This is a genomic window from Variovorax sp. Soil_C_33 (assembly GCF_057656935.1).
In genome coordinates this window covers 1-55,928 of sequence record NZ_JBDGJK010000008.1, presented here as the reverse complement: position 1 = coordinate 55,928, position 55,928 = coordinate 1, and the positions used below count along the sequence as shown (strand labels likewise).

The window sequence follows — 55,928 nt, the reverse complement described above, 5'->3', positions numbered from 1 at the left end:
CGGGCGCATCTTGCGCCCAGGCGGGCGCCGTCAGGGCGCCGAGCGCTACTAAAATGAGAGCATTCCAGGGGGTGATGCAGCGGTTCATGGTGTTCATCCAGAGGCTGTGGGAGCGGGGATTCTAGCGGCCCCTTCCCTTGAGGCCCACGCCGGAGCCGCGCCCTGGGCGTGCGGTCTTGCATGGTCGCTTTACTTATCTTTACGGGGGTGATGGACTCTTGCAGTCCGCCGCTGCTCCAATGGTCGCTGTCAGGTAAAAGTGCACCCACTGCGCCTGCGATCCGCCCACGATCCAACGTATACGCTCCATGAAGAAGAATCTCGCCCTCACCGTTGCGGGTGTGTTGATCGTCGCCGCCGCAGCCGGCACCTGGTGGTGGTCCGGCACCAAGACGCGCAGCGTCTCGGAAGCCGCGGCGCCCAACGGGGCCGCGGTGGCGCTGGTCACGCTGGCAGCGGCGCAGCGGCAGGACGTGCCGGTCACGGTGCAGGTCAATGGCAGCGTGGTTTCCCTCAACAGCGTGGACCTGCGCCCGCAGGTGACCAACACGGTGCGCGAGGTGCATGTGAAGGAAGGGCAGTTCGTGAAGGAGGGCCAATTGCTCTTCACGCTCGACGACCGTCCCGACCAGGCCAACCTCGCCAAGGCGCGCGCGCAGCAGCAGAGGGACGAGGCCACGCTCGCGGACCTGGAGCGCCAGTACAGGCGCAGCCAGGAACTGGTGGCGCAGAACTTCATCGCCAAGGCTGCGGCCGACGCGACGCTGTCGCAGCTCGAGGCGCAGCGCGCCGCGGTGGCGGCCGATCGCGCGGCTGTGCAATCGGCGCAGGTGGCGCTGGGCTATGCGACGCTGCGCGCGCCGATCGCCGGGCGCATCGGCGCCGTCAACATCTATCCGGGCACGCTGGTACAGCCCAGCTTGTCGCTGGTCACGATCACGCAGCTCGACCCGATCGCGGTGAGCTTCCCGGTGCCCGAAGGAAAGCTGCAGGACCTGCTCGCAGCGGCCCGTTCGCACACGCCGGTCGAGGCGCTCATCGCCGGGCGCAAGGCGCCGATGAAGGGCGCGCTGAATTTCGTCGACAACGCGGTCGACCCGCTGATCGGGACGGTGCGCGCCAAGGCGGTGTTCGACAACGCCGATCAGGGCCTGTGGCCCGGCCAGTTCGTCGAGACCCGCGTCACCGTGCGCACCATCGAAGGCGCGACGGTGGTGCCGGCGGCCGCGATCATGATGCTGGCCGAAGGCAGCTCGGTCTACGTGATCGATGCCAACAAGACGGCTGTACGCCGCAAGGTCGAGACGCTCCACAGCTTCGGCACGCAGGTCGCGGTGCGCGGCATCGAGCCGGGCGAGCAGGTGGTCATCGAAGGCAAGCAGAACGTGCGTCCCGGCGGCAAGGTGCGTGTCGACGCAGCGGCCACGCCACAGCAACAGCAGCGGCCCGGCGGCCCGGCGCCCGAGACCACGCCCGGCAGCGCGGCCTCCGTCACGCCTTCCAACGCCAGCCTGGTCGCGGAGCGGGAGCGCTCATGAACATCTCCGAGCTGTGCATCCGTCGTCCGGCGATGACGGTGCTGCTCTCTGCCGCGGCGGTGGTGGCCGGCATCTTTGCCTATTTCCAGATCCCGGTCGCGGCGCTGCCGAGCTACAACACGCCGGTCATCAACGTCAATGCGCAGCTGCCGGGCGCCAGTCCGGACACCATGGCGTCATCGGTCGCGCTGCCGCTCGAAAAGCAGTTCTCCACCATCCCCGGCCTGCAGACCATCAGCTCGGTCAACACCCAGGGCGTGAGTTCGATCACGCTCGAATTCGTGACCAGCCGCGACATCGATGCGGCCGCGGTCGACGTCCAGGCGGCGCTGCTGCGCGCGCAACGGCAGCTGCCGATCGAGCTCACCCAGCTGCCGTCCTATCGCAAGGTCAACCCGGCCGACGCGCCGGTGCTGTTCATCGCGATGGTGTCGCAGTCGATGAGCCCGGCCGAGCTCAACGACTATGCCGAGAACCTGATCTCGCCGACCCTGTCGACCATCGACGGCGTGGCCCAGGTCGTGGTCTACGGGCGCAAGGCCTTCGCGGTGCGCGTCAAGGCCAACGCCGACCTGCTCAACGCGCGCAACATCACGCTCGACGAGCTGGCCGACGCGGTGCGCTCGGCCAATGCCAATACCCCGGTCGGCGTGCTCGACGGCCCGCGCCAGACGCTCACGATCCAGGCCAACGAGCAACTGATGAAAGCTGCCGACTTCGCCAAGCTGATTGTCGGCCAGCGCAACGGCGCGCCGGTGCGGCTGGACGAGGTCGCAACCGTTGAGGACAGCTTCGAGTCGGTCAAGACCGCCAGCAGCTTCAACGGTCAGAGCTCGATTTCGCTGGCGGTGCAGCGGCAGCCCAATGCCAATACGGTGCAGGTGGTGGACGCAGTGCGCGCGCTGATGCCCCGCTTCAAGGAGGAGCTGCCGCAATCGGTCGAGATCAACATGGTCAACGACCGTTCGATCTCGATCCGCGAGGCGGTGCACGACGTGCAGCTGACGCTGCTGGGCACCGTGCTGCTGGTGGTGCTGGTGATCTTCCTGTTCCTGCACCGCGTGGTGGCCACGCTGATTCCGGCCGCCACGATCCCGATCTCGCTGATCGGCGCGGTGGCGCTGCTCGCCGCCTTCGGCTACAGCCTGGACAACGTGTCGCTGCTGGGCATCACGCTGGCGGTCGGGCTGGTGGTGGACGACGCGATCGTGGTGCTCGAGAACATCATGCGCTACGTCGAGAAGGGCATGGAGCCGATGGCCGCCGCGCTGCGCGGCGCGCGCGAGGTCGGCTTCACCATCATCTCGATCTCGATCTCGCTGGTGGCGGTGTTCATCCCGATCTTCTTCATGCCGGGCGTGATCGGCCTGCTGTTCCACGAGTTCGCGGTGGTGGTGGGGCTGGCGGTCATGGTCTCGGCCGTGGTGTCGCTCACGCTGGTGCCGATGCTCGCGAGCCGGCTGCTTCGGCATACGCCGCGTGCCCACGGCGCCCCGGACCACGAGGAAGGCCACCCGGAGCCGGGCACTGCAATCGGGCGCGGCTTCGAGCGGGGCTACCGCTGGGTCCATGGCAGCTACCTGCGCTCGCTCGACTGGACGCTGCATCACCGCAAGCTCATGCTGGTCGTCGCCGCATCGACCTTCGCGCTGACGGCGTGGCTGTTCATCGTCATCCCGAAGGGCTTCTTCCCTGAGGAAGACATCGGGCAGATCTTCATCACGACCGAAGCGGCCGAGGACATCTCGTTCCCGGCCATGAAGGTCTTGCAGGATCGCGTCGCCGAGGCCGTGCAGGCCGATCCCAACGTGGCCTATGTCAACTCCTTCGTCGGCGTCGGCGGTTCGAGCTCCACACAGAACTCCGGCCGATTGTTCGTGGTGCTCAAGCCGCGCAAGGAGCGCGGCACGATGGCGCAGGTGATGGAGTCCCTGCGCACGCGCTTTCGCGAGATCCCGGGCATCGCCACCTACATGCAGCCGCTGCAGAACCTGCGCCTGGGCGGCCGGCAGAGCAAGGCGCGCTTCCAGTACACGCTGCAGAGCGTGAGCGCCGGCACCATGAACGTGTGGGCCGACCGGCTGATGGAGCGCATGCGCGCCGACCCGGCCTTCCGCGACGTGACCAGCGATTCGCAGAACCGCGGCCTGCAGGCCACCATCGACATCGACCGCAACAAGGCCGGCGTGCTCGGCGTCGAGGTCGGTGACCTGCGCACCGCGCTCTACAACGCCTATGGCGACCGGCAGATCGGCAGCATCTACGGCCCCAGCAACACCTACCAGGTGATCCTCTCGGCGGCCGACGACGACCGCCAGTTCGAGGAGGACATGGCGCGCCTGTCGGTGCGCAACAAAGCCGGGCAGCTGGTGCCGCTGTCGGCCTTCTCGAGCGTCAAGCGCACCGTCGGCCCGACCTCGGTCAACCACCAGGGGCAGCTGCAGGCGGTGACGGTGTCCTTCAACCTCGCGCCCGACGTGCCGCTGGGCGACGCGACCGCCAAGGTCGACCGGTTCAAGGCGGAGCTCAAGATGCCGCCCTCGATCATCACGAGCTACGGCGGCGACGCCGCGGTGTTCCAGAGCTCGCAGGCCAGCCAGGCGGTGCTGCTCATCCTGGCCGTGCTGGTGATCTACGTGCTGCTGGGCGTGCTTTACGAGAGCTACATCCACCCGCTGACCATCCTGGCCGGCCTGCCGTCGGCGGCGGTCGGGGCGCTGCTGTCGCTCAAGCTCTTCGGCTTCGACCTGACGCTGATCGCGACCATCGGCATCCTGCTCTTGATCGGCATCGTCAAGAAGAACGCGATCATGATGATCGACTTCGCGCTCGACGCGCAGCGCACCCAGGGCATGCAGCCGGTCGATGCGATCCGCGAGGCCTGCCGGCTGCGCTTCCGCCCTATCATGATGACCACACTGGCGGCCATGATGGGCGCGCTGCCGCTCGCGCTGGGCCTGGGCGCCGGCGCCGAGCTGCGCCAGCCGCTGGGCGTGGCGGTGGTCGGCGGGCTGATCTTCTCGCAGGTGATCACGCTCTACATCACGCCGGCGATCTACCTCGCGCTGGACCGCTACAGCGGCAGCGGGCCGATGCAGGAGCTGCCTGGGGAAACGCTGGCGCATGCGGCGCCGCACACCGCGAACTGAAAAGCCGGGCTCAGTGCACCGGATCGCGCTGCCAGGCCGCGGCGCTGCGCGCTGCGCCGGCATGCGTGCCGGCGCGACCCGTCGCAGTGGAATGGGCCGAGGCCGTGCCGCCATGCGTCACGCGCAATGCCCAGTCGCACACTACCCGCATGAAGATCTGTTGCGAGGCCATCGAGGTGAGGCTGTGGTCGATCTCGCCGATGAACTCGTATTCGAACTGCTGCATGAAGGGCTCGTGGGCAAAGGGCCCCAGCTGGTCGCGGCCGCGGTCCGTCACGTGCATGGTGCCGGTGTAGAGCTGCAGCACCGCCACGTTGCGCTCCGCCAGCTGGCTCATCGAGCGGCGGAACAGCGCGGCCGTGACTTCCGGCGGTTCGGGTTCGAAGATGCTGGGCGAGGCGGCGGCCGCGGCGCTGGCCGAGAACTTGCGCTGCAGCCAGCGCACCGTCTTGCCGATCACGGCCGGATTGGTCGGCACCGCCAGCGCGCGCCGCAGGGTGCGCTCGAGTTGTGCGCGGCGGCCCGGGAAGGCATAGCCGTCGAACATCAGCAGACCGACGACGCGTGCATCGGCCACGGCGAGCGAGAGCCCGTTGGTGGCGCCCGAGCACAGGCCGATCGCAATGAAGCGCCGAATGCCGAGCATGGTCTGGATCAGGTTCATCGCCGCCTGCAGATCGAATACCGCCTGCGTGAGAAAGTGCTCGGAGCCGCTGGCCGGGCCGCTGTCGCCCAGGCCCGCGAGATCGAAGCGGATGCTGCTGATGCCGCGCGCGGCCATCTGCCGCGCCAGCTTCACGTTGATGCGCCGGGGCCCGATACGGTGGTTCGCGCCCATGTTGAGCATGAGGCAGGCGACGGGCGCCAGCGAACCCTCGGAGGGCGTCGTGATGACGCCGATCAGCGAGCCGTCGGGTCCGAACTGGACGGGGATTTCCTTGTAGTCATTCATGGACTTCTGCCAGCAAGCGTTGAAGGGCCTCGGTGGGGACCATCGCGTTATTGGGATGCGGGTCGGAGGTCCAGATCAGCGGATGCTGGAACGAGGTGACGCGCAGCGGCATGTGGCGGGCCGCCTCCTTGCCCGCCCATTGATGGGCAACATGGTCGCCGGCATCGGCGAGCACCACGGTTTCGTGCAGCGCCGTAAGCTGCAGGGCTTCCGGGCCGAGCGCGCGCAGCTGCTGGCGCAGGAGCGGCGATACGCCGAAGCCGAAGATCTCGCCGGTGAAGGCATCGCCGTCCTTGGCCAGCCGGCGGCGCCATGCCGGGTCCGGCACGCAGAAGGAGCGTTCGAGCGCATCGACGTGGCCGGCGCGCAGTTCCTCGACGTAGCGCGCGCCGTCGATGATCGGGTCCCACAGGATGAGCCGGGCCGGATCGCAGCGCCCGCTCTTGGCCGCCAGCACCGCCAGGGCGGCGCCCAGGCGCGCGCCGAGCCAGACGATGCGCCGGCTGCCGGCGCGGCGCCGCAGCTCCTCGTGCGCGGTGCAGACGTCGCGCCGCCAGCCTTCGACATCGCCGTCGGTGTCCTCGCCGGGCGAGTCGCCGCTGCCGTGGTAGTCGAAGCGCAGCACCGCCACGCCGGAACGCGCCAGACGGTCGGACAGCACGCGGAACAGGCGGTGCGCGCGCACGGCCTCCTGTCCGAGGGGCGGGCAGATCAGGACGGCGATGCCGCTGTCGCGCTCTGGCGAATGGAAGAGCCCGAAGAGCTGCCGCGAGGCGGGGCCGAAGAGCAACGGAGTCATGCGTAAGTCTCGCTTTCGACGGCGGGCAGGCGCTGTACGACAACGGCCTCTTCGCATATCAGCACCCGTGCCACCGCACACAGGGCGCCCTGGACATCATGGAAGGAAGACAGCGCCAGGCGCACCACGCCGTCGGCGGAGGTGATTTTCACTTCGCGCGAATCGGCCACCACGCCCACGTCGAAGCTGCGCGTGTCGACCGAGAGGCCCATGCCGGTGGCCTTGAGGCAGGCCTCCTTGCGGGTCCAGCAGGCGAGGAAGGCGCGGTCGCGCGCGCTGGGTTCGAGCTGGGCCAGCGCATGCCGCTCGGCCTCGGTGAAGTAGCTTGCGGCCAGTGCCTCGGCATCCGGCATGGGGCGCAGCAGTTCGACATCGACACCTACTTCGGCCTCGTCGCAGACGGCGATCAGGGCCACCGACTGGCTGTGACTCAGGTTGAAGCGCAGCTGCGCATGCTCGACCAGCGTGGGCTTGCCGAAGGCGCCGTGCTGGAACTCCAGCAGGCTCGCGGGAGCGCCGCATTGCGCGGCGAGCGTCTCGCGCAAGGCCGCATGGGCGGCGACGAAACGGTTGCGGTCTCGCCGGAAGACGAAGCGCCGGGCGCGTTCCCACTCGGCCTCCGACAAGGAAGCCACCGCCTGCGGCGCCGGCGTGGCGTCCAGGTCGACCTGCCATAGGCGGCAATGTGCCGAGGAGGGGAGTTGCGTGATCGTCATGGCGGCCTCTTCAGCTCTTGCGGCTCCAGCCGGAGAACACGCGGCCGAGCAGGCCGCCGCGCCGCGACTCGTTCACTGCCGGCGCGGCGGCCAAGGCGTCGAGCGCCGTGCCGGCAGCGGCCGAGGCCAGCTGCCCCAGGCCTTCGAATACGTAGCGTCGCGGTTCCACGCGGAAGCCCATCACCTGTTCGGCTTGCTGGATGACGCGCATCGCGAGCAGCGAGTCGCCGCCGAGGTCGAAGAAGTTGTCGTTGGCGCGGATGTCGTTGACGTCGATGCTGAGCGCGCTGGCCCAGATCTGGGCCAGCTTCGCCTGCTCGGGCAGCAGCAGCACCTGCGCCTGCGCCTGCGGAGGCCGCGCGGCCACGGTTTGCGCGGCGGCGGGTGCCGGCGCGGCGTCGGCTGCGAGCCGCTGCAGATAGACCGCGCTGTCCGAGCCGGCCGGCGCCGCGATGGCTTCCAGCGTGGCGTCCGGCTGCTGCGCGACCAGGCGCAGCAGCTCGAGGTAGCGCTCCTTGAAGGCGGCGCCGGTCTCGCGCTTGTAGATGTCGGCGTTGTAGACCACCGCGCCTTCGAGGCCGTTGGGCTTGTCCATCAGCCAGATGCCGAGATCGTCGGTCGCGCCGCGCTGCGGCAGATGCATCTGGCGGTGCTGGAGGCCGCCGATGTCGCGCGGCCGCTCGCGCGCGTCCTGAAACGAGAACAGGGCCTGGTAGAGCCCCACGCCCTGCGCGCGCTCCACGAACTCGGGCTCGCTGACCAGGCGCTCGAAGGGGATCTGCTGATGGCTCATCACCGCGATCAGCTCCTGCTTGACGTAGCGCATGAACTCGCCGAAGCGCAGCGAGCGGTCGATCTGGAAGGACAGCGGCAGCACGTTGTTGAAGAAGCCCATCACGGGCTCGAGCTCGGGCGCCTCGCGGCCACGCACCGGCGTGGCGATGACGATCGAGCGGCTGTCGACGATGCTGCTCATCATGAGAATATAGACGCCCAGGGTCAGCATGTTGAGCGTGACGTCGTGGCGCTGGCCGGTCTCGCGCAGCCGCTCGGTGAGCGCCTTGTCGACATTGATCCAGTGCGCGCCGCCCTGGCCGCTCATGCCCGCGCGGCGCGGCATGTCGGTGCGTGGCGCCTTCGGCGTCGGCGAGTTCGCGAAGCGGTCCTTCCAGTAGCGCAGCTGGAGCTCGGCCTCGGGCTCGGTGAGCCAGCGCGCATACCAGTCGGCATAGTCGCCGTGGGTCACGGCCAGCTCGGACAACCCGTGCGCCTCGCCGCGCACCAGCGCGCCATAGACGGTCGACAGCTCGCTCTGCAGGATGTCGAAGGACCAGCCGTCCCAGATCAGGTGATGCGGCACGAAGACGAAGGCGTGATCCTCGGCCGCGATCTTGTAGAGCGCCGCGTGGAACATCGGTGCGCGATGGATGTCGATCGGGCGATCGGCCATCTCGTGCATGCGCTCGGTCAGCTCGGCTTCGCGCTGGTCCTCCGGCAAGTCGCCGAGGTCGAACACCGGGAGTTCGTAGGCCACGTCCTTCGCGATCAGTGCGGCCGGCGCGCCGGTGGCGGGATCGGTGCCGACCGCGGTGCGCAGCGAGGGTTGCCGCGCGATGATCGTCTGCAGCGCCGCCTTGAACTTCTCGATGTCCAGCGGCCCGCCGAGCCGGTGCGCGGACGGGGCGTTGTAGGTCGGACGCCCGGGATGCAGCTCTTCCACGAAACGGATGCGCTCCTGCATCGGCGTGAGCGGTGCGCTGCTGCGGTCCGCGACATGCGCGATGGGTGCGCTGCGCGGCGCGTTGCTGCCGTCGAGGCCTTCGATCGCCGCGGCCAGCCGTTCGGCCGTCGGCGCCTCGAACAGCATGCGCAGCGGCACCGTGAGCCCGAACTCTCGGCTCAGCAGGGTCGCGAGCCGCGCCGCCAGCAGCGAATGGCCGCCCAGCGAGAAGAAATCGTCGCGGATGCCGAGGCCGGGCAGATTGAGCACGCGCTCCATGGTCTCCAGCACGATGCGTTCGCGCTCGTTGCGCGGCGCCAGCCGCTCGCCGGTTTCCTGCCGCGTCGCGCTGGGCTTGGGCAGCGCCTTGCGATCGACCTTGCCGTTGGGCAGCAGCGGAATGGCGTCGAGGCCGACCACGTGCTGCGGCACCATGTACTGCGGCAGGCGGCTGCGCAAGTGGCGGTCGAGCGCGGTCAGGTCCACCGTGGCGCCCGGCGAGGGCGCGAGGTAGGCCACCAGGCGCACGTCGCCCGGCTGGTCTTCGCGCGTGACGACCACGCTGCGCGCCACGCCCGTTAGCTCGTTGCAGCGCGCCTCGATCTCGCCGAGCTCGATGCGGTAGCCGCGCACCTTGACCTGGAAGTCGAAGCGGCCCATGTGCTCCAAGAGGCCGTCGTTGCGCCAGCGGCCGCGGTCGCCGCTGCGATAGATCAGCGTATCGACGCCATCGATCGCGGTCGTCACGAAGCGCTCGGCCGTGAGCTCGGGCCGCTCGAGGTAGCCCAGCGTCACGCCCAGGCCGCTGATGCAGATCTCGCCCGGCACGCCGATCGGGCAAGGCTGCAGGTTGCCGTCGAGGATCCAGACGCCGGTGTTGGCCATCGGCCGGCCGATGGAGACGCCGCGCGCCGCGACGATCGGGCGCTCCATGCGCCAGACGGTCGACCACACGGTGGTTTCCGTCGGTCCGTAGAGGTTCCAGAGCTCGCTCGTGCGGTCCATCAACTCGAGCGAGAGATCCGCGGGCACCGGCTCGGCGCCGATCCAGGCGCGGAAGCCGCGCGGGCCCGACCACTCGGCGTCGAGCAGCAGCCGCCACATCCCGGGCGTGGCCTGCAGGATGGTGATGGCTTCCGACTCGAGCAGCGCGCGCAGCCGATTGCCGTCCATCGCGACTTCGCGCTGCACGATCACGATCTCCGCGCCGGCCGCCAGCGGCAGCATGACTTCGGGCACCGCCATGTCGAAGGACAGCGTGGTCACGGCCGCCATGCGGTCGTTCGGGCCGATGCCCGGCTCGCGCTGCATGGTCTGCATCAGGTTCGCCGCTGCGCGGTGCGGCACGCACACGCCCTTGGGCTTGCCGGTCGAGCCGGAGGTGTAGATCACGTAGGCCGTGTCCTCGCCCTGCGCATCCTGGGCGCCGGGCGCGAGCGGCGTGGGCGCTTCGTTCTGCCAGGCGGTGTCCAGGTCGAGCAGCAGCACGCGGTCGGCCGCGTCTTCGCGCCACATCTTCGGTGCCGCGGCGATCGAGGAGGCGGTCAGCAGCAGCCCGAGCTTCGCATCCTCGGCGTAGTAGTCCAACCGCGCCTGCGGGAAGGCGGGGTCGAGCGGCACGTAGGCGGCGCCGCTCTTGAGCACCGCGAGCAGGGCCACGAACATGTCGAAGCCGCGGTCCAAGCACAGGCCGACGCGTTCGCCGCGGCCCATGCCGCGCGCACGCAGCGCATGGGCCAATCGGTTCGAGCGCTCGTCGAGTTCGCGGTAGCTCATGCGCTGGGCGCCGTCGCGCAAAGCCGGCTGCGCGGGCTGCGTCGCCGCATGCGTCATGAAACCGGCATGCATCAGCGGCGCGCCTTCCAATGGCGTCGGCGCCGGCTGCAGCGTCGCGAGGGCATGCGCTTCGGCGGGCGACAGCAGCGCGAGCTTGCCGACCGGGCAGGCCGGCTCGCGCACCACGGCGCGCAGCAAGGTTTCGTACATCCCGAGCCAGCGCCGCACGGTCGCATCGTCGTAGAGGTCGGCGTTGTACTGCGCCTCCATCTGCATGCCGCCCACCACGGGCGTCACGTTGAGGAAGAGCTCGAAGTTCTCGTAGCGGCGCGCGATGGTGCTCTGCTCGACCTGCAGGTCCGGAAAATTGCCCTCGTTGGGCGCTGCATCGCGGTCCACGTTGAACAGCACGTTCACCAGAGGCAGCCGGCTGGGGTCGCGCGGCACGGGCAGCTTCTTGAGCAGCGCACCGTAGGTCAGGGTCTGGTGTTCGAAGGCGTCGAGCAGGGCGCTGCCTGCCTGGCGCGCCAGCGCATCGAAGGGCGCCTGGGCGTCGACCGCCACGCGGATCGGCAGCAGGTTGACGCAGTGGCCCACCAGCGAGGGCATGTCGCTGGGCATCTGGCCCGCGGCCGCGATGCCGATCACCAGGTCGTCCTGCGCCGTCAGGCGGTGCAGGGTCGCGGCGAAGGCGCCGAACATGGTCGCGAACAGGCTGGTGCCCGAGACGGCGCCGACCTTGCGCAGGCCGTCGATCAGGTCCTGGCTCAGCACATGATCGATGCGGTAGGCATTGAAGGTGCGCACGGCCGGCCGCGGGCGGTCGAGCGGCAGCTCCAGCACCGGCAGGCTGCCGCCGGCGAAGCGCGAGAGCCAGTAGCCGACGTGGGCGTCCATCTCGGGGCTGTTCGCCTCTTGCGCCTCCCAGGCGGCGTAGTCGGAGTACTGGGCCGCCGGCGCCAATGCCGGACCGGCGCCGATCTGCTCGGCATAGAGACTGCCGAGGTCCTGGCTGATGACGCCCCAGGACCAGCCGTCGCAGACGGCGTGGTGCGCGCTCATCACGAGCACGTGGTCGATCGGCGACAAGCGGTAGAGCGCGGCCCGGAAGAGCGGGCCCTGCTCGAGCTGGAAGGGCTCGAGCACGGCGGCCACGCCGTCTTCCTCGAGCCTGCGCTTCTGCGCCGCCGCATCGAGCGCGCCGAGGTCGTGTTCGGCCATGTGGACCGGCACGGCCTCGCCGATCAGCAGCTGCGTGCCGTCGGGCGAGATGGTGGCGCGCAGGGACTCGTGGCGCGCGACCAGCCGGTCGAGCGCGCTGGCGAGCGCACGCGTGTCCAGCGTGCCCTTGAGGCGCAGCCGGAGCGTCTCGTTGTAGGCCAGCGAGGCTTCGGGACTCAGGCGATCGCCGAGCCAGACTTCGCGCTGCGCCTCGGTGGTCGAGACGACCCGCTCGATCAGGCCCGAGGCGAAGGGATCGAAGTCCTCGGTGGCGTCCTCGGCGGACAGGGTGGCGACTGCGTCGATCATGCTTTGTACTTCGTGAATTTGCCGTGGGCGTTCGGATCGGGCACGAACCACGCGGGTTGGCCGTCCTTGTCGCGGCCGAGCCGCGCGTCGGGTGCGGGTGGATGCGAGGGGTCGAGCACCGTCTTGGGCGCGGCGCGGCGCGGCAGCAGCTCGGCTTCCTGCATCTCGGCGACCGATTCCTTGAAGGCGGACTTGATGGTCGCGATGTCCTCTTGCGAATGCGCGGCCGTCATGAAGCAGGGGAAGTTGTCGAGGATGTGCACGCCGCGGCTGCGCATCATCGCGAACAGCAGGTCCTGCAGCGGATGGTCTTCGAGCCAGCTCACGCGCCACAGCGATGAGAAGTAGCGGATCTCGACCGGCGCGCCGACCTCGCGGCAGAAGGCCGAGAGCTCGTCGGCCATGGCCGCGGTGTGCAGGTTCAGCTGCGTCTGCAGCTTGTTGTTGTCCGCCTTCAGGTGTTCGAGCGCGGCCTTGGCCGCGGCCAGCGCGAGCGGATGCCGCACGAAGGTGCCGGCGAAGTAGGTCACGCCCACGGTGGGCACCGAGTCGTCGCCGTACTGCCAGGGACCGCCGTCGAGCGCATCCATGTACTGGCGCCTGCCGGCGATCACGCCGACGGGGAAGCCGCCGCCCAGCACCTTGCCGTAGGTGGCGAGGTCGGCGCGGATGCCGAACAGCGCCTGCGCACCGCCCAGGTCGCAGCGGAAGCCGGTGATGACCTCGTCGAAGATCAGGCAGGTGTCGGACTTCTCGGTGATCGCGCGCACCTCGCGCAGGAACTCGCGCGGCTGGAAGTCGGGCCGGCGGCTCTGCACCGGCTCGACCAGCACGGCAGCCAGGTCCTCGGCGTTGGCGCGGATGAATTCGAGCGCCTCGGGCGTGCCGTAGTCCAGCACGCGCACGTCGCCGAACATGCCCTGCAGCACGCCGGGTGCCGCCGACATGCCCTTGGCATTGCGGCCCGCGCGCACCAGCACCTCGTCGAAAGTGCCGTGGTAGGAACCGGTGAAGAGCACCACGGTGCTGCGGCCGGTGACGGTGCGTGCGATGCGCAGCGCCGCCATCACCGCCTCGGAGCCGGTGTTGCACAGGCCCGCGCGGTCGAAGCCTGTGAGCTCGCACAAGAGCCGGGTCACGTCGGCGGCCAGCGGGTGCTGCGGGCCGATCTCGTAACCCAGGTCGAGCTGCTTCTTCACCGCCTCGTTGATGAAGTCGGGCGTCCAGCCGAAGAGGTTCATGCCGAAGCCGTTGAGCGTGTCGACGTACTCGTTGCCGTCGATGTCCCACATGCGCGAACCCTTGGAGCGCTCGATCACGATCTGGTAGGTGATCTCCTTGGTTGCGGGACGGAAGCCGTTGACCACGCGCGGATCGGCCATGTGCGGGCGGTTGCGCTCGGTGAAGGCCTTGCTCTTCTGCGTGCGCTCGACATAGCGGCGCATGAAGGCCGCCAGCCGCGCCTTCTGGCGCTCGGTAGGCTCCTTGCTCTGCGTGTGGATGCGCGCGATGGCGCCGAAAGCTTTCTTGACGTCGTATTTCGGTGCGACGGGCGGCTCCTCGGCAGCCGGCTCGGGGGTGTTGGACGCCGTGGCCGCGGCGGTGGCCATGGGCGTGGGTTGCTCGACCGCCGGTGCCGGCAGCGCAGGGCTGGCCGGAACCGTCGGCGCCGCCGACAGCAATGCGAGTTGCTGTTGCATCAATTGCATCTGTTGCGCGATCACCTGCTGCATCAGGCTGCCGTTGGCGCCGGCCGCAAGCGGCGCCACGGGCTGCATGGCCGGCATCGCCACGGGCACCGGCTGCTGTTGCTGCTGCGCGGCGACCGGCATCGCCGGCGCGGCCTGCGCGGGCACTGGCGCGGCCGCTTCCGGCGGCAGCGTCGCATCGAGGAACTCGGCCAGCGCGTCGAAGCTGCGATAGCTCTCCATCAGCTGCCGGAACGTCAGGTTGACCTTGAAGGTCTTCTTGACCTGCAGGGCGGCCTGCGTGAGCGTGAGCGAGTCGAGGCCGATCTCGACGAAGGGCGCGGCGCCGTCGACGTCGGCCATCTCGGCGCCCGAGAGGTTCTCGAACAGCTCGCGCAGGCGCGCGACGAGGGAGGCGCGCCGCGCGGGCGGTGCGGAAGTGGCGGCAGCAGCAGCGACGGTCATTGTCAACTCCGGAATCGATGGGGTCGGTGGGGGCACGGATGCGGAAACAGCGGGCGCGGGCGCAGGCGCTGGTGCGACAGGCGCCGAAGCGATGTCGACCCAGAAGCGCTTGCGCTCGAAGGGGTAGGTGGGCAGGCGCACGCGCTGCTTGCGTGCGCGCCTGTCGAGGGCGGCCAGGTCGATCTCGACGCCCTGGGCCCAGAGCCGGCCGGCGCCGAGCCGCCAGGCCGCGCTCTCGCTGCTCGGCTGGTCGGCGAGCAGCGAGGCCGCCGGTGCGGGCAGGGCCTTGGAGGCGTGCTGGCGCACCAGGGTGGCCAGCGTGTTGCGCGGGCCGATCTCGACGAAGAGCGGATGCGCGAGCTGGCCCAGCACCTCGCGCACGGCGGGCGAGAAGCGCACTGTCTCGCGCAGGTGGCGCGCCCAGTAGCGCGGGTCGGTCGCTTCCTCGGCGCTCAGCAGGCGGCCGGTGAGGGTCGAGTAGATCGGGAGCCGAGGCGCGGCAAGCGGGGTTTCGCGCACCAGCGCCTCGAAGGGCGCGACGGCCGCATCCATCATCGCGGAGTGGAAGGCATGCGAAGTCGAAAGCGTCTTCGCGACGATGCCCTTGGCTTCGAGCTCGGCGCGCAGCTTCTCGATGGCGTCGCTCGGGCCTGCGGCCACGCAGACCGCCGGGCCGTTGTCGGCCGCCAGCGAAATCCCTACGGGCAGCAGCGGCTGCAGCTCGGCGGCCGGCAGCCGCACCGAGAGCATGGTGCCGGCGGGCAATGCCTGCATCAGCGCACCGCGCCGCGCGACCAGCCGCGCCGCGTCCTCGAGCCGCATCACGCCGGCCAGCACGGCGGCGGCGAACTCGCCGACGCTGTGGCCGATCATCGCGGCCGGCTTCACATCGAGCGCCATGAGCTGGCGTGCCAGCGCGTATTCGAGCGCGAAGGTGGCGGGCTGCGTGGCCGAGGTCGGCGCCAGCGCGGCAGCATCGTCCGAGAACATGCGCTCGCGCAGGTCGAAGCCGAGCACGCCGTCGAAAGCCTGCAGGCATTCGTCGAAGGCGGCGCGGAACACCGGCTCCGCGGCATGCAGCGTGCGCCCCATGCCGGCGTACTGCGCGCCCTGGCCGGGGAACATGAAGACCGCCTGCGGCACCCAGGCGTTGATCGAGGCGCCGGCGCGTGCGGCCGAATCGGCGCTGCGCAGTGCCGTCACTGCTTCGTCGATGGATTCGGCGACCACGCAGGCGCGCTGTGCGAACTGCTTGCGTCCGACGCGCAGCGTATGGGCGACGTCGGCCAGCGAGAGCTCGCGGTGCGCGTCGAGGTGATCGGCCAGCCGGGCGGCGGCGGTGGCGAGCGCCGCCGGCGTCCGCGCAGAGAGCGTGAGCAGTTGCGGGCCGCGCGCCGGATCGGAAGGCGCAGCGAGCGGCGCTTCCTCGACGATCACGTGCGCATTCGTGCCGCCAACGCCGAAGCTGCTGACGCCGGCGCGCCGCGGCGCGGCCTCGCGCGGCCAGGGGCGAAGCCGGCTGTTCACGCGGAAGGGCGTGGCGTCGAAATCGATGGCCGGGTTCGGTGCCTCGTAGTGCAGGCTGGCCGGGATCGCCTCGCAGTGCAGGGCGAGAGCGGTCTTGATGAGGCCGGCCGCACCCGCGGCGGTGACCATGTGCCCGACATTGCTCTTCAGCGAGCCGATGGTGCAGAAGCCGGTGTCGGCGGTGTGCGCGGCAAAGGCGCGCGCGAGGCCCTCGACCTCGATCGGATCGCCCATCGGCGTCGCGGTGCCGTGCGTCTCGATGTAGGAGATGCTGCGCGCCTCGACGCCGGCCGAGGCGAGCGCGGCTTCGATCACCGCGGCCTGGCCGTCCACGCTGGGCGCGGTGAAGCTGGCCTTGGCGCCGCCGTCGTTGTTGATGGCCGCGCCGCGCAGCACCGCGTAGATGGTGTCGCCGTCGGCGATCGCGTCGGAGAGACGCTTGAGCAGCACAACCGTCGCGCCGTCGCTGAACACCGTGCCCTTCGCCTTGGAATCGAAGCTGCGCGTATGGCCATCGGGCGACAGCATCGAGCCTTCGTTGTAGAGATAGCCGCTCTTCGGCGGGCAGGTGACGGATGCGCCGCCCGCCAGCGCCATGCGGCACTGGCCGGTGCGCAGCGCGAAGAAGGCCTGCGCGATCGCGACCAGCGAGGTCGAGCAGGCGGTGTGCACGCTGACGGCCGGGCCGGTGAGGTTGAGCTTGTTCGCCACGCGCGTGGTGATGTAGTCCTTCTCGTTGGCCAGCATCACCTGGAACTCGCCGACCATCTCGACCAGGTCGGGCCGGGTCGAGACATGGCGCTGGAAATAGCTGGCGTTGTACATGCCGCCGTACACGCCGACCGGGCCGGGCGCCTGGTCGGGCACGTAGCCGGCGCGTTCCAGGCATTCCCAGCAGATCTCGAGGAACACGCGCTGCTGCGGGTCCATGAGCTCCGCTTCCTTCGGGTTGATGCCGAAGAAGGCGGCGTCGAACTGATCGATGTCGTCGATCACGCCGCGGGCGCGCACATAGAGCGGGTCGGCGCGCAGCGCGGCGCTGACGCCGGCGTCCAGCGTCGCATCGTCAAAGAAGCTGATCGACTCGCGGCCGGCCATCAGGTTGTCCCAGAACTGCTCGACGTCCGCCGCGCCCGGGAAGCGGCCGGCCATGGCGATCAGTGCCACCGGTTCCATGTCGCCGGTGCTTGCCGGCATTGCTGCGACGGCGCGTTCACGCTGCGGCGCGGCGGGCTCGTCGTGCTGCGCCTGCATGTCGGCGGCCAGGGCCGCGGGCGTCGGCTGGCGGAAGAACAGGTTGGTCGAGAGGCGGCGTTCGCTGCCCTGCTGCAGATCGCGCAGCACGCGCAGCACCAGCAGCGAATCGCCGCCGAGGTCGAAGAAGTTGTCGCTGCGGCCGACCTGGTCGAGGCCCAGGGCGCGCGCGAAGGCGGCGCAGACGCGGCGTTCCGCATCGTTGCGCGCTTCCTCGAAAGGCTGCGCGAGCTCGGGCCGTTGCCGCGGCGGCTCGGGCAGCGCGCGGCGGTCCAGCTTGCCGTTGGTCGTGACGGGCAGCTGCTCGAGCCAGACCTGCGCCGCGGGCAGCATGGCTTCGGGCAGGCGGTCGGCGAGATGCTGGCGCAGCACGGTCCAGGGCAGCTCGGCGCCGCGCGCCACGAGGTAGGCCACGAGACGCAGCCGGCCTGCCGCGTCTGCGCGCGGCACGACCGCGCAGGACTTGATGCCGGGATGGGCGAGCAGCGCGGCCTCGACTTCGCCGATCTCGATGCGATGGCCGCGGATCTTCACCTGGCCGTCGAGGCGGCCGATGTATTCGATGCTGCCGTCAGGCAGCCAGCGCGCCTGGTCGCCGGTGCGGTAGAGACGCTCGCCCGGCGCGCCGAAGGGATCGGCCACGAAGCGTTCGGCGCTCAGGTCGGGGCGCTGCAGGTAGCCGCGCGCCAGGCCGCGCCCGCCGATGCAGAGCTCGCCGACCAAGCCGGCGGGCAGCATCGCCATCGAGGGGCTCAGCACGCGCAGCACGGTGTCGTTGATCGGGCGGCCGATGGGCACCGAGCGCGCGTCGGCCGGCAGGTCCCGCGGAATGCGGTGGGTGGCGGCGAAGGTCGTGCACTCGGTCGGCCCGTAGCCGTTGATCAGCGTGAGCCCGGGCAGCGCCGCCAGCGCGCGCCGCACATGCGATACCGACAGCGCCTCGCCGCCGGTGAGCAGCTGGCGCAGGCCGGCCAGTTGCGCGGGATCGTCGTCGACCACCGCGTTGAACAGGCCGGCGGTGAGCCAGGCGGTCTGGACCGAATGCCGGGCGATGGTGCGCGCGAGGCCGGCGCCCGTCGGCACTTTCTCGTCATGCACCACGCAGATGCCGCCGTTCAGCAGCGGGCCCCAGATTTCCAGCGTCGAGGCATCGAAACCCAGCGGTGCCGCATGCAGCACGGCCTCGCCCGGACGGAGCTCGACATAGTGCGCATCGACCACCAGGCGCAGGATCGAGCGATGGCAGATCTCGATGCCCTTGGGCGTGCCGGTCGAGCCCGAGGTGTACATCACATAGGCGATCGATTCGCCGTCGGCCGCTGCCGGCGCGAGCGGCGGCAGCGCGGCATCCTGGCCGGCGCCGTCGTCGATGCACAGCAGGGGCCGTTCGCTCGGCACCAGTTGCCGGTACGCGGCCTGGGTCACGACCAGGCCGACATCGGAATGCGAGAGCATGAACGCGATGCGCTCGGCCGGGAAGTCGGGCTGCACCGGCACGTAGACCGCGCCGGCCTTCAGAAGGCCGAGCAGCACGACCACGGCCGCGCTCGAACGGTCGAGCATCACGCCCACGGTGTCGCCGGCACGGATGCCGCGCGCCTGCAGGCGGCGCGCCAGCAGCTCGGCGCGCGCGGCCAGCTCGCGGTAGCTCAGCGCGCCTGCGTCGCCCGCGAGCGCGATCGCATCGGGCCGCGCGGCGACCTGCCGGTCGAACATGGCATGAACGGTCAGCCCCACGTCATAGGCCGAGGCTGCGCTGTTCCATCTCTCCAGTTGGCGCTGGCTGTCGATGGCCGGCAGCGTGCGGATCTCGCGCAGGCGTGCCGCGGGGCGATCGAGCAGATCCGAGGCGGTATCGGCGATGGCCAGCAGCAGGCTGACCGCGATCGCGCTGTCCATCAGCGATGCGCTGGCAGCCAGCCGGAGCGTCGCCGGCCGGCCCGCGGGCGCATGGAATTCCAGCTGAAGCGAAGGCGCGTCGGCCTGGCCGGCGCTCGCGCCGTCACGGAGCCAGAGCGCAAAAGGGGACGGCGATCCGGCCCCCGATGCGACGACGGTATTGCGACGTGCGCTGTCGACCGTGGCCAGCCATTGCGCTGCTGTCGTGGTGTCGTCGCAATCCACCGCGACGCCGGCACCCGGCGCTTCGTGAAACTCCACCGCCGCCAGGCCCAGCCAGCGGGATTGAAGCAGGATCCATGAAGCGGCGAAGAGCGTGTCCGGCAGAAGGCCGGACGCCTGCGCCTGCGCGGCCCAGCGGGCCGCGAGTGCCGGCGGGATATCGAGGCTGGAGACTTGCACCGTGGCTTGCCCCGCTGCGCCGGCACGGGGTACGAACAGGTCGGGCAGCGAATGCGCCGTCGCCTCGGTCGAGGAATTGGGTTGAGGTCCTTGTTCCATGAACTGGTGGCTCCGCTGTTAGCGCTGTTGCTTCCTTGCTTCGTACGTCGGCCTACATGTATCCATTGTGAGTAACTACAAAGCATTCACTCCATGGGCCGGATATTGCCCCTTGACGATCCGTTGCGCCACCGTACAAAAGGCTATGCGCAGCCTATGTCGTTTGGACGCTCTGCAACATTCGACGCATTTGGTTGCGACGGCTGTAGGACGGTGCGGACACGATTCTGCCTTCCTTTTTACATTTTGAATACAAAGGAAGTACAAGAAACGCCGCGGAAGCGGCAAGAACCAATAGAAAAGTTCTATTTTTGCGGAAGGGCCTGTTCAGGCCGCGGCTTCGTCGAGCGAGTCCTCGCTCAGGTGTCCGGTATCGCCCCAGCCCACGAGCGTGAAGCCCTGGGGCGTCCAGAGGAGGCGGTTGATGGCGGCATTGCCCAGGTGCCAGGTGCGCGGGGCCTGCAGCTCCTGCCCGGTGGCCGCGCGGTAGAGAACGTCCATCACGCCGCCGTGCGCCACCATCACCACCAGTTCGCCCGGGTGCCGCGCCGAGAGCTCCGCCGCCACGCCGGTCACGCGTTCCCTGAAGGTCAGCAGCGACTCACCGCCATCGGGTGCGAAGGCCGGATCGCGGGTGCGCCAGAGCCGCGCCTGGTCGGGGAGCGTGGCATCGATGTCGGCAAAAGTGCGGCCTTCGAAGTGGCCGAAGGCCCGTTCGCGCAGCCCGGGCTCTGCCTGGACCTCGATGGCGCGCGGCCGTGCGATTTCGAGCGCGGTTTGCCATGCGCGCGCGAGGTCGCTGGCATAGATGGCGGCGATGGGTTCTTCCGCGAGCGCCTGCCCGACGCGCCGGGCCTGCCAGAGGCCCGTGTCGTTGAGGGCGATGTCGAGCTGCCCCTGGATGCGGGTGTCGACATTCCATGCGGTTTCGCCGTGGCGCACGGCAATCAGGCGGGTGACCTCCATCCGGGGGAATTCTAGTTTTTTGCGGTCGAGACCTCGATGTCCACGCGGCGCTGGCCCTTCGGCGGGTTCGGAAAGCCCTGCAGGGCGGCCTGGAACATCACAGGCAGCACGGTGCCGCTGGCGGTGTAGGGGCCGTCGTTGCGCGCATGGGTCTCGTACACCACGCGGTTGGAGGGCAGTTCGCGCAGCACGATGCTGACCTCGCGCGCATACCAGGGGTTCGATGCCGGGGGGAAGGCCGGTCCGTACCAGCCGCCGCCGTACCAGCCCCGGCCGTACCAGGGGGAGCCGTAGCGGCCGTAGCGGTAGGGCCCCCACGGCCCGCCGCCGTAGAACCAGGGGTCGGCCCATGGCGACAGCTCGGCCGTCACGCGCGCGCCGATCTGCGCCGTGTAGCGGGGGTTGGCATCGTCGCGGCGCAGGCCGACGCGCTCGAGCGCGGCGTCCGCCATCGCTTCGAGCTGAAGCTGCGAAGCCTCGCTGGCCTGCTGCGAGGGCAGGCGTTCGAAGCGGTAGGTGGCCCCGGCCGGAACGGCGCTGATGCTGGAGAAGCTTTTCACCTCGCTGTCGACCACCCAGCGGGTGGCGCAGCCCGTCAGGCCGAGGCCCAACAGAACGATGACGAGCGCAAGTTTCATGCGGATCTCCTGGTGGAGGCGCTGCTCCTCAAAGCTGCACGATGCGCAGCGCGGACGGCGCCGGGAATTCGGGTGCGTCGAATGCCTTGTCGCCTTCGGCGTCGGCCACGCCGGTGGCCTTGAGACCCTTGAAATCGAAGGACGTTCCGTCCAGCAGGTGCGAGGGCACCACGTTCTGCAGCGCATTGAACATGTTCTCGACGCGCCCCGGGTGCTTGCGGCCCCACTCGCGCAGCATCTCGCCGACCTGCTTGCGCTGCAGATTCTCCTGGCTGCCGCAGAGCGTGCAGGGGATGATCGGAAAGGCGCGGTGCTGGGCCCAGCGCACCAGGTCCTTCTCGGCCACGTAGGCCAGCGGCCGGATCACAATGTGGCGGCCGTCGTCGCTCACGAGCTTCGGCGGCATGGACTTGAGCTTGCCGGCGAAGAACATGTTGAGGAAGAAGGTCTGCAGCATGTCGTCGCGATGGTGGCCCAGCGCGACCTTGGTGGCGCCGAGCTCGTCGGCCACGCGGTAGAGGATGCCGCGGCGCAGCCGGCTGCACAGGCCGCAGGTGGTCTTGCCCTCGGGGATCACGCGCTTCACGATCGAGTAGGTGTCCTGCTCCTCGATATGGAAGGGCACGCCGAGCGCAGTGAGGTAGCCGGGCAGCACGTCCTCGGGAAAGCCGGGCTGCTTCTGGTCGAGGTTGACCGCGACGATGTCGAAATGGATCGGCGCGCGGGCCCTGAGCTTCAGCAGGATGTCGAGCAGCGCATAGCTGTCCTTGCCGCCCGAGACGCAGACCATGACCTTGTCGCCTTCCTCGATCATGTTGTAGTCCACGATCGCGCGGCCGACCTCGCGGCACAGGCGCTTCTCGAGCTTGTGGGTCTCGCGCTCGATCTTGAGATCGTTGTTGGTGGACGAGGGCGCCTCGTCGATCCATACGGCACTCATCTACTTGCTCCTAAAAACTTCGACTCCCACTGCATCGCAGTCGGGATAGACATCGGGCTTGGCCGTCGACACGCGCGCGGCCTGCACCTTGGGATGCGCGAGCACCTGCGTGAGGATGTCGTCGCACAGCGTTTCCTGCAAGTGGATGTGGCCCTTGGAGAGGCGCGTGGCGACGGTGCGGCGGATGAAGTCGTAGTCGACCACTTCGTCGAGTTCGTCCGACTTCGGCGTCGAGACGTCCAGCGGCACGTAGAGGTCGACATTGATGATCACGCGCTGCTCGGCGCGCTTCTCGAACTCGTGCACGCCGATGTTGATCCAGACCTCGTAGTCGCGCAGGAAGACGCGCCGGCACGAGAGCAAAAGAGGGTCGAGGGCGGCAGTGGTCATGACTTGGAATCTTCCTTGAGCAGCTCGTCGACGACGAACATGATGTCGCGCGGGAGTGGCACCAGGTGCTGGCCGTTGTCGACGCAAAGGGTGGTGCCGGTCACGCTCGGCGTGCCGGCGAGAAAGATGCAGGCGCGGGCGACGTCGGCCGGGTCGATGGGCCGGCGCAGCAGGTTGGCCCGCGAGGCCTTCTCGAAATTGGCCTGGTTCTGCGGCCCGCTGGCGTAGAGGATGCCGGGCGCCACGCCGCACACGCGCACCGCCGGCGCCAGCGACTGGGCCTGCAGTCCGACGGCGCGCTCCAGCGCCAGCTTGGACACCGTGTACGAGAAATAGTCGGGGTTCAGGTTGTAGACCTTCTGGTCCAGGACGTGGATGGCCGAGCGGTCGATGCCGTCGCCGGGCGCGGCGCTCTTCGCGAGCAGCCGTGCAAAGGAAAGCGGCGCGATCAGGTTCACGCCGAGCTGTCGCAGCGCGGCATCGGCGTCGAAATCCAGGCCGGTGTCGGGCTCGAAGGCCGAGGCGTTGTTGACGATGCATCCCAGCGGGCCGTCGGCCGTGACCTTGGCGATCAGCGCGCGCCGTCCTTCCTCGCTCGCGATGTCGGCTTCGATGGCCGTGGCACGATACCCTTCGCCGCGCAAGCGCGCGCACAGTGCCTCGGCCTGCGCGCGCGAGGCACGGTACTGGCACCACACTGTCCAGCCCGCGCGCGCGAAGGCTTCGCAGACCGCGGCGCCGAGCCGCTGGCCGCCGCCGGTCACGAGCACGCCGGGGCGTGGGGTCGATTCAGCCATCCTGATAGATTTCCCGTATGAACCAGGAGCACGGCGCGGAACGCGCCACCCCCTTGACCCGGATTATCGATGCCACCCTGCAGCGCGCCGGGGGCTGGCTGCCATTTGACCGTTTCATGGCCCTGGCTCTTTATGCGCCGGGCCTGGGCTACTACGCTAACGCGAGCCGCAAGTTCGGCCAGATGCCCGCCTCGGGCAGCGACTTCGTGACCGCGCCCGAACTCACGCCGCTGTTCGGCCGCGCTCTCGCCGTGCAGGTGGCCGAGGCGCTGGCGAAGACCGCAACCGACGAGCTCTGGGAGTTCGGCGCCGGCTCGGGTGCGCTCGCGCTGCAGTTGCTCGATGCCCTGGGCGAACGCGTCGTGCGCTATCGCATCGTCGACCTGTCCGGCACCTTGCGCGAGCGCCAGCAGCAGGCGCTGGCGCGCCACACCGGCAAGGTCGAGTGGCTGCACGAGCTGCCGGAGACGATGCGCGGCGTAGTGGTCGGCAACGAGGTGCTCGATGCGATGCCGGTGCAACTGCTGGCGCGCAGCGGCGGTGCGTGGTTCGAGCGCGGCGTGGTGCGCCGGGGCGAGGGCTTCGCCTGGGAAGACCGCCCCACCGAACTGCGGCCGCCGGTCGAGGTGGAGGGAGCGCACGACTACCTGACCGAGATCCATCCGCAGGCCGAGGCTTTCATCGCCACGCTCGCCGATCGGCTGAAACAGGGTGCGGCCTTCTTCATCGACTACGGCTTTCCCGAAGCCGAGTACTACCACCCGCAGCGCCACATGGGCACCGTGATGTGCCACCGTGGCCACGAGGCTGACGGCGATCCGCTCGCGGAGGTGGGCGCGAAGGACATCACGGCGCACGTCGACTTCACCGGCGTGGCGCTCGCGGGCCAGGACGCCGGCTTCGAGGTGCTGGGCTACGCCAGCCAGGCGAGGTTTCTGCTCAATGCGGGCATCCTGCCGATGATGGAGCAGGCCTCCCTAGCGGAGCGCACGCTGGCGGCGCGCCTGATTCACGAGCACGAGATGGGCGAGCTGTTCAAGGTGATCGGTTTCGCGGCCGGCGCGGCCTGGGACGCGATCGGCTTTGCCGAGGGCGACCGCAGCCACACGCTCTGAAGGAATCGGACGATTCGTCGAGAATGGGGCGCATGACCGCCGTTGCGACCCCTGACACCGCGCCGCCCCAGCATTTCGAAGTGCGCCGCTTCGACGCCCCGGTCGGCGCCGAGATCGTCGGCCTCGATATCTCGAAGCCGATCAACGCGGCCGATTTCGCGCGCATCCACCGCGCGCACCTGGATCATCACGTGCTCGTGTTCCGCGACCAGCAGATCACGCCGGAGGCGCACATCGCCTTCAGCCGCCGCTTCGGCCCGCTCGAGATCCACGTGCTGCACCAGTTCCATCTCGAGGGCCATCCCGAGATCCTGATCGTCTCCAACATCAAGAAGGAAAACGGCGAGCCGCTCGGCCTCGGCGACGCCGGCGCCTACTGGCATTCCGACATCTCCTACAAGCCCCACCCCAGCCTCGGCTCTCTGCTGCACGCGCAGGAACTGCCGAGCGAAGGCGGCGACACGCTCTTTGCCGACCAGCATCTCGCGTGGGAAGGCCTGAGCCCCCGGATGCAGCAGCGCATCCTGCCGTTGAAGGCCGAGCACAGCTACCTCGCCAAGTACGAGGAACTGCGCGCCAAGAATCCGTGGCGCCCCAAGCTCTCGCAGGCCCAGATTGACAAGGTCGCGCCCGCGGTTCAGCCCGTGGTGCGCACCCATCCCGAAACCGGTCGCAAGGCACTGTTCGTCAGCGAACATTTCACCACCCGCATCGTCGGCCTGCCGCAGGATGAGAGCGATGCGCTCCTGGCCGAGCTGTTTGCGCACAGCGTGAAGCCCGAGTACGTCTATCGCCACCGCTGGGCGCCGCACGACCTGGTGTTCTGGGACAACCGCTCGCTGATGCACCTGGCCGCCGGCACACCCGACGCGCTGCGCCGCAAGCTCTACCGCACGACCATTCAGGGCGACGCGCCTTTCTGAAGCGCGTCAGGCCTTCGCCTGCCGCCTCACCGCGCGAAGCTCTTCTTTCAGGAAATCGCTGGAACTGCGCGTGCCTTTGTTCGCAATACGGACCTTGTAGGGCACCTTCGTCACCTCGGAGCGCGTGCCGCACAGGCGGATGAAGTCCTCGGCGGTCACGATCTCGTCCTTGAAGTGGTCGTACTTGGCACGCAGGTGCCGCGCCGCTTCGGCCGCATCGTGCTCCTCGCCATTGCGCATGAACTTCATCGATTTCTGGCTGGCAACGCGCTGGATCAGCGTCTCGATCACCTTCTGCTCGGAGGCCGAGGGGGTGGCGTGGGCCAGGCTGGCCGCACAGAGCGCAAAAGCCATCGCGGCCAGCAGGGCTTGCAGGAATCGAAGTGTGTTCATCGGCGTCGGACTCCAAAGAGCGGGGAACGCAAGTCCAGCCGATGCTAGCGGCGCTGGGCGTGGGGCGTCAAAGCAGCCTGCTGTCAGGTTTAATCTATTTCTTTGCCTTCTCGCGCCATGAGTTCCCACCTCCCTTTGCAAGACGATCTGCGCATCGCCAACGCGCTGGCCGACGCCGCGGCCGTGCAGTCGCTGGCCTGTTTCCGCACGCCGCTCGACATCATCACCAAGGCCGACGAGAGCCCGGTCACCCTGGCCGACCGCGCAGCCGAGACCGCGATGCGCGAGATCCTCGGCCGGGAGCGCCCGGCCGACGGCATCTTCGGCGAGGAGCACGGCCTGGAACGCGTGGACGCCGCGAGCGTCTGGGTGTTGGACCCGATCGACGGCACGCGCAGCTTCATCACCGGCTCGCCGCTCTGGGGCACGCTGATCGCGCTGGTGCGCGGCGGCCGCGTCGAGCTCGGCATGATCGACATGCCGGTGCTTCGCGAGCGCTGGGTCGGCCGGGCCGGGCTCGGCGCCGAGCGCAACGGGCAGCCGGTGCGCGCGAGCGGTTGCAGCGCAGTGGCGGAGGCGCGCATCGTCACCACCTCGCCCGACATCTTCAATGCGGCGGATTGGCAGGCCTTCGACACGCTGAGCCGCCGCTGCGCGATGCGCCGCTTCGGCGGCGACTGCTACGGCTATGCCCAGCTCGCGGGCGGCACCATCGACCTGGTGGTCGAGACCGGCCTGCAGCCCTACGACTATCTGGGCCCGGCGGGACTGATCGAGGCCGCCGGCGGCGTGATCACCGACTGGCAGGGCCAGCGGCTGGGCCTGCAGTCCGACGGCCGCGTGATCGCCGCGGCCACGCCGGCGCTGCACCGCGAAGCGCTCGCGGTGCTGGGCGCGGCGGCCGGCAGCCGCTGAAAAAAGAATGGCGCGCGGGACCTTTGTCCCGCCTGTGCGTCGCATCGACGCGCCTGCACGGGCCGAATCGGGACAGCCGCCTCAGGACAGCCGGCCCCGCATTTCCAAGAATCGATGCTCCCTCACTGTCTCGCGGGAGCTCATTCCATGTCCGTTCACGCCATCCACGCGGCGACCCTGCCCTTGCCCTCGCTACATCCGGCCTTGCTGGGCCTGATCGCGCTGATCGATGCGACCTCCGGCGAGGAGCGCGCCGCGGTCCTCGGACGCTGGCTCGAAGGCCGCATCGGCGAATGCCGCGCGCCGGGCTGGCAGGTCGAGCGCGCGGCTGCCGCGGCGATGTCGCTGCTCGATGCGGCCGACACGCCGATCGACGAACTGGCGCACCGGCACCGCGTGAGCCGGCGCCAGCTCGAGCGCGATTTCCGGCGCTGTCTCGGCGTGGCGCCGCGCACCTATGCGCGCCTGGTGCGCTTCCGGCGTGCGGCCTGCGCGATCGCCGACGGCATGCCGCTGGCGCAGGTGGCGGCGGAACACGGCTTTGCGGACCAGGCGCACATGACGCGCGTTTTCGGCGAAACCGCCGGCGTGACGCCGCGCCGTCTGCGCGATGGCGGCGGGGCTGCGGCCGGGCTGCGTTCGTTGTTCGCGCATCGCATGGCCATGCCGCCGCCCTTGCGGCTGGCGGCCTGAGAAGCCGGCTGCGGCCACGGCGTGATCCTCACAGATCGCTGACAGGGCCACCCGGGCCTTCGGTGCGCGCGGCGGATGTGCGTTCGCGCGGCTCCTCCATGCCCTGCCAGACGATGACCTTGCCGTGGTCGCTCCAGGCTTCGGTGGCCTGGGCTGCCGAATGGATGGTGCCCTGGGCATCGCAACCGCCGATGCCGGCGGCCAGCACGCACAGCAGGCCGGCCAGCCCGGCGCGGGGGGTGGGGTCGAACATGATGTGCTCCTCGAATTGGAAAGAGCTTCGATGATCCGCAGACGCGGCCCCGCGGTCTTGGAGTTTTGCGTCATGCGTGCAGGCGGCCGCTCGTCCGCAGAGCTAGACTCTTCCCATGATTCGCTGGCTGATCGTCGTCGTGCTTGCACTGGTCCTCATGAGCGGGCTCACGGAGTGGCTGCGGCGCTACGGCTTCGGGCGCCTGCCCGGCGACTTCGAGTTCCGGGCCTTCGGGCGTGAATGGCAGCTGCCGATCGGGAGCACGGTCGTGCTCAGCCTGATCGCGGCATTGATCGCGAAATGGATTTGATTCGATGAGGGCCTGTGTGGACATCGGCGGCACCAAGGTGGCCGTTAGCCTGTCGGCCGACAGCGCCTCCCCGCTGACCGGACGGCGCAGCGAGCCGACCGCCAAGACCGGCGACAACGATGCGGTCGCGCTGCAGATCCTGCGGCTCATCGACGAGATCTGCGCCGAGCAGGGCATCGCCGCCGATTCGATCGACCGGGTGGGCGTGTCGTCGGCCGGTCCCTTCGTGCTGCATGACGGCATGGTCGAGCTGGCCACGCCCAACATCTGCGGCGGCATCGCGGGCCCGGCGCGCGGCCTGCCCAACAACTGGATGACGGCGATCGTCGAAGCCCCGCTCAAGCGGCGCTTCGCTCATGTGCGGGTCGAGAACGACGCGGTGGCCGCGCTCGAGGCCGAGCGCCGCTGGGGTGCGCTGCAGGGCGCCGACCATTGCGCCTACGTCACCTGGAGCACCGGCGTCGGCGTGGGCTTGTGCGTCGACGGCCGCATCCTGCACGGCAAGAACGGCAATGCGGGCCATGCGGGCCACAGCTTCGTGGTCGACGACGACAGCAACGCGCTGTGCGGCTGCGGCAATGTCGGCGACGTCGAAGGCCTGGCCGCCGGGAACTCGATCGCGCGCCGCTTCGGGCACTCCGCCCCCGAGCTCTTCGCCGCGGCAGCCGCGGGCGACCCGCAGGCGCTGGCCACCACCGATGCGCTGTGCCGCGTGATGGGCCGCATGCTCTACAACCTGGTCGCGACCCTGGACCTCGAACGCATCAGCCTGGGCGGCAGCGTGTTCTGGAACAACCGCGAGTTCCTGTTGCCGCGCCTGCAGGCCGAGGTCGACGGCAAGCTGGTTGCGTTGACGCGCGGCGCAGTGCTGGTGCCCGCGGGTCTAGGCGACAAGGTGGGTGACTACGGGGCGCTCGCGTTGCTGGATTGACCCTGCTCTCTTGCCCAGAGGGGGAGGGAGCAACGCCTCCTCCACGATCTGCCCTAGCCGTCGCAGGCCCGCGTCGATCGCCTCGCCGTACGGCCAACCGCAGTTGATGCGCAGGTAGTGGTCGAAGCGCGAGGAGTTCGAGAACAGCGTGCCGGGCGCCACCACGATCCGCTCGGCCAGTGCCGCATCGAAGACCCGCGACGAGGACAGGCGCTCGGGCAGCTCGACCCACAGCTGCAGCCCGCCGGGTGGCAGGTTGATGCGCGTGCCCGCGGGGAAGTAGCCCGCGATCGCATCGGCGGTCTGCTCGCGCTGCGTTTTCAGGCAGTGGCGCAGATGGCGCAGGTGGCGGTCATAGGCGCCGGTGGCCATGAAGAGACCGGCCGCGCCCTGCGAGAGTCCCTCGTTGTTGCGCGTCTGCGCGAACTTGAGCATCTCCACGCGCGCCTGCCAACGCCCGGCCGCGATCCAGCCCAAGCGCAGGCCGGGCGCGAGGATCTTGTGCAGCGAGGCGCAGTGGATCACGTTGCCGCTCGTGTCGAAGGACTTGAGCGCGCGCGGCGGCATGGGCGCATCGACGAGCTCGCTGTAGGTGTCGTCCTCGATCAGGGGAATCGCATGCTGCTCGCACAGCTGCGCGAGCCGCGCCTTGTGGGCATCGGGCATCACGCTGCCCAGCGGGTTCTGCAGGTGCGGCACCACCACCACGGCCTTGATGTTGTCGTAGGTGCGGATCGCGAGCTCCAGCGCCTCGATCGAGATCCCGGTCTGCGGGCTGGTCGGGATCTCCAGCGCCCGCATGCCCAGGCTCTCAAGCACCTGCAACAGGCCGTAGAAGGTGGGCGACTCGACCGCCACCGTGTCGCCCGGCTGTGCGACCGCGCGCAGCGCCAGGTTGAGCGCCTCGATGCAGCCGTTGGTGACCAGGATGTCCTCCGGCGAGATCGTCATGCCCACGCGCACGCTGCGCTGTGCGAGCACTTCGCGGAACTGGCGATGGCCCTTCAGCGGCGCGGCGACCGCCAGCATGCCGGGTTGCTGGCGCAGCATGCGCGTCATGGCGTTGCGCAGCGCCTCGGCCGGATAGAGCTCCGGCGCACCGCGCGCGATGGAGAGGTTGAGCTTCTCGGGAATCTGCCGGCGGCGCGCCACGAAGTCCGATACCTTGGCGTGGATGCCGACGTACTGCGCCGGGTCGGGCGCCCGGTCGGCCGCGGGCTCCTCCATGGGCGCGATCGACAGCCGCCGCGGACGGCGCACGAAATAGCCCGAGCGCTCGCGGGCCTCAACCCAGCCTTCGCTCTCCATCGCGCGGCACAGCTGCAGCGCGGTCGAAAGGCTGATGCCGTGCTGGCGCATCAGGCTGCGCAGCGAAGGCAGCTTGTCGCCGGGCTTGAGCGAGCCGGCGCGGATCGCGTCGAGGTAGTGCGCGGCCAGCTGCCGGTAGAGCGGGGGTGAGTCCATGGCTTCGATGCTCCGGCAACGGCGGCGGGGAGAACAGATGCAGATGCCGCTAAAAACGACCATAACAGATGGGCCGGGCGTGCCACTGTTCCGCTGCCGATTGCCCTTGGCTGTGCCTGTTTTCGAGGCAGCCCGCTGCCTACGATTCAGCCATCCCCACTCCGCATCGAACGAGGCCTGCCATGACCAGCGATCCTTCCGAAACCACCCGGCTCGAGCCCGGCCAGTCGTTGCGCGTGGCCCTCGATGCGGGCGCTTCGCTGCTGGTCGTGGAAGGCCGCGTGCGCGTCGTGTCGCCGCCGTCCTGGTTCGGCGACACCATGTTCAGCGTCCAGAACAGTTTCGACGAAGGCGAGGCTTATGTGGCCGGGCGCGGCGGCTGGATCGAGGTCACGGCGCTGGCGCCGGTGCGCCTGCGGGGCGTGCCGCAGGCGGCGCCTGCCGTGCCGGCGGCGAACTCGCGCGTCGCGCGGCTGTGGCAACTGTTGGCCGGCTAGCGCACGCTCTCGGCCGCGCGCAGCGCATCCAGAAAGCTGCGCCGCCACCAGTGCACGTCCTGCTCGCGGATGCGCGACAGCAGCTTCTGGTGGCGCTCGCGGCGCTCCTCCAGCGGCATCTGCAGCGCCTGCTGCACGGTCTCGGCGGTGCCGTGGGTGTCGTAGGGGTTCACCAGCAAGGCTTCCTTCAACTGCTCGGCCGCGCCGGCGAAGCGCGAGAGCACCAGCACGCCCGGGTCGGCCGGATCCTGCGCGGCGATGTATTCCTTGGCCACCAGGTTCATGCCGTCGCGCAGCGGCGTCACCAGTCCGACCGCGGCCGCGCGGCACAGCCCCGGCACGCGCTTGCGCGCCACCATGCGGTGGATGTAGCGCACCGGCATCCAGTCGAGCTCGCCGTAGTCGCCGTTGATGGCGCCGCACAGCGACTCGAGCTCGCGCCGGATGTCGGCGTAGGCGTCGACCGTCTCGCGCGTGGGCGAGGCGATCTGGATCAGGGTCGCGCTGCGGCGGTTCTCGGGGTAGTTGGCCAGCAGCTCGCGGAAGGAGCGCACGCGGTTCGGGATGCCCTTGGAGTAGTCAAGCCGGTCGATGCCCAGCAGCAGGCGCCGGCTCGAGTACTCGCGCTTCATGGTCTCGTACATGTCGCGCGATTCCTTGGCATGCGTGAGCGCGGCGAACTCGTCGACGTCGATGCCGATCGGGAAGGCGCCGCAGCGCACGGTCTGGCCGTAGGCGCGGTAGATGCTGTTGCCCATGAAGGCGCCGTTGGCCTCGTTGCGAACGTACTGCTCGAAATGCTGCACGTCCTGCTGGGCCTGGAAGCCGATCAGGTCGTAGGCGAACAGCGAGCGCATGAGCCATTCGTGCTGCGGAACCGCCGCCATGATGATGTGCGGCGGCAGCGGGATGTGCAGGAAGAAGCCGATGCGCTGCCGGCACCCCATCGCGCGCAGCTCGGCCGCGAGCGGGATCAGGTGGTAGTCGTGCACCCAGATGATGTCGTCGTCCTGCAAGAGCGGCAGCAGCTTGCGCGCGAACAGCTGGTTCACGCGCCGGTAGCCGCCGATGAAGCTGGCCTCGAAGTTGGCCAGGTCCAGCCGGTCGTGGAACACCGGCCACAGCACGTCGTTGCTGTAGCCGAGGTAGTAGCTGTCGTGGTCTTCGCGGCCGAGGTCGAGGGTGGCGAGGGTGACCTTGCCGGCCTGCTGCCGGTGCATATCGCCTTCGCCGGTCGGTCCGTTCTCCACGATGGTGCCGCTCCAGCCGAACCACAGGCCGCCGGTCAGCTGCAGGCTTTCGCCGAGCGCCACGGCCAGCCCGCCGGCTGCGGGCTTGCGCGGATCGGCGACGCGATTGGAAATGACGACGAGGCGGCTCATGGGCTCCTTGTGATGGCGGCCGGGTTCAGATGCATGAATCCCACGGCGCCGACAGCCGCACCGCCGCATTGATGATGCCCACCATCGAATAGGTCTGCGGGAAGTTGCCCCACATCTCGCCTGTGACCGGATGCGTGTCTTCCGACAGCAGGCCCAGCGGATTGCGCGCCGCCAGCATGGTTTCGAAGATCTGCCGCGCCTCGGCCTTGCGGCCGATCTTGGCCAGGGCGTCGATGCGCCAGAAGGTGCAGATGTTGAAGGCCGTCTCGGGCTTGCCGAAATCGTCGGCTGCCTCGTAGCGGCGCATGTAGGGGCCGTCGCAGAGCGATTTTTCCATCGCCTCGACGGTCGAGATGAAGCGCGGGTCGCGCGCGTCGATCAGGCCGACCTCGACCATCAGCAGGATGCTCGCATCGAGTTCGTGGCCGCCGAAGCTCTCGGCGAAGGCCTGGCGCTCCTCGCACCAGGACTTGGTGAGGATCTCTTCGCGCATGCGCGAGGAATGGCCGTGCCAGTAGGCCGCGCGCTCCGGCAGGCCGAGCGCGCGCGCCACCTTGGCGAGCCGGTCGCAGGCGGCCCAGCTCATCAGCGCCGAGCTGGTGTGGATGCGCGCGCGCGTGCGCAGCTCCCACATGCCGGCGTCGGGCGTGCCGTAGACGCGGATGGCCTGTTCGCCCACGGCCTCGAGGTACGGGAACTCGGCCACGCCGGCGCGGCTGAGCAGGCGGTGGTCGTGGAAGGCCTGCGAGGCGCCGAGCACGATGTTGCCGTAGACGTCGTGCTGGAAGTGCTCCTGCGCCTGGTTGCCCACGCGCACCGGCCCCATGCCGCGGTAGCCGGCCAGCCCTTCGACGAAGGACTCCGGCAGTTCGCGCTCCAGGCCGATGCCGTAGAGCGGTTGGATGTGCTCGCCGTGCGAGCCGATCACCACGTTGCCGAGCCAGCGCAGGTAGTCTTCCATGGTGCCGACTTCGGACAGGCTGTTGAGCGCGCGCACCACGAAGAAGGCGTCGCGCAGCCAGCAGAATCGGTAGTCCCAGTTGCGCTGGCTGCCCGGCGCCTCGGGGATGCTTGTGGTCATGGCGGCGACGATGGCGCCGGTGTCCTCGTAGAGCGACATCTTGAGCGTGATCGCGGCGCGGATTACCGCCTCCTGCCACTCGAAGGGGATCGCGAGCCGCTTGGTCCAGGTGCGCCAGTAGGCGATGGTCTCCTGCTCGAAATGTCGCGCCGTGTCGGCGATGCCGTCGGTCAGCGTCTCGTCGGCGCCGAACACGAAGTTGTGCTCGCGCGACAGCACGAAGGCCTGGCCTGAGAGCACGTGCGAGACCGAGGCGTCGGTGTTGAGGCGCAGCGCGAAGTCGGGCCCCACGTAGCGGATATGGTTGCTGCCGCGCGTGATGGTCGGCGCCGTCGCGCCCCACTGGAAGCGCGGCGCGAGCGACACGCGGATGCGTGGCGTGCCCTGGATCGGCCTGACGCGGCGGACGATGGTGAGCGGCCTGAAGTAACGCGAGCGGCTGTGAAAGCGCGGCGCCAGGTCGGTGATCTCGAGGCCCTGGCCCGCGCTGTCGAAGAGCTGGGTGCGCAACACGGCGGTGTTCGGCTCGTACCACTGCTTGGCCGACGCGAAGTCCTCGATCTCGATGGCCCATGCGCTCGCATCCTCGGCCGGATGCAGCAGCGCGTTGAACACCGGCTCGCCGTCGAAGCGCGGCAGGCAGCACCAGACGATGCGCCCGCGCTCATCGACCAGTGCGCTGAAGGCGCAGTTGCCGATCACCCCCAGCTTCAGCGAGGGTTCGGCCGGCGCAACGAAGCCGCGGCGGCCGGCGGGTGCTTCCAGCACCTCGGGATGCGGCGCTGCCTTGTGGCTCGCGCCGGCAGCGCCGGCGATCGCCTCGCCGGCGCGGTCTTCGGGCGCGGCGACCTCTTTCAGATTCGTCGTCATGCAGGTTTTCCTCGGGTGTCCGATGCCGGTCCCGCGAGCAGATCGCGTGCCTGGACCAGCCATTCGAACACGGCGCGGGGGGAATCCAGCCGGTGCAGCGCCAGGCTGGGGCCCGATCCGACCTTGATCGCCACGCCGCCGCGCGGCTGCACGATGGCGAAGCCGCTTTCGTCGGTGGTGTCGTCGCCGGCGAAGACCGGCATGCGGCCGGCGAAGGGCGCCTCGCGCAGGAAGGCGTCGATCGCGATGCCCTTGTTGACGCCCGCGGGCTTGACCTCGAACACGAACTTGCCGTGCAGCAGCTCCAGCTGCGGCTGGCCGTCGATCACGCGCAGCAGCGCGTCGCGGCAGACGGCTTCGAGCTGCGGCGCGAGCCGGTAGTGCAGGGCGATCGCGGCATGCTTGCGCTCCACCAGCAGGCCTTCGTAGACACGCGCGAGTTCGTTGGCGGTGTCCAGCACCAGCGTGAGGTCGGGCGCGCGCTGCTCCTGCATCCGGCCCTCGGCGTCACGGCGCTGCACGCCGTGCTCGCCAGCGGCCGGCAGTCGCAGCGGCGCGAGGAATCGGTCGAGCACGTCGATCTGCCGGCCGGACACGACTGCCAGCGCGCCGTCCAGCAGGTCACTCAGGTCGCTCAGCAGCGGAACCAGGGCGCTGGGCACTTCGATCGCTTCGGGCGTCTCGGCGATGGCCACCAGGGTGCCGTCGAAATCGAGGAACAACGCGGCGTCGGGGGTAAGGCGAGGAGGCGTCTGCATGGAGGGAAAACCATAACAGAGTCGCAGGGCGAAGGGCGTCGGTCAAAACCGGCAATCGTTTTTTCAGACTGAAACAGGGAGTGCGGCGGCCACGGCGGCCACGCGCGCGCGGGCGATCGCCTCGCCGATCTTCGCGCCTGCCGCGCCCGCCTGCTGCGCCGCGCGGGCGATCGGCTCCGTTTCGACGGATCGGGCCGCGGCCAGCGCGGCCAGTAAACGTTCGCGCTGTGGATAAGGCCTGTCTTCGAGCCCGAGCCGCCCGCGCGCATCGCACTCGCAGGCCAGCAGCGCCTGATCGAAGCGCTCCGGCTTGCGAAACGCATCGCAGCGTTCGAGCAGCCGCACCAGCGCCTTCGCGCCAAGCTCGTCGCTGCGGTGGATGTTGCCGTGCTCGCGCGCCACCACCTCGGCCAGTTCGCGCAGTTCGACCGGCACGCGCCAGCGCTCGCACACGGCTTGCAGCAGCTCCACGCTGCGCTGCTCGTGGCCGATGTGGCGCGGCAGCACCTCTGCGGGCGTGGTGCCCTTGCCCAGGTCGTGCACCAGGCAGGCGAAGCGCACCGCCAGCGCAGCGTCGAGCCGCGCCGCCATGTCCAGCACCAGCATCAGGTGATGGCCGGTGTCCACCTCGGGGTGATGGGCCTCGGGCTGCGGGACTCCCCAGAGGCGATCCAGCTCGGGCAGCAGTACGGCGAGCGCGCCGCATTCGCGCAGGAGCTCGAACATGCGCGAGGGCTTGGCTTCCATCAGCCCGCGTGCCAGCTCCTGCCAGACGCGCTCGGCCACCAGCGCATCGGCCTCGCCCGCGTCGACCATCTCGCGCATCAGCGCCATCGTCTCGGGCGCGACGCCGAAGTCGGCGAAGCGGGCCGCGAAGCGCGCGACGCGCAGGATGCGCACCGGGTCTTCGCGGAAGGCCCCGGTCACATGGCGAAGCTGCTTGCGTTCGAGGTCGCGCCGGCCGTGATAGGGGTCGACGATGTGGCGCAGGTCCAGCGTCTTGCCGGCGTGCTCGGCCGGCAGTGCGATGGCGTTCACAGTGAGGTCGCGTCGCGCCAGGTCCTGCTCGAGCGTGATCTCGGGCGAGGCATGGATCACGAAGCCGCGGTAGCCGGGTGCGCTCTTGCGCTCGGTTCGCGCCAGCGCGTATTCCTCGCGCGTCTTCGGATGCAGGAAGACGGGGAAGTCGCGGCCCACGGGCAGGTAGCCCCGCGCGACCATCTGTTCGGGCGTGGTGCCGACCACCACCCAGTCGCGATCGCTGCCGGGCCGGCCCAGCAGCGCATCGCGAACGGCGCCGCCGACGAGGTAGGTTTGCATCCGCCGCAGTTTAGGCGCTCGGCCTTCCGCGGCGGTCGGCGTCACCAGCGCGGCGCGATGCGTTCGCCCGGCAACACGTCGTAGGGCGACGCCCAGCCCGGCAGGCCCCGGAGGCGCTCGACCCAGGCCGCGATATGCGGGTAGCGCGCCGCCACGTCGATGCCGCTTTCCTCGGCCGGGTAGAAGAGATAGCCCGACAGCGAAAAGTCGGCGATGGTCGGCTCGGCGCCGACGATGAATTCGCCCGCCGACAGGTGCCGTTCGACGACCCCGTAAGCGGCGTCGATGCGGCCCGCGAGCCAGGCCATGACGGCTGGATCGGGTGCGCCGGCGCCGAAGGACTTGGCGAAGCGGTAGCTCGCGAAGTAGCTGGTGAACTTGTGGTTGTCGAACAGCAGCCAGCGCAGGATCTCGCGTCTGTCCTCCGGCGTACGGCCGCCGTAGGCGCCGTGCTTGTCGGCCAGGTGGGTGAGGATCACGCCGGACTGGGCGAGGCGCAGCGGCCCGTCCTCCAGCACCGGGGCCTCGCCCATCTCGTTGAGCGTCTCGCGCCAGGCTGGATCGCGCGTGAGGCCGCCCTGCATGTAGTCCACGAACACGGTCTCGAAAGGCTGGCCGAGCGCGCGCAGCAGGAAGGCGACCTTGAAGCTGTTGCCCGATTGGGCGAAGCAGTGCAGGCGGTACATGTCCCTAGCGTTCGAAGCGGTAGGGTTCGTCGATGACCACGAAGCGCTTCTCGAGCAGCGCCTCATCGATCCAGGCCTTCACGCCGGGAAGCTGCTGTACGCGCTCGATATAGGCCGTGATCGCGGCAGGCACCGGCAGGCCGAAGGTCCTGATGCGCACGCCGACCGGCGCGAAGTACGCATCCGCGATGCCGAACTCGCCGAACAGCATCGGCCCGCCATGGGTTTCCAGGAGGCCGCTCCACATCTGCACGATGCGCGCGAGGTCGGCGCGCACCGCCGGCTGGTCGCGCAGGATGATCCGGCCCTGCTCGCGCAGGTCCGCCTCGATGTTCATCCCGCAATGGCTGCGCAGCGCGCCGAAACCCGCGTGCATCTCGGCGCAGACGCTGCGCGCATGCGCGCGCCGCGCCTTGTCGCGCGGCCAGAGGGCCTTGTCGGGATGGCTCTCGGCCAGGTATTCGCAGATCGCCAGCGTGTCGTAGACGACGATGGCGCCGTCCTCGAGCACCGGCACGCGGCCGGCCGGGCTGACCGCGCGGATGGTCTTCTTGAAGTCCGCGTCGGCGTCCATGGTGTCGAAGGGCACCATGACCTCCTCGAACGCGATGCCGGCCTGCTTCATGAGCACCCAGGGCCGCATCGACCAGGACGAGTAGTTTTTGTTGCCGATGTAGAGCTTGGGCATCACGGTCTTCCAGGTTGCTGCAAAGCCCTCGATGCTAGCGGCTGGGCAGCGCGCGATTGATGCCGAAGGCGCGGTTGATTGATGCTCAGCGCTTCGTTTCCTCGTCCGGCGACGCGATCACGCGCGGCTTGCCGTTCGCGCCGCCGCCGGACGGCGGGCCGATCATGCGTTCGATCAGCGTCACCAGCCGCGGCACCAGTGCGAGCACGATCAGCGCCAGCAGCGCGCTGATCATGGCCGTCACCTCGCGCCCGAGCCCGCAGGCCATGCCGATCGCGGCCGTCATCCAGAGGCCGGCGGCGGTGGTGAGGCCCTGCACGTGCCGTTCGTCCCGGCCCTGCTTGAGGATGGTGCCGGCGCAGAGAAAGCCCACGCCCGCCACCAGGCCCTGGATCACGCGGCTCATGTCGGCCGGCACGATGCCGGTCTGCTGCGGAACGAGCACGAAGAGCGCGGAGCCGATCGCCACCAGCATGTGGGTGCGCACCCCGGCAGCCTTGCCCTGCTGTTCGCGCTCGAAGCCGAGCGCGAAGCCCAGCACAGCGGCCAGCAGCAGGCGCACGAGGATGCGCGTGAGCTGGGCGACGTCGCCGACGTCCGAGAACTCGGACGCGATGGTGCTGGAGGCTTCGTCCCACCAAGCCATCAGGGCAGGTCCTTGTTCGGCTCGGGCTCGGCGGCATCGCGCGGGCCCACGTTGCCCAGGCGGTCCTTGATCGACTGCGGCCGCCCGGTGATGAGCGCCGCGTAGTTGGTGGCGTTGGCGAGCACCTTCTTGACGTAGTCGCGGGTCTCGTTGAAGGGCACGTTCTCGGCCCAGATCGCCGCCTCCAGCACCGGCCCGTTGCGCCAGTTGCGCGGCCGGCCGGGGCCGGCGTTGTAGGCCGCGGCGGCGAGCGCCATCGAGCCGTCGAAGTCGTCGAGCGCCAGCTTGAGGTAGTTGGTGCCGATAGTGATGTTGGTGTCGCGGTCGTTGATCTGGCCGGGCGTGAAGCCCGCGAGGCCGATCTTGTTGGCAGTCCAGCGCGCGGTGGCGGGCATCACCTGCATCAGGCCCGAGGCGCCGACGCCCGAGCGTGCGTCCATGATGAAGCGGCTCTCCTGGCGGATCAGGCCGTAGACGTAGGCCGGGTCGAGGCCGATCTCCTCGCTCTTGCGCACCACGGTGTCGCGATAGGGCATCGGGTAGCGCTGCTCGACGTCGATCATTCCCTTGGTGCGTTCGCTGGTGTTGATGCAGCGGTCCCACACTTCGCGCTGGCAGGCGAAGTCGGCCGCGGCCAGCAGTTCGCGATCGCCCATGCCGCCCTTGTCGTGCAGATTGGTCGCGTAGTTCCATTCGCGCGTGCCCTCGGGGCGCAGGCCGATCGCGATCGCGTAGAGCGCGCGGTTGAGCGCGACGTTGCTGCGCGCCGCCGCCTTCTCTTCGGGCGTGAGCGGCGCCGGGCGGGTCGGCACGGTGGCGCGCTCGCCCAGCTCCTCGAGCGCCAGCAGTTCGTAGAAGCCGCGCGTGCCGGCGATGCTCTCGAACAGCGCGCGCGCCTGGGCGCGGCGCTCGTCGCCCCCATAGGCGTGGAGGGCGCGCGCCTTCCAGTAGACCCAGGTCGGATCCTGCTGCGTCGATTCGCTCATGGCATCGATCGCGGCCTGCACGTTCTTCCAGTGGCCGCTGCGGAGCGCGGCGCGCGTCTTCCAGGCCAGCATGTCGTCGGAGAGATCGCTGTTCTTCGTGACGTTCGCGAAGGCGCCGCCCGCCGCCGGCGAGAGTTTGACGGCGTACTGCCGGCCGATCGCGCCCCAGAGCCAGTTGCGCTCCTCCGGCGTCAGCATCGGGCCCCACTTGCTTTCGAGCTGGGAGGCCGCCATGTCGGGGTCGGCGATGGTCATCTTGATCAGCGCGAGCACCACCAGCTCCTTGCGCGCCTTGGTGGCAACGAAGGCGCGGCCGGCCAGGAACTTGGGCCAGCTGGCGTTCAGCTCGTCGAACTGGGCGACGGCATCGGGCGCGGCGAGGACGATTGCGGCACGCGCGGCCTGCGGCCGGTTGGCTTCGATGGAAAGGCGCGCCTTCTTCCAGGCGTCGTTGGGCGACATCAGGCCGGCCGCGATCATGCGATCGGCCGCGGTCAGGCAGCCGTCGTCGAGCTCGCGCTGGCCCAGCCAGTTGCGGCGCACTTCGTCGGCCTGCGCCTTGGTGGCGCTACCGCCGCGCAGCGTCTCGACCAGGATCGCGTAGCAGCGGACCTGGGCATCGTCGTTCATGCGGAAGGCCGGATGCAGCGCGGCGAAGCCGTCCCAGTCGCGGCGCTGGCCGAGCAGCATCAGCCAGTCGTTGCGCAGGCGGTCTTCCTGGTAGGTGCCGGCGTAGCGCGAGAGGAAGTCCTGCACCTCGGAGGCACTCGCTTCCTGCAGGCGCGCCTTCAGCTCCCAGTAGGCGGCCCAGGGTTCCAGCACATGGCCGCGCGCCTGCGGCAGCAGGGCCGCGAGGCGCGCCTTGTCGCCGCGCTGGAAGGCCTGCTTCATCTGGACCAGCACATCGTCGTCGCGGTTCTGCGCGCAGGCCGGCTGCAGCAGTGCCGCGGCGGCGAGGACGAGCGAAAGAGCGAGGGAGGAGAAGGGTGCGCGGGGGCGGCGGGGCGCGGGTGCCAAAATGCTTGCAAACTGCATCGGGCGATTATGGACAAGTCAAAGGGTGCCGACACCTCGGCAACTGCCAACTTTCTCAAGCAACAGCTGCGAAAAGCACTGATCGAACAGCGTCTTGCGATGCCCGACCGCCTCGCGCGCGCCGACCTGCTGCAGCGCGTGATGCGGATCTGGCTGGTCGGCCGGCCCGACACCGTGATCGGCGCCTACTGGCCGATCAAGGGCGAGTTCGATCCCTTGCCGGCGCTGCACCGCTGGAAGGAAGACGGCGAATTGCTCGACGAGCCGCAGCGCCGGCGCATCGGCCTGCCGGTGGTCGACCGCGTCAACAAGATCCTGACCTTTCGCGCGTGGTATCCGGGCTGCCCGATGGAGAACGACGCCTTCAACATTCCGAAGCCGAAGGACACCGAGCTGATCGTGCCCACGCTGCTGTTCGTGCCCTGCCTGGGCTACAGCGCCGGCGGCTACCGCCTGGGCTACGGCGGCGGCTTCTACGACCGCACGCTGGCGGCGCTGCAGCCGCGGCCCTTCACCGTGGGGCTGGGCTTCACGAACGGCTACATCGAGGAGTTCGAGCCGGAGGCGCACGACCTGCCGCTGGACGCCATCCTCAACGACAACGGCGTCGTCTGGCCGACATGACGCCCACCCCCAGGCTTCGCGCACTTCGTGTCGCTGCGTCAACCCCATCACGGGGGCAAACACCAGCGGCCCGGCAAAGCCGGTTCCGCGGTGTTCCTGGAAAAATCCGCGTTCAGTCCAGCTGATCTACCGTATCCGGATCAGGCACCTCGCCGATGGTTTCGCGCGTGACGGCAGCCTGCGACTGCAGCCAATCGCAAAAGTCCTTGATCTCGGGCCGCAGCGCGCTGCGCGGCCCGGCGATCAGCCAGTAGGCCATCGGTGAATCCATGCGGTGGTGCGGCAGCACTTCGACGAGATCGCCGTTGGCCAGGCTTTCGGCGATCAGCGAGCTGCGCGCCAGCACCACGCCCTGGCCGGTGAGGGCGGCCTGCACCATCTGGTAGGCGTAGTTGAAGTAGAGCCAGCGCTTCGGCTGGGCGCGCTGCAGGTTGTTGATCTCGAACCAGCGGCGCCACGTGAGCCATTCGAGGTGCGTGCGGTGCGCATCGCCGGCCTCGATCAGCGTGAAGCGTGCGATGTCGGCCGGTTCCTTGATGGCCGGGTTGCTCTTGATCAGCCACGGGCTCGCCACCGGCGTCAACGATTCGCCGAAAAGCCGCACCGCCCCGTCCGGCATGTTCTCGCCCGGGCCGTAGCGCAAGGCGATGTCGACGTCGGACATGTCCAGGTCGAGCGCCGCGTCGCTGGCGTCGATGCGGATGTCGATGTCCGGGTTGTCGCGCTGGAAGGCTTCGAGCCGGGGGATCAGCCACATCGAGGCGAAGGAGGCGAAGGTGGTGAGCGACACGCTCTTGCGGCCCGCGCTGTGCCGGATCTGGCGCACCGCGCCGTCGATGCGCGGCAGCGACTGCTGCACCGCCAGCAGCAGCTGGGCGCCCGCGCTCGTGAGCTCGACCGCGCGCGTGTGGCGCAGGAACAGGCCGACGCCGACCTCCTCCTCCAGCGACTGGATCTGCCGGCTGACGGCCGATTGGGTGAGCGCCATCTCTTCCGCCGCGGCACGGAAGTTCAGGTGCCGGGCCACGGCCTCGAAGGCGCGCAGATGGCCGGCCGAGATCGGGCGGGAGCGCAGGTGGGTCTGGGAATGCTGCATGGGGCGGAAGATGGATTGATGCGAAACCGGAATCAGTAGGCTACCGCGTTTTCATTGGACCGCCAACGGGGGAAGGCCGATCATTCATTCCCGAAGCGCGCCATTGCGTTTCGGAGAAAACCTTCTTTCAGGAGTCTCACATGTCCGCCGCTTGCACCACCACCTCTACGTTCCCGTCCCCGGCCCTGGCACGTCCGGCTGCCGTACCGCCGGCCGTGCGCCGTGGTGCATGGCAGTTGGCGGCTGGCGAGGCGACCAGTCTCAGAGCCTCCAGCGCGAGCATCCTGCGCATCCGGCAAGGCCGGGTGTGGGTCACGCGCGATGCCACCGACGTCTGGGGCAGCGAAGACCTGGTGCTCGCGCCGGGCGAAACGCTGGCCGTCGCCGCCGGCGAGCGCATCGTGATGGAGCCGTGGGACAGCCACGGCGCCACCTACAGCTGGGACGTGGCGGCTGCCTAGCCCGCCGCCGGGCCGCCCCAAGGCGGGCTGCGCCCCTTCGGGGGGCAGCGAGGACACGCAGTGCCGAGCGTGCGGCCTTAGCTATCCAGCAATGTCGAGGCGGGGGCGCAGCGCCAGAAAGCGCTGCAGCGCCTCCGTCCCGTCGAGTTGCTGAAGGGTGGCGATGTCTTCGCCTTCCGCCTCGTCCTCGGTCTGGGCCAGGCCCATGTCGAAGCGCTGGTAGCGGCGCTTCAAGAGCTCGCCTTCATAGACCACGCGCATCTCCGTGTGCCGCGGGTCGGCCTCCAGGCGGTTCAGCAGGCCCAACACCTGCCTTCGCGGGCCTTCGAAATGCTGGCAGAAGCGCATGCCGTCGAATACCAGCAGTCCCGTGATGCCTTCCGTTGCGTTGCGGGCGCGCGCCCGGCTCACGATCTGGCCGACGATCTCGGTGGGTTGGTCGGGCGCCAGCAGGCTGCAATACAGGATTTCGTGGAGTTCGGTCATTCGTTCGTGGGCGCCAAGCGTACGCAGTCTAGGTGCGCCCAACAGCTTGCGAAATGTGAAAAGACACAGGCGGGAGGCCTATAGTGGATCGGTGAAATTCGAGGACTATCCGGCCCCTGTCCATCCGCCGCGCTGCGCCCATCCTTGCGAGGAGTGCGGCCTGCGCCGGAACCCCGCTTTCTTGCCTGTATCGCCCGAGGAGCTGCATGCCATCCAGTCCTTCCGCACGGGCACGCGCGTCGTCGATGCCGGAAAACCGGTGGTCGAGGAAGACCGCCCCAGCGCGCAGCTGTTCACGCTCTATTCCGGCTGGGCCTTCCGCTTCAAGACGCTCAGCGACGGCCGGCGGCAGATCCTGAGCTTCCTGTTGCCGGGCGACTTCATCGGGTTGCAGGATGAATTTGCCGAGAGCCATACGCACGGCGTCGAGGCGGTGACCGCGGTCACGCTGTGCGTCTTTCCGCGAGACCGGCTCTGGAACCTGTTCCACAGCCAGCCCAAGCTGGGCTACGACATCACCTGGCTGGCGGCGCGCGAGGAAAAGATGGTGGACGACAACCTCGTGACCGCCGGCCGGCGCAACGCGGCCGAGCGGGTCGCGATGCTGCTGATGCATCTCTACCGCCGCGCGGAGCGCGTCGGCATGGCGCGCGAGGGTTGGGTCGTGTTTCCGTTCAACCAGCAGCACATCGCCGATGCACTGGGGCTGTCTCTGGTGCACACCAACAAGACCTTGCGGCGGCTGCAGCAGCTCGGGCTCTACAAGCTCGACGGCGGATGGCTGCGCATCCTCGAGCCCCATGCGCTTGAGGCGTTGGGAGACTATTTCGAGCGGCCGCTGCAGCCCACGCCGCTGATCTAGGCTTATCAACAGGCCCTGGTCACGGTCATCGCGTATCGTAGAGGCCCCGCCCGAAATCCCGGGCACGAGCCCGACCCGGCAGCCGCCGGCCAACCCCTGACCGCGCTGCCACACCCGTGAAACTCCTGTCCCGTCTGCGCCAGATCGCCATGGTCGGCGGCGTCGAAACCTTCGGTGTGGCGATGGGCGGCATTGCCGGCCTGCTCATCGTCAACGTGATGCCGAAGGACCAGTACGCGGCCTACACCTTCCTCGTGGCGTGCATGACGCTGATCCTGGGCATCACCGACCTCGGGCTCGCGCATTGCACCCTGCCCGTCGTCGGCCAGCGCGCGGGCGAAGTTAAGTGGGTGGTGGGCGTCTGCCACCAGGTATTCCGCAAGCGCTGGCTGCTGCTGGTGCTGGGCCTGGCCATCATTGGCCCCTACTGGTTCTATACCTCGCAGCAGCATGCGTGGTCCGGGTGGGCCTATCTCGCAGCGTCGCTGCTCATGGTCGCCGTCGTCCTGCTGACGCTCAGGGAGCACTACGCCAACACGGTGCTCTTGATCCTCGGCCAGATCCCGACCCTGAACCGCATCGCCTTCTCGTCCCATTGCGTGCGCATCGCTTTCGTCGGCGCGGTGCTCCTGCTGCCCGCCACCTCCTGGGCGGTGACCGGCATCGTGGCGGCGACCGCCGCGGCGAGCTTCGTCAGCGTGATGCTGTACCGCAAGGCCTTCAGGACACAGCAGTTGCCGGACGCCCATCTCGACGAGGCCGATACGAAGAAGGTGGATGCCCAGGTGATCCGGATCGCAAAGCCGCTGGTGCTGCCGGCCATCTTCTACCAGGTGCAGGGCGTAATCACCGTGTTCCTGGCGTCCTTGTTCGGCACCGCCGGCATGCTGGCCGAGGTCGGCGCCTTCGGCCGCCTGGCGATGGTGCTGATCGTGGTGGACCGCGTCACCAACATCCTGTTGTTCCCCGCCATCGCACGGGCGCCGGTGGGACCCCGCCTCGGCGCAATCGTGGCGCAGGCCCATCTGGCCTATTTCGCCATGAGCGCACTGGTCTTGCTGACCTCCTTCTACTTCCCGCAGTACTGGATCCTGCTTCTGGGCAAGCAGTACGCCAGCATGACGCCGCTGGTGTGGATGGTGTTCCTGGCTTCGATCCTGATGAACGCATCGGGTTTTGCCTTCCGCACACTGTCGGTCCGCGGCGCGACGGCGGGCCAGACCTACAGCATCGCAGTGACGCTGATCACCCAGGTGCTCTATTTGTGGCTGGTGGGCGTGAGCGATCTGCGCTCCGTGCTCGGTTTCGGCATCGCGACCAGCCTGGCCAACTTCGGCTACCAGTACTTCCTGCTGGCCGTCCGTTGGCTGGAGTGGCGCAAGGACGTCATCGACGACGCTCAGGCGCGCTTGTAGACCCGCCCGATGGCGGCCGCGATCTTCAGCGAGAGCTGGCGCTTGGCGAGCTCGCCGTCCGAATACGCCTTGATCGGCCCATCGGCGAAGCGGTAGTACCACTTGCTCGCGGCCGATGGCGGCTGCCCGCGCAGGGCCTGGCGGATGTGGCCGCCATGCCAGGGCTTGACCGAGCCGACCGCGTGCGAGAGGTAGTAGCCCCCGGGCGCGAAGTCCATGGCTTCCGGCCCGGCCGTGTTCAGCGGCGCCTCGCACACGGTGAGCGCGAAGTTCAGCGCGTCCTGATCGGTCGAATGGAACAGCGCGGCGGAACCGCCGGCCTTGAGTTCCTTGGCATGCTCGTTATAGGCCACGACCAGGTCGCACAGGCGGCGCCAGAGGTCCAGGAACTCCAGGTGTGCGCGCGAGACCGCGATGAAGCCCGCGTTGTAGTAGCGGTCGAGCCCGCGCCGTGGCGTGGCGCCGTGCGGTTCGAAGAAGCGCGCCCACAGCAGCCGCTTGGGATGCCGCGCCGGGAAGCACCAGTTGACGTCCTCGGCCAGCGAGATCCCGTCTTCGGTGAACCAGCCGGTCAGCGCGGGCCAGTCGCACTTCACGACGATGTCCGGATCGATGTAGGCCACGACATCGGATTGCGGCGCGTGCTTCTCCAGCATTTCGCGGATGAAGGTCGGCTTGTAGTAGGTGAAGTGCAGCGGGGTGTCGAGCTCCAGCATGCGCAGCACCAGCCCGGGGGCCGCCTGCATCCGGCCGGTGCTGCCGTCGAAGGCCGGCGCGTCGACGATCCAGCTCGGCAATGCACCGCGGTAGCCGACCCAGAGCTCGCCGCTGTAGCCGGCGGCGATCAGCGAATTCGCCAGCGCCGCGACGCCGAAGTGATAGTTCCGTTCGAAAAGCGTGCAGAGCGTGATGTTCATGGAGGGTCGCAGTTGATCGCGCTCGAGTGTAAACAAATGTTCTATAGGGCGATGCGGCCAGGCATCACGGCGCGGCCATCAGCTCGACCAGGTCGCGTTCGTAGGCCTTGAGCCGCCGCGCCGCCTGCTCGCGCTGGGATGCGCTGGTGCGCTCGTGCAGCGCCGCCATGTTGCGGCAGCCTTCCTGCAGCAACGCCTGCTGCCGGTCACGCGCCGGCCCGGGCGGCGGGTCGGCGATGCGCTGCACGAAGGCATGGATGGCGGCGCGCGCTTCGGCCGGCGGCGTCTTCTCGGCCTGGAAGCGGCGCAACAGGGCAAGCGTCTCCTGCTGGCGCCTCCTGCGCTGGCTGTCGATGAAGCTCGGATCGAACGCCGACTGCGCCACCTGTTGCCTCAGCAGCTCGCGCTGGGACGGATCGAGCCGGCCATAGAAATCCTCGTTGCGATCCAGAAGCAGCTCGTAGCGCTTCTCCTGCCAGCGGTCGGGGCTGCGTTCGAGCCAGTCCTTGCGGTAGTCGGCGTTGATCCTGGCGTACTTGCGCTCGAGCTGCTGCAACTGCGCTTCGCCCAGGCTCAGGGCGAGATCGGCGCCGGCGGGCTCGGCATGTTCCGCCACCGCCACCATGCGCGCCCGGACCTCGTCGCCCATCTCGCAGGCCTGCGCCGGCGTGAAATCGCCGGGCGCGAGGGCCTGGGCCTTCTGCAGCAGCGCGACGATCTTCGGCAACTCGTTCTGGCGATGCCATGCCAGCAGCTGCGCGAGCTCGTCGCGCACGCGCAGCGTCTGCGCGCCGTCGAAGTCCAGATAGCCGTCGAGCCACCAGTAACTGAACGCGGGCAGGTTGTTGTAGGCCAGCTTGATCGTGCTGCAGGCGGCCAGGGCGGAGGCGACAAGCAGCACGCCGATAATTCGCGCCAGCTTTGCGCAACGCATCCGCATTCGGGAAAGAGGCATGAACAAGACTCCGCAGGAAAACCAGGAACCGGTCGACGTCGTCATCATGGCGGCCGGAAAAGGCACGCGCATGAAGAGCAGCCTGCCCAAAGTGTTGCATCGATTGGGCGGGCGCGCACTGGTCGCGCACGTGGTCGACACCGCCCAACGCATCGGCGCGCGTCACGTGGTGGTGGTGACGGGGCACGGCGCGACCGACGTCGAAGCCGCGCTCGAAAGCGGCGCGAGCGGCAGGGTGCCCCTGTTCGCGCGCCAGGTGCCCCAGCTCGGCACCGGCCACGCGATGCAACAGGCTGCGCCGCTCCTGCCCGACGACGGCACTGTGGTGGTGCTGTCGGGTGACGTGCCGCTGATCGGCGAAGCCACCCTGCGCGCGCTGGTGGCGCAAAGCGGGGGGCGCCGGCTCGCGCTGCTCACGATCCGCGTCGACGATCCGGCCGGCTACGGCCGCATCGTGCGGGCCCCCGCGGCCCAGGACGGCGAGGGCGAAGTGCAGGCGATCGTCGAAGAGAAGGACGCGAACGAGGCGCAGCGCGCCATCCGCGAGATCTACAGCGGCGTGATGGCGGTGCCGGCCCAGCTGCTGAAGACCTGGCTCGTGCGCCTGGACAACAAGAACGCGCAGGGGGAGTACTACCTGACCGACGTGGTCGGCTTCGCCACCGTCGACGGCGTGCCCGTCGTCGCGCACCGCACCGACGACGCGCTGCAGGTGGCGGGCGTCAACAGCCCGGCGCAGCTCGCGGCGCTCGAACGCGCCTATCAGCTCCGCCAGGCCGATGCGCTGATGGCGCAGGGCGTGCGGCTCGCCGACCCGGCGCGCTTCGACTTGCGCGGCACCCTGGCGTGCGAATCGGATGTGGAGATCGACGTCAACTGCGTGTTCGAGGGCGCGGTGTCGCTGGGCGCGGGCGTTCGCGTGGGTGCGAACTGCGTAATCGCCAATGCGCGCATCGAGACCGGCGCGGTGATCCATCCCTTCACCCACATCGACGGCGAGAAGGCCGGCGTGACGGTCGGCGAGGGTTCGCGCATCGGCCCTTTCGCGCGGCTGCGGCCCGGTGCCCGCCTGGGCGCCGAAGTGCACATCGGCAACTTCGTCGAAGTGAAGAACTCGACGCTGGCTGCCGGCGCCAAGGCCAACCACCTGGCCTACCTGGGCGACGCCACGGTCGGCGCGCGCGTCAACTACGGCGCCGGCAGCATCACGGCCAACTACGACGGCGCCAACAAGCACCGCACGGTGATCGGCGACGACGTGCACGTCGGCAGCAACTGCGTGCTGGTGGCGCCGGTCACGATCGGCGTCGGGGGCACGGTAGGCGGCGGCTCGACCGTGACCAAGAGCACCGAACCGGGCGCCTTGACGGTGGCGCGCGCGCGGCAGGTCAGCTTTTCGAATTGGCAGCGACCGCAGAAGGCGCCGAAGGACTGAAGGGCAGCGGCACGCGCGGCGAGAACTTTGCGCGTTTCAGGCTGAAGAAAGCCTTCACGTTGCGCACGTTGGCATCGGTGGTGAAGAGGCGCTGCGCCAGCGCCTGGTAGCCCGGCATGTCGCGCACAGTGACGATGAGCACGAAATCCGGCCCGGGGGAGACCCGGTAGCACTGCTGCACCGCGTCGTCCGGCGTGATGCGCGCTTCGAAGGCGTCGAGGGCGGCGGCGTCCTGGCGGTCCAGCGAGACCTCGATCACCGCGGTGAGCAGCGCGCCGACCCTCTCGGTATCCAAGATCGCGACCTCGCGCTCGATCCAGCCTGCCTCGCGCAGCCGCCGCACGCGCCGAAGGCAGGTGGGCGCGGAGATGTTGAAGCGCTCGGCCAGCGACTGGTTGCTTTGGGAGGCATCCTGCTGCAGGGCATCCAGGAGCTGCAGATCGGTTTGATCCATGTCGATTTATTTCACATTGACTGCAGTAATGAAATAATAGTTTGCTTGCAGATTGACATGAAATATTAAGTCAAATTTGATTGAATATTGATCTCCTTTTGCGCAGCAAGACGCCTACGATCCCATCCGACTTCAATCCGTAGGAGCTTTTCCATGTGTGGCATCGTCGGCGCCGTTTCCGCCCGCAACATCGTTCCCATCCTCGTGCAAGGCCTGCAGCGCCTCGAGTACCGCGGCTATGACTCCTGCGGCGTCGCCGTGCACGCCAAGGGCCTGCAGCGCGCCCGCACCACCGCGCGCGTGGCCGACCTGCTGGCCCAGGTGCGCGACGACCGCATCGAGGGCACGACCGGCATCGCCCACACGCGCTGGGCCACGCATGGCGCGCCGGCAGTGCACAACGCGCATCCGCATTTCAGCCACGGGGCCGGCGCCGACGCGGAGACCACGCGACCCGGCCGCGTGGCGCTGGTGCACAACGGCATCATCGAGAACCACGAGGCGCTGCGCGCGGCCCTGCAGGCCAAGGGCTATGTGTTCGCCAGCCAGACCGATACCGAGGTCATCGCCCACCTGATCGACAGCCACTACGACGGCGATCTGTTCGAGGCCGTGAAGACCAGCGTGCGGCAGTTGCAGGGCGCCTACGCGATCGCGGCGATCTGCCGCGACGAGCCGCATCGCGTGGTCGGCGCGCGCGCCGGCTCGCCATTGATCCTCGGCGCGGGCAAGGAGGACGGCGAGAACTTCCTCGCCAGCGACGCGATGGCGCTGGCCGGCGTGACCGACCAGATCGTCTACCTCGAGGAGGGCGACGTGGTCGACATCCAGCCGGGCAAGTACTGGATCGTCGACCGCGCCCACAAGCCGGTCACGCGGCCGGTGCGCACCGTGCTCGCGCACAGCGGCGCTGCGGAACTGGGGCCGTACCGCCACTACATGCAGAAGGAAATCTTCGAGCAGCCGCGCGCGATCGCCGACACGCTCGAAGGCGTCGAGGGCATCGTGCCCGAACTCTTCGACGGCGCCGGCAGCGACGGCGCGCCGGGCGCGGCCGCATGGCGCGTGTTCGAGGACATCGACAAGCTGCTGATCCTCGCCTGCGGCACCAGCTACTACAGCGGCTGCGTCGCCAAGTACTGGCTCGAAAGCATCGCGAAGATTCCGGCCCAGGTCGAGATCGCGAGCGAGTACCGCTACCGCGATTCCGTGCCGGACCCAAAGACCCTGGTCGTCACCATCAGCCAATCGGGCGAGACCGCCGACACGCTGGCGGCACTGAAGCATGCGCGCTCGCTGGGCATGGAGCAGACCCTCACCATCTGCAACGTCGCGACCAGCGCGATGGTGCGCGAATGCAAGCTGGCCTACATCACGCGCGCCGGGGTCGAGATCGGCGTGGCTTCCACCAAGGCCTTCACGACGCAGCTGGCGGGGCTCTTCCTGCTCACGCTCGCACTGGCGCAGGCCAAGGGCCGCTTGAGTGAAGAAGAGGAGGCGCGCTATCTGAAGGAGATGCGCCACATGCCGGTGGCGCTGCAGTCGGTGCTGGCGCTGGAGCCGCAGATCATGAGCTGGGCCGAGGATTTCGCGCGCAAGGAAAACGCGCTCTTCCTCGGCCGCGGGCTGCATTACCCGATCGCCCTCGAAGGTGCGCTCAAGCTCAAGGAAGTGACCTACATCCACGCCGAGGCCTATGCCGCCGGCGAACTCAAGCACGGCCCGCTCGCGCTGGTCACCAGCGAGATGCCGGTGGTGGCCGTGGCACCCAACGATGCGTTGCTGGAAAAGCTCAAGAGCAACCTGCAGGAAGTGCGCGCGCGCGGCGGCGTGCTCTACGTGCTGGCCGACGGCGACACCCGGATCGAGAGCGGCGAAGACCTGCACGTGATCCGCATGCCGGAGCACTACGGCGCGCTGTCACCGATGCTGCACGTGGTGCCGTTGCAGTTGCTGGCCTATCACACGGCGTGCGCGCGCGGGACCGATGTGGACAAGCCGCGCAATCTGGCGAAGAGCGTGACGGTGGAGTAGGGGTGCGGCCTGCAGCAGGAGAGAGAGGAGGCGCGCCGCCGCGGCGGCAGCAGGAGGCAAGAAACGTCCTAGCTACGGTGCAACCGTCATGGCCAGGTTGACCATCGCGCTATCGACGTACTGTTCCATGCTGACGATCTTGCCGTCTTGAGCCGATAGAGATGGGCGAATGACGCGCTCATTGCTTTTCCGGTTGTCGCATAGATGCCTGAATACACGCCGAAGGCCGCGACTCGATCGCCATCGGCCAAATACGTGTGAACCGCGGCCCGGTAGTCCACCCACTCGGTTGCCAATCTCCGAAACACCTGGTCGAAGATTTCCTTCGGGCCGGTGTATGTCCCGGCGTAGGGAAATCCGGCTGCTTCCGTCCAGGTGGCCTCAGGGGCCAGAGCGGCGAGCAGATGCTTGCCGTTCTCCTCCGACGGCCCTTTGTAGGTCGCGCGAATGACGTCCAGATTGGTGGTCAACGCTTCAGCCCCACTTCATCTCGCCTTTGGCGACCTTGGCGCCGATCTGCAAAGCCACGCCCATGCCGGCGTTCGGATAGCGCTTGGTCATTGCCGCGATCAGGGCCGCGCTGTCAGCGGTCTTCGCCAGCTCCTCCTCGAACGCCGCGAGGTAGTCGCGCGTGTAGCGGATCGCCGTTGCGTCGATCGCAGCACCAGGCGCGATGTGGCCAGGGACCACCACGGCGGGCTTGCGCGCTGCCATGGCGTCAAGCGTCTTCACCCAAGCCGCGCGCGCCTCGGCACCCTGTGTGTCAGCGGTCCACACGTGAACGCCTGAGAACAGCAGCACGCCGCCGAAGATGGCGTTGAGCGAAGGCACCCAGATGTAGCGACGGTTGGCAAGACCATCGGCATCGGCGATCTCGATGGTCTGGCCTTCCAGGGTGAGGCTCCGGCCGTCGAAGGCTTCCGGCATCACGATGTCCGTCAGCGCCTGCGGACCGTTTTCCTTGAGCTGAGGGCCCCAGGTCGCCAGTTTCTTTTCCACGTTGCCCTTGATGGCCGCGATCGTGGCTGACGCAGCGATCACCTTGGCCTCTGGAAATGCCGCCTTGATGGGCGCCAGGCTGAAGTAGTAGTCGGGATCGCTCTGGCTGATGTAGATGGCCGTGAGCTTTTTTGCATTGGCTTTGACTGCCTCGGCAAGCGCCTTGCCATCGGAAAGCGTGAAGCCACCATCGATCAGGATGGCCTCGCGCGCGCCGGAGATCAAGACCGGGGCGCGGAAGAATCCATGCTCGCCGGCGGGAAAATGCTTCCAGGTCAGTTGGGCATTTGCAGCCATGGCGGTTTTCACTCCTAGGATGGCCGTTGCGACACCCGCGGCGGCTACAGTTTTGATCACGTCTCTTCGCGTTGTCATGGGGTCGTGCCTTCTACAAAGTTAATGAACAGGGTTTGCCGGGACAGGTCCGGCGATAGGCTCAGGGACCGCTCAGGCCGCTTCCAGCTGACTGATCAGTGCCTGTGGGTCGGAAGAGGCAGCGTGATCGAGCATCCAGCGCTTGGCGCCCGATTCGACAATCAAGGTCGGCACGCCGCGAGCACCGAATTCGCGCATCAACGCCTGGGCGCGACCCATGCGGGCGCGACTGGCGCCGAGTAGATCCGCGTCCGGATGCGCCAGCCGCGCGGCCACTTTGAGATCGAGCGCCTCCAGCAGATCGGTCAGGTCCACCAACGACGTCACGTCGCTGCCGTCCACGTAGCGCGCACGCTGGATGGCCTTGAGGGCTTCCAGTTCTCTGGAGGGGCCGGTCAACGACACGGCAGTCAGCGCCAACGTGGCGGGGCCGCTGTCGAAAAGCTGCTGGCGATTGCCCAGAACCCGACGGCGATATTGCTCGGTGAAGCGCTGCCCCGTCAGGCGTTCGATGCGCTGATCGTTGGACCAGGCGTAGGCAGCAAACTCATCGTCCATCGGCCTCGCACCTTCGGCAGAAAACAAGCCGGTCGGCAACAGCTCCAGGCGGACGCCGGGAATTTCCTGCAACCTCGAAACAGCCGGCGCTGCGCCGTAGCACCAGCCACACAGCGGGTCGAACAGGTAATGCAGGGTCTTGTTCATGGGGAAAGAGGCAGAAGGACATCGTTGCTGTTGGCCATCGTAGGCAGCCTCGATTGATTTTTAAAGACATACATGCTAAACAATCTGTATGTTAAAAACATACAATCAAGACGAAGGCGGCCTGGGAGGGCTCGGTAACCTGCGACGCTTGGCCTACTTCGTGTCCGTGGTGGAGACCGGTTCGTTCACTGCGGCGGCAGAGCGGCTGGGCATCACCAAGGCGGTGGTCAGTCAGCAGGTTGCTCGGCTGGAGAACGAGTTCCGAACCTCGCTCCTGGTTCGCACCACGCGCAGGGTTCAGGCCACCGAAACTGGGCAAACCTTCTATCGGCGCTGCGCCCTGATCCTGCGCGAGGCGGAGGATGCCTTCGACGAATTGGCCAAAGCATCGACAGAGCCGTCCGGCATGCTGCGATTGACTGCGCCCTTGGACTACGGCGTCGGGGTCGTAGTGCCGGCCATCGCCGCCTTCACCCAGAGCTATCCAGGCTGCAAGGTCGACGCAATCCTGAGCGACCAGACGCTGGACATCATGTCCGGCAATATCGAACTGGCGATCCGTGTGGGTTGGCTGGCTGAGACCGGCCTGCAGGCGCGGAAGATCGGTACCTTCCGGCAATTGCTCGTTGCGTCACCGACGATGGGTCCGCAGGTGGCGCGGCTCAAGCGCCCGGGAGACATCGCCAGCCTGTCGTTCGTCGCCAATACCGCCTTGCGTGACCACCTCAGGTGGAATTTCTCGCTCAACGAGATCGACCGCCAAGTAGTGAACGTGCAGGCCTCGATTTTTCTCGATGCCACGCTCGCCGTGCGCGAAGCGGTGTGCAACGGCGCGGGACTTTCGGTGCTCCCGGACTATGCGGTCGCAGACGATCTGGTCGCCGGGCGACTCATCCAAGTCCTGCCGCAATGGCACCTGCCTTCTGGTGGCATCCACGCGGTCTTTCCGGCTGCGCGCTTTCGTCCGGCGAAGGTCCGAGCCTTCGTCGACCTGTTGGCAGACAGAGAGCAGCAACGACAGGCCGTGTACAGGTCCGGTGCGTAGCGTCCGCCATATCAGCAGGAACAGTCCGGTCAATGCTTGGTCGTGGCGCACAGCAAGGACCCGGGCTTGACCGACCTGCTGGTAAGGCGGCATTAAAGTCTGAGACATCGAGCCGCAGCGAAGGACCGCTTGGCTGGCGGCATGCTCCGATTGCCTCTCCGTCAGGCAGACCCACCCACTTCAGGAGAACTCATGTTTGACCACGTCAAATTCGGAGTCAGCGACTATGCAGCGAGCAAAGCGTTCTTCCTCAAGGCACTCGAACCGCTCGGCGTAGCTGTTGTCTCGGAGGGGCCCCCGACGTACGGTGTCGAGCTTTGCCCAAAGGGTAAGGCTTCATTGTGCCTGTACCAAACCGAGGAGAAGCCGGCGCATCTTCACCTGGCGTTCAGGGCCGAGAATCGCCGGCAAGTCGAAGCGTTCTATCGCGCGGCCCTGGAGGCGGGCGGCAAGGACAATGGCGCGCCTGGACTGCGCCCGCACTACCACGCGAACTACTTTGCAGCTTTCGTCATTGGTCCGGACGGGCACAACATCGAAGTGGTTTGCAACGAACCCGAGGCCTAAGCTTCCCGCCCCCACTCATTCAAACGTTGAACGTTGAATGCAGCGTCAGAGACAGAACTCCGTCGCGGATGCGAACTTGTGCGTGGGGGCACAGAGCGGTACATTTGAATACTTTCGATTTCACTTTCCAGGCGTCCGCCCTGGGGAGATGGCAGCGAATGCAGTGGTAGCGGCGCGCCCTTCGTCGCTTTGGTTGGCCAGGGCCGTTCTTTGGAACAGATCAACTCTTCGGACACCAAGCCATGCGCCTCTTCAACAACCTGAAGACCAAAATACAGGAGCTGTTGACTCAGGGACGCCAGGTCGGAGCCGCCATCAGCGGATTGTTCGACCTCACGCTCCATCACCAGACCCGATCGGCCCAGACCGATCATCCCAATCCGCTCAACCGCTACGGAAAGAAGTGCTTCTCCCAGACCGACGAGGATGGCCTCACCCTCGAGGTCCTGAAGCGAATCGACTGCCTGAAGAACGGTGTCTACGTCGAATTCGGCGTTGGCGACGGCACGGAGAACAACACGCTGATCCTGGCTTCGCTGGGCTGGAAAGGCTTCTGGGTCGGCGGCGACTCCCTCAGGATCAGCATTGACCCGAACAGCGACCGGTTCGCCTACCTCCGCGACTGGATCACGCTGGACAACATCCTGCCGCTGGTGCAGCAAGGGCTGAGCAGGATCTCGTCGACCGACATCGACGTCATCTCGCTCGACCTGGACGGCAACGACATCTACTTTGCCGAGAAACTGCTGGCCAGCGGGCTCGAGCCGAAGCTATTCATCGTCGAATACAACGGCAAGTTCCCGCCGCCCGTGGAGTTCCAGATCGTCTATGACGCGAAGCACAGCTGGAAGGGCGATGACTACTTCGGCGCGTCATTGACCAGCTTCGCCAAACTGTTCGAACGATTCGGCTATCGGCTCGTGTGCTGCAACTCCCATTCGGGCGCCAACGCCTTCTTCGTTCACGGCGCCTATTCCCCCGCGTTCGCCGACGTGCCGGCCGACATCGAGAACATTTACGTCGGCCCCCGCTACTTCCCGTACAGGAAATTCGGGCACCCCCAGTCGATCAGGACCATCGAGCAAATCCTCGGCGGCCAATCACAGGGCCCTGGCCTGCGGGTGATTCATGTGTGAACAGGCCCTTCTATGAGGACTGTGTTGTCAAGCGAATGTGGTGGCGGATGCTTGGCTGCTGCTCCTGGCGGTTGCGAATAGCCTTGGGCGAAGCCTGGCGGTCATGATCCGAGGTCGGGGTGTGATGAGCGTTTCGAGCCAAGGCTCGTACAACCTTCTATCCGTGCCGAA

Annotated in this window: 48 protein-coding genes (1 of these 48 running past the window's edge); 18 read left to right on the top strand and 30 right to left on the bottom strand. The window is 68.4% G+C overall.

From position 1 onward, the window contains the following. Positions 1-88, bottom strand: partial view of a hypothetical protein gene (locus AC3A6B_RS14095; RefSeq protein ID WP_487837315.1) — the 5' end (the start) only. Its footprint begins 383 nt before the window's first position; the window shows 88 of its 471 coding nt (coding positions 1-88); the start codon lies at positions 86-88; the stop codon falls past the left edge of the window. Between the two features lie 220 nt (positions 89-308). On the opposite strand from AC3A6B_RS14095, the gene AC3A6B_RS14090 reads away from it, so the two are divergent. Together AC3A6B_RS14090 and AC3A6B_RS14085 are read left to right on the top strand one after the other, a co-directional pair. Then, positions 309-1,538, top strand: coding sequence for an efflux RND transporter periplasmic adaptor subunit (locus tag AC3A6B_RS14090; protein WP_487837314.1), 1,230 nt, complete (start codon positions 309-311; stop codon positions 1,536-1,538). Beyond that, positions 1,535-4,687 (top strand): efflux RND transporter permease subunit, encoded by a 3,153-nt coding sequence (locus AC3A6B_RS14085; protein WP_487837313.1) that lies wholly within the window; start codon positions 1,535-1,537, stop codon positions 4,685-4,687. Before AC3A6B_RS14090 ends, AC3A6B_RS14085 begins: the two co-directional genes overlap by 4 nt. 10 nt (positions 4,688-4,697) lie before the next feature. Here the strand turns inward: AC3A6B_RS14085 and AC3A6B_RS14080 are convergent, their stop codons facing one another. From AC3A6B_RS14080 to AC3A6B_RS14035, 10 genes are all read right to left on the bottom strand, one after another. Further along, on the bottom strand, positions 4,698-5,639 hold the full coding sequence (locus tag AC3A6B_RS14080; RefSeq protein WP_487837312.1) for an alpha/beta fold hydrolase: 942 nt from the start codon (positions 5,637-5,639) through the stop codon (positions 4,698-4,700). Next, positions 5,632-6,438, bottom strand: coding sequence for an alpha/beta fold hydrolase (locus AC3A6B_RS14075; RefSeq protein WP_487837311.1), 807 nt, complete (start codon positions 6,436-6,438; stop codon positions 5,632-5,634). The genes AC3A6B_RS14080 and AC3A6B_RS14075 overlap by 8 nt, the downstream gene beginning before the upstream one ends. Then, complete coding sequence (locus AC3A6B_RS14070; protein ID WP_487837310.1) at positions 6,435-7,154, bottom strand: 4'-phosphopantetheinyl transferase family protein; 720 nt, start codon at positions 7,152-7,154, stop codon at positions 6,435-6,437. Before AC3A6B_RS14070 ends, AC3A6B_RS14075 begins: the two co-directional genes overlap by 4 nt. Positions 7,155-7,164: 10 nt before the next feature. Further along, positions 7,165-12,180, bottom strand: coding sequence for an amino acid adenylation domain-containing protein (locus tag AC3A6B_RS14065; RefSeq protein ID WP_487837309.1), 5,016 nt, complete (start codon positions 12,178-12,180; stop codon positions 7,165-7,167). Next, positions 12,177-19,514, bottom strand: coding sequence for an amino acid adenylation domain-containing protein (locus tag AC3A6B_RS14060; RefSeq protein WP_487837308.1), 7,338 nt, complete (start codon positions 19,512-19,514; stop codon positions 12,177-12,179). Before AC3A6B_RS14060 ends, AC3A6B_RS14065 begins: the two co-directional genes overlap by 4 nt. A gap of 327 nt (positions 19,515-19,841) precedes the next feature. Continuing rightward, entirely contained in the window at positions 19,842-20,480 is a 639-nt protein-coding gene (locus tag AC3A6B_RS14055; RefSeq protein WP_487837307.1) for a histidine phosphatase family protein, read from the bottom strand. A gap of 11 nt (positions 20,481-20,491) precedes the next feature. After that, complete coding sequence (locus tag AC3A6B_RS14050) at positions 20,492-21,118, bottom strand: DUF4136 domain-containing protein (RefSeq protein ID WP_487837306.1); 627 nt, start codon at positions 21,116-21,118, stop codon at positions 20,492-20,494. A 28-nt stretch (positions 21,119-21,146) separates the two neighbouring features. After that, positions 21,147-22,058, bottom strand: a complete 912-nt coding sequence (gene ttcA / locus AC3A6B_RS14045) for a tRNA 2-thiocytidine(32) synthetase TtcA (protein WP_487837305.1) — start codon at positions 22,056-22,058, stop codon at positions 21,147-21,149. After that, a complete protein-coding gene (locus tag AC3A6B_RS14040; protein WP_126837247.1) occupies positions 22,059-22,448 on the bottom strand; it encodes a dihydroneopterin aldolase in 390 nt (129 codons plus the stop codon). It abuts the gene before it with no gap. Further along, positions 22,445-23,245: an SDR family oxidoreductase gene (locus AC3A6B_RS14035; RefSeq protein ID WP_487837304.1), complete on the bottom strand. Its 801-nt coding sequence runs from the start codon at positions 23,243-23,245 to the stop codon at positions 22,445-22,447. Before AC3A6B_RS14035 ends, AC3A6B_RS14040 begins: the two co-directional genes overlap by 4 nt. A gap of 17 nt (positions 23,246-23,262) precedes the next feature. Between AC3A6B_RS14035 and AC3A6B_RS14030 the strand changes: the two genes are divergently transcribed. Beyond that, on the top strand, positions 23,263-24,360 hold the full coding sequence (locus AC3A6B_RS14030) for a class I SAM-dependent methyltransferase (protein WP_487837303.1): 1,098 nt from the start codon (positions 23,263-23,265) through the stop codon (positions 24,358-24,360). A 32-nt stretch (positions 24,361-24,392) separates the two neighbouring features. Beyond that, positions 24,393-25,283 (top strand): TauD/TfdA dioxygenase family protein, encoded by an 891-nt coding sequence (locus AC3A6B_RS14025; RefSeq protein ID WP_487837302.1) that lies wholly within the window; start codon positions 24,393-24,395, stop codon positions 25,281-25,283. Between the two features lie 6 nt (positions 25,284-25,289). Here AC3A6B_RS14025 and AC3A6B_RS14020 read toward each other — a convergent pair whose 3' ends face one another. Beyond that, a complete protein-coding gene (locus AC3A6B_RS14020; protein WP_487837301.1) occupies positions 25,290-25,676 on the bottom strand; it encodes a DUF5329 family protein in 387 nt (128 codons plus the stop codon). Between the two features lie 117 nt (positions 25,677-25,793). On the opposite strand from AC3A6B_RS14020, the gene hisN reads away from it, so the two are divergent. Beyond that, on the top strand, positions 25,794-26,591 hold the full coding sequence (gene hisN, locus AC3A6B_RS14015) for a histidinol-phosphatase (RefSeq protein ID WP_487837300.1): 798 nt from the start codon (positions 25,794-25,796) through the stop codon (positions 26,589-26,591). Between the two features lie 147 nt (positions 26,592-26,738). After that, the gene (locus AC3A6B_RS14010; RefSeq protein WP_487837299.1) at positions 26,739-27,284 is read left to right on the top strand and encodes a helix-turn-helix transcriptional regulator; all 546 of its coding nucleotides are present in this window, start codon (positions 26,739-26,741) and stop codon (positions 27,282-27,284) included. Positions 27,285-27,312: 28 nt separating this feature from the next. Here the strand turns inward: AC3A6B_RS14010 and AC3A6B_RS14005 are convergent, their stop codons facing one another. Beyond that, a complete protein-coding gene (locus AC3A6B_RS14005; protein WP_487837298.1) occupies positions 27,313-27,537 on the bottom strand; it encodes a hypothetical protein in 225 nt (74 codons plus the stop codon). Between the two features lie 115 nt (positions 27,538-27,652). On the opposite strand from AC3A6B_RS14005, the gene AC3A6B_RS14000 reads away from it, so the two are divergent. Together AC3A6B_RS14000 and AC3A6B_RS13995 are read left to right on the top strand one after the other, a co-directional pair. Then, complete coding sequence (locus AC3A6B_RS14000; protein ID WP_487837297.1) at positions 27,653-27,847, top strand: DUF2905 domain-containing protein; 195 nt, start codon at positions 27,653-27,655, stop codon at positions 27,845-27,847. Between the two features lie 4 nt (positions 27,848-27,851). Continuing rightward, complete coding sequence (locus tag AC3A6B_RS13995) at positions 27,852-28,778, top strand: ROK family protein (RefSeq protein ID WP_487837296.1); 927 nt, start codon at positions 27,852-27,854, stop codon at positions 28,776-28,778. Here AC3A6B_RS13995 and AC3A6B_RS13990 read toward each other — a convergent pair. Next, positions 28,731-30,242 (bottom strand): aminotransferase-like domain-containing protein, encoded by a 1,512-nt coding sequence (locus AC3A6B_RS13990; protein WP_487837295.1) that lies wholly within the window; start codon positions 30,240-30,242, stop codon positions 28,731-28,733. The genes AC3A6B_RS13995 and AC3A6B_RS13990 overlap by 48 nt on opposite strands. A gap of 182 nt (positions 30,243-30,424) precedes the next feature. Here AC3A6B_RS13990 and AC3A6B_RS13985 point away from each other — a divergent pair, with 182 nt between their 5' ends. Beyond that, positions 30,425-30,739 carry a hypothetical protein gene (locus AC3A6B_RS13985; protein ID WP_487837294.1) on the top strand — a complete coding sequence of 105 codons (315 nt, stop codon included), beginning with the start codon at positions 30,425-30,427 and terminating at the stop codon, positions 30,737-30,739. Here the strand turns inward: AC3A6B_RS13985 and otsA are convergent. The 8 genes from otsA to AC3A6B_RS13945 all read right to left on the bottom strand — a co-directional run bounded on the left by otsA (position 30,736) and on the right by AC3A6B_RS13945 (position 40,191). Further along, positions 30,736-32,121 carry an alpha,alpha-trehalose-phosphate synthase (UDP-forming) gene (gene otsA, locus AC3A6B_RS13980; RefSeq protein WP_214697689.1) on the bottom strand — a complete coding sequence of 462 codons (1,386 nt, stop codon included), beginning with the start codon at positions 32,119-32,121 and terminating at the stop codon, positions 30,736-30,738. The two genes, AC3A6B_RS13985 and otsA, sit on opposite strands and share 4 nt — an antisense overlap. 25 nt (positions 32,122-32,146) lie before the next feature. Next, the gene (locus tag AC3A6B_RS13975) at positions 32,147-34,072 is read right to left on the bottom strand and encodes a glycoside hydrolase family 15 protein (RefSeq protein WP_487837293.1); all 1,926 of its coding nucleotides are present in this window, start codon (positions 34,070-34,072) and stop codon (positions 32,147-32,149) included. Beyond that, complete coding sequence (gene otsB / locus AC3A6B_RS13970; RefSeq protein ID WP_487837292.1) at positions 34,069-34,830, bottom strand: trehalose-phosphatase; 762 nt, start codon at positions 34,828-34,830, stop codon at positions 34,069-34,071. Before otsB ends, AC3A6B_RS13975 begins: the two co-directional genes overlap by 4 nt. Positions 34,831-34,893: 63 nt before the next feature. Then, positions 34,894-36,150, bottom strand: coding sequence for a multifunctional CCA addition/repair protein (locus AC3A6B_RS13965; protein WP_487837291.1), 1,257 nt, complete (start codon positions 36,148-36,150; stop codon positions 34,894-34,896). Positions 36,151-36,191: 41 nt separating this feature from the next. Next, a complete protein-coding gene (locus AC3A6B_RS13960; RefSeq protein WP_487837290.1) occupies positions 36,192-36,836 on the bottom strand; it encodes a glutathione S-transferase family protein in 645 nt (214 codons plus the stop codon). Between the two features lie 4 nt (positions 36,837-36,840). Continuing rightward, positions 36,841-37,524 carry a glutathione S-transferase family protein gene (locus AC3A6B_RS13955; RefSeq protein ID WP_487837289.1) on the bottom strand — a complete coding sequence of 228 codons (684 nt, stop codon included), beginning with the start codon at positions 37,522-37,524 and terminating at the stop codon, positions 36,841-36,843. A gap of 85 nt (positions 37,525-37,609) precedes the next feature. Further along, on the bottom strand, positions 37,610-38,170 hold the full coding sequence (locus tag AC3A6B_RS13950; protein WP_487837288.1) for an MgtC/SapB family protein: 561 nt from the start codon (positions 38,168-38,170) through the stop codon (positions 37,610-37,612). Beyond that, entirely contained in the window at positions 38,170-40,191 is a 2,022-nt protein-coding gene (locus tag AC3A6B_RS13945; RefSeq protein WP_487837287.1) for a lytic transglycosylase domain-containing protein, read from the bottom strand. Before AC3A6B_RS13945 ends, AC3A6B_RS13950 begins: the two co-directional genes overlap by 1 nt. 9 nt (positions 40,192-40,200) lie before the next feature. Between AC3A6B_RS13945 and AC3A6B_RS13940 the strand changes: the two genes are divergently transcribed. Beyond that, a complete protein-coding gene (locus AC3A6B_RS13940) occupies positions 40,201-40,815 on the top strand; it encodes a 5-formyltetrahydrofolate cyclo-ligase (protein WP_487837286.1) in 615 nt (204 codons plus the stop codon). A 112-nt stretch (positions 40,816-40,927) separates the two neighbouring features. On the opposite strand, the gene AC3A6B_RS13935 is transcribed toward AC3A6B_RS13940, so the two are convergent. Beyond that, on the bottom strand, positions 40,928-41,911 hold the full coding sequence (locus AC3A6B_RS13935) for a LysR substrate-binding domain-containing protein (RefSeq protein WP_487837285.1): 984 nt from the start codon (positions 41,909-41,911) through the stop codon (positions 40,928-40,930). Between the two features lie 140 nt (positions 41,912-42,051). Between AC3A6B_RS13935 and AC3A6B_RS13930 the strand changes: the two genes are divergently transcribed. Continuing rightward, a complete protein-coding gene (locus AC3A6B_RS13930) occupies positions 42,052-42,372 on the top strand; it encodes a DUF2917 domain-containing protein (protein WP_487837284.1) in 321 nt (106 codons plus the stop codon). Between the two features lie 81 nt (positions 42,373-42,453). Here AC3A6B_RS13930 and AC3A6B_RS13925 read toward each other — a convergent pair whose 3' ends face one another. Then, a complete protein-coding gene (locus tag AC3A6B_RS13925) occupies positions 42,454-42,858 on the bottom strand; it encodes a BLUF domain-containing protein (protein ID WP_487837283.1) in 405 nt (134 codons plus the stop codon). A 91-nt stretch (positions 42,859-42,949) separates the two neighbouring features. On the opposite strand from AC3A6B_RS13925, the gene AC3A6B_RS13920 reads away from it, so the two are divergent. After that, positions 42,950-43,720 carry a Crp/Fnr family transcriptional regulator gene (locus AC3A6B_RS13920; RefSeq protein WP_487837282.1) on the top strand — a complete coding sequence of 257 codons (771 nt, stop codon included), beginning with the start codon at positions 42,950-42,952 and terminating at the stop codon, positions 43,718-43,720. 116 nt (positions 43,721-43,836) lie between these two features. Then, complete coding sequence (locus tag AC3A6B_RS13915; protein WP_487837281.1) at positions 43,837-45,135, top strand: polysaccharide biosynthesis protein; 1,299 nt, start codon at positions 43,837-43,839, stop codon at positions 45,133-45,135. Here AC3A6B_RS13915 and AC3A6B_RS13910 read toward each other — a convergent pair. Together AC3A6B_RS13910 and AC3A6B_RS13905 are read right to left on the bottom strand one after the other, a co-directional pair. Continuing rightward, positions 45,120-46,052 carry a hypothetical protein gene (locus AC3A6B_RS13910; RefSeq protein WP_487837280.1) on the bottom strand — a complete coding sequence of 311 codons (933 nt, stop codon included), beginning with the start codon at positions 46,050-46,052 and terminating at the stop codon, positions 45,120-45,122. The two genes, AC3A6B_RS13915 and AC3A6B_RS13910, sit on opposite strands and share 16 nt — an antisense overlap. 64 nt (positions 46,053-46,116) lie before the next feature. Further along, positions 46,117-46,953, bottom strand: a complete 837-nt coding sequence (locus AC3A6B_RS13905) for a DUF6279 family lipoprotein (RefSeq protein WP_487837279.1) — start codon at positions 46,951-46,953, stop codon at positions 46,117-46,119. A gap of 52 nt (positions 46,954-47,005) precedes the next feature. Between AC3A6B_RS13905 and glmU the strand changes: the two genes are divergently transcribed. Then, complete coding sequence (gene glmU, locus AC3A6B_RS13900; protein ID WP_487837278.1) at positions 47,006-48,442, top strand: bifunctional UDP-N-acetylglucosamine diphosphorylase/glucosamine-1-phosphate N-acetyltransferase GlmU; 1,437 nt, start codon at positions 47,006-47,008, stop codon at positions 48,440-48,442. On the opposite strand, the gene AC3A6B_RS13895 is transcribed toward glmU, so the two are convergent. Continuing rightward, positions 48,396-48,896, bottom strand: coding sequence for an Lrp/AsnC family transcriptional regulator (locus AC3A6B_RS13895; RefSeq protein WP_487837277.1), 501 nt, complete (start codon positions 48,894-48,896; stop codon positions 48,396-48,398). The two genes, glmU and AC3A6B_RS13895, sit on opposite strands and share 47 nt — an antisense overlap. 153 nt (positions 48,897-49,049) lie before the next feature. Here AC3A6B_RS13895 and glmS point away from each other — a divergent pair, with 153 nt between their 5' ends. Beyond that, positions 49,050-50,930, top strand: coding sequence for a glutamine--fructose-6-phosphate transaminase (isomerizing) (gene glmS, locus AC3A6B_RS13890; RefSeq protein ID WP_487837276.1), 1,881 nt, complete (start codon positions 49,050-49,052; stop codon positions 50,928-50,930). Between the two features lie 86 nt (positions 50,931-51,016). Here glmS and AC3A6B_RS13885 read toward each other — a convergent pair whose 3' ends face one another. The 3 genes from AC3A6B_RS13885 to AC3A6B_RS13875 form a co-directional block, all read right to left on the bottom strand. Continuing rightward, positions 51,017-51,400 (bottom strand): nuclear transport factor 2 family protein, encoded by a 384-nt coding sequence (locus tag AC3A6B_RS13885; protein WP_487837275.1) that lies wholly within the window; start codon positions 51,398-51,400, stop codon positions 51,017-51,019. Between the two features lie 4 nt (positions 51,401-51,404). Then, positions 51,405-52,304 (bottom strand): MBL fold metallo-hydrolase, encoded by a 900-nt coding sequence (locus tag AC3A6B_RS13880; protein ID WP_487837274.1) that lies wholly within the window; start codon positions 52,302-52,304, stop codon positions 51,405-51,407. Positions 52,305-52,376: 72 nt separating this feature from the next. After that, positions 52,377-53,009: a DsbA family protein gene (locus AC3A6B_RS13875; RefSeq protein WP_487837273.1), complete on the bottom strand. Its 633-nt coding sequence runs from the start codon at positions 53,007-53,009 to the stop codon at positions 52,377-52,379. A gap of 88 nt (positions 53,010-53,097) precedes the next feature. Between AC3A6B_RS13875 and AC3A6B_RS13870 the strand changes: the two genes are divergently transcribed. The 3 genes from AC3A6B_RS13870 (at position 53,098) to AC3A6B_RS13860 (ending at position 55,757) form a co-directional block, all read left to right on the top strand. Further along, a complete protein-coding gene (locus tag AC3A6B_RS13870; protein ID WP_487837272.1) occupies positions 53,098-54,054 on the top strand; it encodes a LysR family transcriptional regulator in 957 nt (318 codons plus the stop codon). 192 nt (positions 54,055-54,246) lie between these two features. Further along, complete coding sequence (locus AC3A6B_RS13865; RefSeq protein ID WP_487837271.1) at positions 54,247-54,621, top strand: VOC family protein; 375 nt, start codon at positions 54,247-54,249, stop codon at positions 54,619-54,621. A 242-nt stretch (positions 54,622-54,863) separates the two neighbouring features. Further along, positions 54,864-55,757, top strand: coding sequence for a hypothetical protein (locus AC3A6B_RS13860; RefSeq protein ID WP_487837270.1), 894 nt, complete (start codon positions 54,864-54,866; stop codon positions 55,755-55,757). Positions 55,758-55,928: the final 171 nt, after the last annotated feature.

Bases quoted from the DNA above. Each gene is read 5' to 3' on its own strand.
- AC3A6B_RS13960 (WP_487837290.1), bottom strand. From the start codon at position 36,836: ATGTACCGCCTGCACTGCTTCGCCCAATCGGGCAACAGCTTCAAGGTC.
- AC3A6B_RS14080 (WP_487837312.1), bottom strand. From the start codon at position 5,639: ATGAATGACTACAAGGAAATCCCCGTCCAGTTCGGACCCGACGGCTCG.
- AC3A6B_RS14055 (WP_487837307.1), bottom strand. From the start codon at position 20,480: ATGGAGGTCACCCGCCTGATTGCCGTGCGCCACGGCGAAACCGCATGG.
- AC3A6B_RS13935 (WP_487837285.1), bottom strand. From the start codon at position 41,911: ATGCAGCATTCCCAGACCCACCTGCGCTCCCGCCCGATCTCGGCCGGC.
- AC3A6B_RS14030 (WP_487837303.1), top strand. From the start codon at position 23,263: ATGAACCAGGAGCACGGCGCGGAACGCGCCACCCCCTTGACCCGGATT.
- AC3A6B_RS13955 (WP_487837289.1), bottom strand. From the start codon at position 37,524: ATGCCCAAGCTCTACATCGGCAACAAAAACTACTCGTCCTGGTCGATG.
- AC3A6B_RS13875 (WP_487837273.1), bottom strand. From the start codon at position 53,009: ATGAACAAGACCCTGCATTACCTGTTCGACCCGCTGTGTGGCTGGTGC.
- AC3A6B_RS14010 (WP_487837299.1), top strand. From the start codon at position 26,739: ATGTCCGTTCACGCCATCCACGCGGCGACCCTGCCCTTGCCCTCGCTA.
- AC3A6B_RS13860 (WP_487837270.1), top strand. From the start codon at position 54,864: ATGCGCCTCTTCAACAACCTGAAGACCAAAATACAGGAGCTGTTGACT.
- otsA (WP_214697689.1), bottom strand. From the start codon at position 32,121: ATGAGCCGCCTCGTCGTCATTTCCAATCGCGTCGCCGATCCGCGCAAG.
- AC3A6B_RS14035 (WP_487837304.1), bottom strand. From the start codon at position 23,245: ATGGCTGAATCGACCCCACGCCCCGGCGTGCTCGTGACCGGCGGCGGC.
- AC3A6B_RS13995 (WP_487837296.1), top strand. From the start codon at position 27,852: ATGAGGGCCTGTGTGGACATCGGCGGCACCAAGGTGGCCGTTAGCCTG.
- ttcA (WP_487837305.1), bottom strand. From the start codon at position 22,058: ATGAGTGCCGTATGGATCGACGAGGCGCCCTCGTCCACCAACAACGAT.
- AC3A6B_RS14020 (WP_487837301.1), bottom strand. From the start codon at position 25,676: ATGAACACACTTCGATTCCTGCAAGCCCTGCTGGCCGCGATGGCTTTT.
- hisN (WP_487837300.1), top strand. From the start codon at position 25,794: ATGAGTTCCCACCTCCCTTTGCAAGACGATCTGCGCATCGCCAACGCG.
- AC3A6B_RS13945 (WP_487837287.1), bottom strand. From the start codon at position 40,191: ATGCAGTTTGCAAGCATTTTGGCACCCGCGCCCCGCCGCCCCCGCGCA.
- AC3A6B_RS14060 (WP_487837308.1), bottom strand. From the start codon at position 19,514: ATGGAACAAGGACCTCAACCCAATTCCTCGACCGAGGCGACGGCGCAT.
- AC3A6B_RS14000 (WP_487837297.1), top strand. From the start codon at position 27,653: ATGATTCGCTGGCTGATCGTCGTCGTGCTTGCACTGGTCCTCATGAGC.
- AC3A6B_RS13985 (WP_487837294.1), top strand. From the start codon at position 30,425: ATGACCAGCGATCCTTCCGAAACCACCCGGCTCGAGCCCGGCCAGTCG.
- AC3A6B_RS13990 (WP_487837295.1), bottom strand. From the start codon at position 30,242: ATGGACTCACCCCCGCTCTACCGGCAGCTGGCCGCGCACTACCTCGAC.
- glmU (WP_487837278.1), top strand. From the start codon at position 47,006: ATGAACAAGACTCCGCAGGAAAACCAGGAACCGGTCGACGTCGTCATC.
- AC3A6B_RS13975 (WP_487837293.1), bottom strand. From the start codon at position 34,072: ATGACGACGAATCTGAAAGAGGTCGCCGCGCCCGAAGACCGCGCCGGC.
- AC3A6B_RS14085 (WP_487837313.1), top strand. From the start codon at position 1,535: ATGAACATCTCCGAGCTGTGCATCCGTCGTCCGGCGATGACGGTGCTG.
- AC3A6B_RS14005 (WP_487837298.1), bottom strand. From the start codon at position 27,537: ATGTTCGACCCCACCCCCCGCGCCGGGCTGGCCGGCCTGCTGTGCGTG.
- AC3A6B_RS14065 (WP_487837309.1), bottom strand. From the start codon at position 12,180: ATGATCGACGCAGTCGCCACCCTGTCCGCCGAGGACGCCACCGAGGAC.
- AC3A6B_RS13950 (WP_487837288.1), bottom strand. From the start codon at position 38,170: ATGGCTTGGTGGGACGAAGCCTCCAGCACCATCGCGTCCGAGTTCTCG.
- AC3A6B_RS14040 (WP_126837247.1), bottom strand. From the start codon at position 22,448: ATGACCACTGCCGCCCTCGACCCTCTTTTGCTCTCGTGCCGGCGCGTC.
- AC3A6B_RS13940 (WP_487837286.1), top strand. From the start codon at position 40,201: ATGGACAAGTCAAAGGGTGCCGACACCTCGGCAACTGCCAACTTTCTC.
- AC3A6B_RS14050 (WP_487837306.1), bottom strand. From the start codon at position 21,118: ATGAAACTTGCGCTCGTCATCGTTCTGTTGGGCCTCGGCCTGACGGGC.
- AC3A6B_RS13865 (WP_487837271.1), top strand. From the start codon at position 54,247: ATGTTTGACCACGTCAAATTCGGAGTCAGCGACTATGCAGCGAGCAAA.
- AC3A6B_RS13925 (WP_487837283.1), bottom strand. From the start codon at position 42,858: ATGACCGAACTCCACGAAATCCTGTATTGCAGCCTGCTGGCGCCCGAC.
- AC3A6B_RS14075 (WP_487837311.1), bottom strand. From the start codon at position 6,438: ATGACTCCGTTGCTCTTCGGCCCCGCCTCGCGGCAGCTCTTCGGGCTC.
- AC3A6B_RS14025 (WP_487837302.1), top strand. From the start codon at position 24,393: ATGACCGCCGTTGCGACCCCTGACACCGCGCCGCCCCAGCATTTCGAA.
- otsB (WP_487837292.1), bottom strand. From the start codon at position 34,830: ATGCAGACGCCTCCTCGCCTTACCCCCGACGCCGCGTTGTTCCTCGAT.
- AC3A6B_RS13870 (WP_487837272.1), top strand. From the start codon at position 53,098: ATGTTAAAAACATACAATCAAGACGAAGGCGGCCTGGGAGGGCTCGGT.
- AC3A6B_RS13895 (WP_487837277.1), bottom strand. From the start codon at position 48,896: ATGGATCAAACCGATCTGCAGCTCCTGGATGCCCTGCAGCAGGATGCC.
- AC3A6B_RS14070 (WP_487837310.1), bottom strand. From the start codon at position 7,154: ATGACGATCACGCAACTCCCCTCCTCGGCACATTGCCGCCTATGGCAG.
- glmS (WP_487837276.1), top strand. From the start codon at position 49,050: ATGTGTGGCATCGTCGGCGCCGTTTCCGCCCGCAACATCGTTCCCATC.
- AC3A6B_RS13965 (WP_487837291.1), bottom strand. From the start codon at position 36,150: ATGCAAACCTACCTCGTCGGCGGCGCCGTTCGCGATGCGCTGCTGGGC.
- AC3A6B_RS13880 (WP_487837274.1), bottom strand. From the start codon at position 52,304: ATGACAACGCGAAGAGACGTGATCAAAACTGTAGCCGCCGCGGGTGTC.
- AC3A6B_RS14090 (WP_487837314.1), top strand. From the start codon at position 309: ATGAAGAAGAATCTCGCCCTCACCGTTGCGGGTGTGTTGATCGTCGCC.
- AC3A6B_RS13930 (WP_487837284.1), top strand. From the start codon at position 42,052: ATGTCCGCCGCTTGCACCACCACCTCTACGTTCCCGTCCCCGGCCCTG.
- AC3A6B_RS13910 (WP_487837280.1), bottom strand. From the start codon at position 46,052: ATGAACATCACGCTCTGCACGCTTTTCGAACGGAACTATCACTTCGGC.